The sequence below is a fragment of the Paractinoplanes durhamensis genome, assembly GCF_016862175.1.
GTDB lineage: Bacteria > Actinomycetota > Actinomycetes > Mycobacteriales > Micromonosporaceae > Actinoplanes > Actinoplanes durhamensis.
On record NZ_BOML01000029.1, the window covers coordinates 56,373 to 103,226 of the forward strand.

Sequence of the window (46,854 nt, forward strand, 5' to 3'; positions counted from 1 at the left end):
CGCTCGCGGGATGGAGACGGCGGGCCTGGTGCTGGCGGCCGGGTCCGGTAGCCGCTACGGAATGCCGAAGGCCCTGGTCCCGTACGGCGGAAAGCTGCTGGTGGAACGCGCCGCGGAAACCCTCCGCTCAGCCGGTGTCGCACGCAGCGTGGTGGTTCTCGGCGCCTCGGCGCCCCTCGCCCTCCCGCACACGACCGGCTACGCCGAGACGGTGATCAACCCCGAGTGGGAGACCGGGATGGCCTCCTCCCTCCGGGCCGGGCTGCGCACGCTGGTCGGCACGCCGGCCATCGCGGTGGTGGTTCTTCTGGTCGACATGCCCGAGGTAACCCCTCTTGCGGTACGCCGGGTAAGCGCGCACGCCGCAGCCGATGCCCTGGTGATGGGCGGTTACCAGGGCCGGCGCGGGCATCCGGTGCTGCTCGGGCGCGACCATTGGGACGGCGTGCTGGCGACCGCGACCGGCGACAAGGGAGCCCGCGACTACCTGCGGGCGCACGCCGGCGTGGTGCGGGTCGTCGAGGTCGGTGACGTGGCCGGCGACCTCGACCTGGACGTGCCGGAGCTGAACCCGGATGCGTGACGTGCTCACCGCGCTGCTGCCCTGGTGGCGGTCCGGTTCCCCGGCCGGCCTCGCCACCGTCACCGCGACCTGGTCGAGCGCACCCCGGCCGGCGGGCGCGGCGATGGCGGTCGGGCCGGACGGATCGGTGGCCGGCAGCGTCTCCGGCGGGTGCGTGGAGTCGGCCGTCTACGAGCTGTGCCGGTCGGCGCTGGCGTCCGGTGCGGCCCGGACCGCGGAGTTCGGGATCAGCGACGACGAGGCGTTCGGGGTCGGGCTGACCTGCGGCGGAACCATCTCGGTGCTGGTCGAGCGGGTCTGCCCGGACTCGTTCCCGGAGCTGCCGGCGCTGGCCGCGGCGGTCCGGGACGGGCGGCCGGCGACTCTGCTGACCCGGCTCGACGACGCCCGGCACCTGCTGCTGACCGACGACTCCCCGATGGGAACGCTCGGCCGTGACGACCTGGATGCAGCCGCCGTTGCCGGACACCACGGACTACGCCGGCTCGGCGACGTGGACGTGTTCGCCGCCAGCTTTCAGCCGCCCCCTCGCATGATCGTCTTCGGGGCCACCGACCACGCCGCCGCGACCGCCCGGATCGGGTCGTTCCTCGGCTATCACGTCACGGTCTGCGACGCCCGGCCGGTGTTCGCCACGCCGGAGCGGTTCCCGTCCGCCGACGCCGTCGTGGTCGACTGGCCGCACCGCTACCTGAAGCGGGAGGCCGCGGCCGGCCGGATCGACGACCGGACGGTGCTGTGCGTGCTCACCCACGACCCGAAGTTCGACGTACCCGTACTCGAAACGGCGTTACGGCTGGACGTCGCGTACGTCGGCGCCATGGGCTCCCGTCGCACCCACCGTGACCGCCGCACCCGGCTGACCGACGCCGGCCTCGCCGATGCCGAGCTGGATCGCCTGTCGTCGCCGCTCGGCCTGGACCTCGGCGCCCGCACCCCGGAGGAGACCGCGGTGAGCATCGCCGCCGAGATCGTCGCCCTGCGGCACGGCGGCAGCGGCACCCGGCTCAGCGCGACCGACGGCCCGATCCACACGGTGGGCATGACCAGGGATACATCTGCGTGACCCCGCCACCCCGGGCCGGCTCCGCCCGGGAGAATGGCCGGGTGCGACTACCTCTTCCGGACGGCGACTTCCAGGCCTACCTGTTCGACTGCGACGGCACCATCACCGACTCCATGCCGGCCCACCACCGGGCCTGGACGGCGGCCCTCGCCGAGTGGGGCGGCGAATTCCCGGAGGACCTCTTCTATGCGTGGGGCGGCCGGCCGGTCACCGAGATCATCGAGGACCTGAACGACCGGTACGGCCTGGCCATGCCGGTCGAGGCGGTGGCGGCCCGGCGAGAGGCCCTGTTCCAGGAGAGCTTCGGCGAGATGCGGGCGGTGCCCGGGGTGCTCGGGCACATCGAGGAGGCGTACGCGAGGGTGCCGTTCGCGGTCGTCTCCGGCAGCACCCGGGAGTCGGTGACCGCGTCGCTGACCGCCCTCGGCCTGCTCGACCGCTTCCCGGTGATGGTGTGCGCCGGCGACTACGCCAAGCCGAAGCCGAACCCCGAGTGCTACCTGATGGCGGCCCAGCTCCTGGCCGTGCCGCCGGCCGCGTGCGTGGTCTTCGAGGACACCGAGCTGGGCGTGCAGGCCGCCGAGGCGGCCGGCATGGCGGTGGTCCGGGTCCCCCCACCGTGGATGCGCTGACCGGGTGAACCGGCCCGAATAACCGGCGCTCATCGTGGCGCGGCCGGTATGCCGGACGGATGGATGCCACGAAACGCTGCACTCTGATGGTCATGGCGATGCTCCTGCCACTGACGCTCGGCGGATGCGGGGACGACCATCCGGCGGCGTCCGGTTATTCGGCCAAGAGCACCGACCAGGCGGCGGAATCGGCGTGCACCATCTTCTCCGCTCGGTATCAGCGGGCCGGCACGAAGGCCAAACGGTTGAGCCTCGCCGACGAGGTCGGTCGCTACGCCGGGCGGAGCGACAACGGGGCGGTGGCGGGCCGGGCCGTCCTGGTCGGCCGCAGCGCGAGCCGCGGCGACGATTCCTGGCGGGCAGCCTCGAAGAGTTTCCTCCAGGCCTGCCACAGCGCCGGTTGGAAGAGCCGGTAGCTCCCGCATGATGTGCTGGTGCGGTGACTCCCGATGAACTGATCGGCGCCGCCATCGACGTCGCCGAGGAGGGCATGGCCCGAGGTGAGCTGCCGATCGGTGCCGTAGTGGAGATGGGCGGCCGGATCGTCGCACGGGCCTGGACCCAGGACGTCTCGCAGGGCCGCCGGCTGGTGCACGCCGATCTGCTGGCGATGATCGCGGCCGACGAGCAGCTCGGCCGGCAGCCACGGGAGCATCCGCTGCGCCTGGCCGTCAACCTGGAGCCCTGCGTGATGTGCCTCGGCGCGGCGATGGCCCTCCAAATCACCGACGTCTACTACGGCCTCGCCTCCCCGGCCGACGGCGGCTCCGCCCTGGTCGCGAACAGGCCGACCAGCCCCGACATGCCCTGGTACAAACCGCCCACCTTGACGGCCGGTATCCGCGCGGCCGAGGTCCGCGACCAGTTCCGCCGATACTGCGCGACCGCCCCCGACTCCGGCTTCCGGGATTGGGCCCGCACCCTGGCGGACTGAGCCGGCCGGCTGTCGGATTGATGGCACCAGCCCCCTGCTGTTTCGTAGATCGTGGCGATCAGTGCCAGCAGTGAGCCGCTGGCCCATTCCTGCCTGCTCGGCGCACCGCCGGCCGCACCGCGTTCAACGACCGACCCTGATGACCGCCGCTCATGATCCGCTCGGCAGACCTAGCCCCACCAGGCGTTTGCGACCGGTCCGCCTGTTCTCCCCGGCTACCTTTTTCTTGATTCCGGGGTCTCGCATCGGGTCGGGGAGACCGACTTCCAGGAAGTTGGGTTGGGTCTCGGGTGTGGACCTCGGCGATCGGGGTGCGCAGCTCGCGGCCGGCGTGGGTGACGAAGTGGCTCTGCCGGGCCAGGTCCTCGGCGAGCGAGTTGTGGTCCTGGCTGGAGGGTGACCAAGGGCACTGACCAAGGTGCCGCGGCTGTTGTTCGTGTCGGCCTGCCTGACCGCGACGGCGGCCGGCGCCCCTGGCCATCTGCTGCCGGGCGCGGGCCATCGCGGCGCACCGGCCGGCGGCGATGCGGATGCGCTGCTGACGCACTCGATGGCGACGGCGCTGGTGGAGGCGGGGGTGCCGGCCAACGCGAACAGGCCAAGAACGTCTTGGAGTTCAGCCCGGCCGCGGCTGAGGAAAGTCGGCGCGACGGAGCTCGCTCAGTTGATCGGGCGGTACCTCGCCGAGGTGAGTGCGCCGTCGGCGGAAAATCCGCCATCGGAGGTGAACTGAGCGTCACCGCCGGGTCAACCCTCCGACGCCTGAGTGACCCGTCGGCCCGGCCTCGCTACGGTTATCGCGTGTCTGAGATCCCGTGGTGGGGGCTGCCCCTCGTAGCTGTGGTGTTTGCCCTGGCCGGCGCCTTCACGGCGCAGTTTGTGACGGCTCGTAACGAACATGTCCGTAGTCGGCAGAAGAAGACCCGGCGGTGGTACGAGGAGCGTAAGGACGCTTACGTAGCGTTGCTCTCCGTCTTCGAGCGCGACACCTATCGCCTCCGCGCCGCCTACGACGCCGGCGACAAACCGGCCCCGCCCCTCACCTACGTCGACGACGTCTCGCCGGCCCTGATGCGGGTGCGGCTGCTCGCCACCGGGCCGGTCCGGAGCGCCGCCCTCGCCGTACATGTGCTGTTGCAGAAGTTGCACGGAGAGATGAACCCGGCATCGGTGTCGGGGGTGCAGCCGCAGACCCACTTCCGTGAGTTGCTCACCCAGGTTCCGCTGGTCATGCAGCAGTTCGAGGCGGCGGTGCGGGTCGAGTTGCGGATCGACACCGAGGCGCCGGGTGCGTCCGAAATGTCCAATGGCGACCGTCGTGGGCGTACTCGCCAGCTCCTGCGCCGTCCGGCCCGTGGTACCGCACTGGATGATCTTGCGGACATCGGGCAGGATCTAAGTCGTGACCGATGAGAAGCTCGACGATGTGACGGCCGCGGTCGTGCGCAGCGGGATCGTGGCGATCCTGCGCGCGCCGACCTCCGACTATTTCGCCGCCGTGGCGGAGGTGCTGATCGAGTCCGGCATCACGGCTCTCGAGGTCACGCTGACCTCGCACGGCGCGATCGAGGCGCTCGCCGGCCTGCGCCGCCAGCTGCCCAGCTCGGTGGCGGTCGGCGCGGGCACGGTGCTGTCCGCCGGTGACGTGAAGGCCGCGGTCGACGCCGGCGCCGAGTTCCTGGTCGCGCCCAACCTCGACGTGCAGCTGGTCCAGTCGTCGCCGGTGCCGTTCTACCCGGGCACGGCCACCCCGACCGAGATGTTCGCGGCGCAGCAGGCCGGCGCCCCGCTGGTGAAGCTGTTCCCGGCGTCGGGCCTGGGCCCCGAGTTCCTGCGCAACGTGCGCGGCCCGCTCCCGCACATCCGGGTGATGCCGACCGGTGGCATCAAGATCGAGGACATCGCCGACTGGCTGTTCGCGGGGGCGAAGGCGGTCGGCCTGGGCGGTCCGCTGATCGGCGATGCCGCCGCCGGCGGCAGTCTCTCCGCTCTCGCCGCACGGGCGCGGCATGCGGTCAGCGCGGTCGCTTTCGCCCGGTCATGACCGGGCTCTTCACCTTCGGTGAAACCATGGGCCTGGTCGTGGCGGACGGCATCGGCCCCTTGACGTACGCCCGGGGCTTCTCCTTCGGCATCGGCGGCGCCGAGAGCAACGTCGCGATCGGCGTGGCCCGCCTCGGCGGCGAGTCCTGCTGGCTCGGCCGGGTCGGCCCGGATGCGACCGGCGCCCTGATCAGGTCGCGGCTGGAGGCGGCCGGCGTCCGCACGATCGCGGTACCGGACCCGACGTTCACCGGCCTGATGGTGCGCTACCGCCGGTCCGGCGAGTTCGCCCACGTCGACTACCACCGGGCCGGCAGTGCCGGGTCCCGGCTCAACCCGGCCGACCTGCCCCCGTCGGAGCTGCGCGAGGCCGCCGTCGTGCACGTCACCGGCATCACCCCGGCGCTGAGCGAGACCTGCCGCGCCGCCGTCTTCCAGGCGGTCGAGACGGCCCGGGACGCGGGCGTGCCGGTGTCGATCGACGTCAACTACCGGGCCAAGCTGTGGTCGCGGTTCGACGCGGCGCCGGTGCTGCGCGACCTGGTCGGCCTGGCCGACATCGTGTTCGCCAGCCCCGACGAGGCGGCCCTGTTCGTCGACGAGGACGACCTGCTCGGCAACCTGGCCAAGCTCGGGCCGGCCGAGGTCATCCTCAAGGACGGCGGCAAGGGCTGCGTCGCGCAGATCGGCGGCGAGCGGCACGCGGTGCCGGCCCTGCCGGTGACCGTGATCGACCCGGTCGGCGCGGGCGACGCGTTCGTGGCCGGCTATCTGGCCGACCGGATGGCCGGCGCCGCCCCGGAGCAGCGCCTGACCACCGCGATCGCGGCAGGCGCCTTCGCGGTCACGGTGTCCGGCGACTGCGAGGGCCTGCCCGACCGCGCCGAGCTGGCCGCGCTGGGCGGCGGCGACCTCCGCCGGTAGCGGCGGCTCAGCACGGGCCGGGCAGGTTCGCGGTGGCGATCAGGGTCGCGATGCGCCGCAGGTGCTGCTGGTCGTCGGGGCTGAGGTCGGCGGCGATGTCGGGCAGGCGGTCGGCGACGTCGGCGTAGAGCGCCTCGGCGACCTTCTTCCCGGCGGGCGTGACGCCGAGTGTGATCACCCGCCGGTCGGGCTCCGGGCTCTCCCGTTGCACCAGGCCGCGGCGCTCGGTGCGGTCGACCAGCTGGCTCAGCGCGTTCTTGGCCATCCCGAGATTGGCCGCGAGTTCGGCCATCCGTAGCGGCCGGTCCTTCACGACGCACAGCAGCGAAGCCTGCGCCGAGGTGAGGTCGTGGTCGGTGCAGATCTGCGCGTAGCGCCGCTGGATCACCAGCGAGAGCCACACCAGCATGTCGCCGAAGCCCTGCGATTCCGTCACGACCGCGTCTCCTTCGTCACAGCACGGCGGGTTCGGTCGACCTTGCCGAAGTTCATGCCGTGAACTAACTTCGGTTCACGGCATGAACTTTACGCCACCGAACAGCCGGAGGACGGAACCATGGCAACCGCATTCGACCCGTACGACCTGAGCGGCCTCAAGCTCGCCAACCGCATCGCGATGGCCCCGATGACCCGCAGCCGCGCCTACGGGCCCGGTGCCGCCCCGACCGAGCTGACGGCCACCTACTACGCCCAGCGCGCGAGCGCCGGCCTGATCATCACCGAGGGCACCCAGCCGTCGGTGATCGGGCAGGGCTACACCAACACCCCGGGCCTGCACTCGGACGAGCAGGTCGCAGCCTGGCGCACGGTCACCGACGCGGTGCACGCCGAGGGCGGGAAGATCTTCGCGCAGCTCATGCACAGCGGCCGGATCGGTCACCCCAGCCTGCTGCCGGACGGCCTGATCCCGGTCGCGCCGTCGCCGGTGAAGCCGGCCGGACAGGTCTTCACCAACGAGGGCCCGCAGGAGATGGTGACGCCGAAGGAGCTGACCGAGGCGGAGATCGCCGAGACGATCGCCGACTTCGCGAACGCCGCCCGCAACGCCGTCGCGGCCGGCTTCGACGGGGTCGAGATCCACGGCGCGAACGGCTACCTCGTGCAGCAGTTCCTCGCCTCGAACACCAACCTGCGCACCGACGGCTGGGGCGGCACGATCGAGGGCCGGGTCCGCTTCGGCGCCGAGGTCGCGACCGCGGTGGCCGCCGCGATCGGCGGCCACCGGACCGGCTTCCGCATCTCGCCGAGCGGCGTCAACGGCGACATCGCCGAGCAGGACACCGACGAGCTCTACCCGGCCCTGGTGGCCCGGCTGGCCCCGCTCGGGCTGGCCTACCTGCACCTGGTGGAGAGCGCCGACCGGGGCCTGACCCGGCGTCTGCGCGCGCAGTGGCCGGGCACCCTGCTGCTCAACCCGTTCACCCACCCCGACCCGACCGGGCCGGAGGCGCTCGCCCTGATCGAGGACGGCACCGCCGACGTCCTCACCTTCGGCGCGATGTTCCTGGCCAACCCCGACCTGCCCGCCCGCCTCGCGGCCGGCGGCCCGTTCAACACCGCCGACTTCACCACGGCGTTCGGCGGCGACCACCGCGGCTACACGGACTATCCGACGCTCTAGGTTCCGGCGGCGCAGCTGGTGCCGCGTTGCGGCACGGCCAGATCGATGAGGTACGCGTCGGCAATGCGCGCCATGCACTTGCTGATGGTGTACGACCCGTGGCCGTCGCCCTCATAGGTGACCAGCACCCCGTGCCGGCCCAGCTGCCGTTCCACGGTGCGGGCCCAGTTCCAGCCGGTGGCCGAGTCGTGCCGGGAGTTGAGCAGCAGCAGCGGCGTCTTCGTGCGGACGTCCAGGTCGTGCTGGGGGTAGGCGACGTGCTCCCAGCCGAGACAGGCGGTCAGTGCGAACACCTGGGCCGGGAAGTGGATGTGCGGCGCGACCCGGGCGGCCTGGCGCAGCAGCCCGGCGTACTCCCGGTAGTCGCGCACCGGCAGCGACCAGTCCGCGCAGAACGCCGGCAGCACCACCGGCAGGCTGCCGATCCGCACCCCGGTGGCGCCGCCGTCGACCGCCGCGAGATAGCCGGCCAGCTTGTCGTAGTCGACGTCCTTGGTGCGTTTGTAGGTGATCGCGACCAGGTCGAAGGGGGTGAAGTCGGGCCGGCCGGCGACCGCCGAGTCGTACAGCCGGTTCCACACGGCGACCACATCCCGGCCGTGCAGCGCGCACGCCGGGGTGCGGTCGCACCAGGCCACGAACGCGTCGAAGGCGTCCTCGGCGGCCCACGTCTGGGCGGTCAGGAACTCGGCGGTGGAGCGGCTGCTGTGGTCGTCGACGCTCTCCAGCACGATGGCCCGCACCCGGCCCGGATAGCGTTCCGCGTACGCCTCGCCGAGCAGCGTGCCGTAGGAGCTGCCCTGGAAGGTGAGCTTCCGCTCGCCGAGGGCGGCCCGCAGCGCGTCCAGGTCGCGGACGTTGCTGCCCATGTCGGCGTGGTTCCACAGGTCCCCGGTCAGCTGCTCGCAGCCGGCCCAGAGCTCGCGGTTGTAGGCGAGGGTGGCGTCGAAGTCGGCCTGGCTGCTCAGCACCGGGTAGGGCGCGGCCGCGACCTGGGCGGGGTCGCAGCTGACGGCGTGGCTGCCGTGGGAGCCACGCGGGTCGAAGCTGACGATGTCGAAGCGGTCGAGCAGGGTGTCGCTGAACCGGTGGTAGCCGTTGACGGCCCGGTCGACGCCCGGATCCCACGGCCCGCCCGGCCCGAAGATCAGCGTGCCGATCTTGTGGTCGGGGTCGAGGGCGGGCCGCCGGCCGACCGCGAGCTGGATCTTCGCGCCGCCCGGGTCGCCCCAGTCGACCGGGACGGTGAGGTGGGTGCACTGGGCGTCCATGGCGGTGCCGCAGGTGAACCAGTCAAGGGCGGCCGGCTGCGGTGCGGGCACCGGGAGCGCGGCGGCCATCAGCACGGTGAGCAGAGTCTTCATGACGTCGAGCCTGGTCGATGGAGTCGGGGGAGTTAATCGGGAAGCGCCCGGAGCGAACCCTGAGGTTTCCGCAACCCCGCGGGCCCGCCCGGAACTCGGGCAGGGAGGGTGACCGGCGACGGCGCCCGCGCCGGGAAACACCGAACCGAGCCACGCCGCATTCCGAAGAAGGGTGACCGGATCGTTCCGCCGGTGGGCCGGATGGTGTCTGTTCGCCGGCCCGACCGGCGGCGAAGAATCGAGGCATGACAAACGCTCTGATCGTGATCGACGTGCAGGAGTCCTTCCGGGCCCGGCCGTTGTGGCGGACTCTCGACAATCCGGCTCTGATCGGCAACATCCAGCGGCTCGTCGAGGCCGCCCGGGCCAATGGCGAATTGGTGGTGTGGGTGCTGCACGCCGAACCGGGCAGCGGTGGCCTGTTCGATCCGGCGAACGGTCAGGTGCGGATCGTCGACGAGCTGAAGCCCGCCGACGACGAGGCGATCATCGTCAAGACCTCGCACAACTCGTTCTCGACCACCAATCTCGGGCAGCGGCTGACCGCGGCCGGGGTGCGTTCGGTGACGGTGACCGGGCTGCGCACCGAGCAGTGCGTGGAGACCACCGCCCGGGTCGCCTCCGATTTCGGGTACGACGTCACATTCGTCACCGACGCCACCGGAACGTTCCCGATCCCGCATTGGGAAGCGCCCGAGGATCAGTCGGTGGAGGAGTTGCTGGCCGACCCGCGTACGCTTTCCGCGGCGGACGTGACGGCCCGCACCGAATACGCGCTGGCCGTCCGATTCGCCACCGTCCGCACCACGGACGACTATCTGGGGGTGTGACCGGATCGTGAGCCGGGTGGTGTTCGTGCTGACCCCGCAGGTGCATCTGCTCGACCTGGCCGGGCCGGCGCAGGTGTTCGGCACCGCCGACGGCTACGAGTTGGCGTATGTCGCGGAGGCCACGCCCGTGCCGACCTGGCAGGGGGTGGCCCTGCACGCCGACCGTGACTGGCCGGAGCTGACCCCTGATGACCTGGTGCTGGTGCCGGGCTGGCGCAGCGGTTACGGAGCGTTCGCTTCCGCCACGTTGCAGCGGCTCGCCGCCCACCACGCGGCCGGCGGCACGGTGGCCAGCGTCTGCGCCGGCGCGGACGCGCTGGGCCGGGCCGGCCTGCTCGACGGCCGCCGCTGCACCACCCACCACGACCTGCAGGACCGTCTGGCCCGCAGCTATCCGGCGGCGACCGTGGTGCGCGACGTCCTCTACGTCAGTGACGACCGGGTGGTGACCTCGGCCGGGATCGCCAGCGGCATCGACCTGGCCCTGCACCTGGTGGCGCTGCGGCACGGCCCCGCGGCCGCGGCGCGTGTCGCCCGCGAGATGGTGGTGTATGCCCGGCGTAACGGCGACGAACAGCAGGCGAGCGCGATGCTGCGGCACCGCGCCCACCTGTCCGATGTGGTGCACCGCGTGCAGGACCGGATCGACGCCGATTTCGCCGCGCCGCTGCCGCTGACCGACCTGGCCACCGCGGCCGGCGTCAGCGAACGCACCCTGACCAGGCTGTTCACCGCGGCGACCGGACGCACCCCGCTGCGCTACCAGCAGGTGCTGCGGGTCGAGCGCGCCGAATACCTGATCGGCCACGGCAGCACGGTCGAGGCCGCCGCCCACGCGGTCGGCTTCACCGACGCCCGCATGCTCCGCCGGCTGCGTGCCCGCCCGTAGGCTGGCCGGGTGCTACGCGGCGTACTTCTCGATCTCGACAACACCCTGGTCGACCAGGAGGCGGCGACGGCCGACGCGCTGCGCGGCTGGTTGCCGGCCATCGGCGTACGCTTCAGTCCGGAGCTTTTGTCCCTTTGGGACGAGATTCAAGAACGGCACATGGAGGCCTGGCGCGCGCGCACCGTGACCTTCGGCGAGCAGCGGCGGCGCCGGCTCCGCGAGTTCCTTCCGCTCATCGGGATCGGGTACGCCGAGGAAGACCTGGACGAGATCTTCGGGGGATACCTGGCGGCGTACGAGTCGGCGTGGCGGGCGTTCCCGGATGTGGACGCTGCCCTGGCCGCGATCGCCGCCGCCGGCCTGTCGGTGGCCGTGCTGACCAACGGCTCGGTCGAGCAGCAGCACCACAAGCTGGCCCGCACCGGCTTGACCGGCCGGGTGGGCCCGGTGTTCACGGTCGAGGACGTGGGCGCGGCCAAGCCCGACCCGGCCGCGTTCCTGGGCGCCTGCGCGCGATGGGGCCTGTCACCGGAGTTGGTGCTGAGCGTCGGCGACCGCCACGACCTCGACGTCCTCGCCGCCCGGGCGGCCGGCCTGCGGGCCGTGCACCTCGACCGCCGGGACGAGGGACCGCACGACGAGCCGCACCGCATCCGCTCCTTGACCGAGTTGCCGCTCAGCTCCGGTCTTTGATCGCCTTGTCGAGCCACTCGGTCAGCAGAGCCCGTTCCGCCGTACTCAGCGCCGGCAGGTCGTCGACGACCGCCGCGAACGCCACGGCGACGGTCCGGGTGTCGTCGGCGGGCAGGGCGGGCCGGTCGGTGAGGATCGCCGCGGCGACGGCGTCGAACATCGCCTCCCCCAGCCCGTCCGCGGCGCCGGTCATGATCGCGAGCACCGCCCCGGTCCCGGCCGCATGGATCATGTCGACCGCGCGCTGCTCGTCGACTCGGAGCCGGCCCGTCGCGGCCAGCCGGTGCACCCGCTTGCGCAGCACCTCGGTGCCGGCCGCCACGGCCGGCGATCCGCTGCGCCGAGGCTCGCTGAGCAGCAGAAAGAGGTCCGGGTTGGCGAGCCCGAACGCGAGGTGGTGGCGCCAGCCGTTCCGGAGGTCGGCGACCGGATCCAGCCCGTCGTCGATCGACTTCCCGTCGACGTAGGTGCCCATCGCGTCCTCGGCCACCGCGTCGAGCAGCCCGTCCTTGTCCCCGAACAGCCGGTAGATCGTCGGCGGCTGCACTCCCGCGGCCTGCGAGACCGCCCGCGTGGTGACCGCCGCAGCACCCTCTTCGCGCAGCAGCCGACCGGCCGCCGCGACGATCGCGGCCCGCACCTCATCCATGTAACGACGATAACAGCCCTTGCGTATCGCTGGAAAATCAGTGCTAACGTCACGGTGTTACCAACGTTAAGGAGATCCCGTGATCATCGTTACCGGCGCCACCGGCAAGCTCGGCACGCAGATCGTCGACCAGCTGCTCACCGTCGTCCCCCCGGCCGAGCTGGGGGTGAGCGTCCGCGACCCCGGCAAGGCCGCCGACCTGGCCGCCCGCGGGGTGCGCGTCCGCGCCGGGGACTTCACCGACCCGGCGTCGCTGGCCGCCGTCTTCGAGGGCGCCGACCAGGCTCTGATCATCTCGGCGTCGATCCCCGGCTTCGACGCGGCGGTCGCCGCCAACCGGGCCGCCGTCGACGCCGCCCGCGAGGCCGGCGCCCGCCGCATCCTCTACACGAGCCACCAGGGCGCATCACCCGAGTCGGAGTTCGGCCCGATGCGGGTACACGCGGCCACCGAGGACTATCTGGCCGAGACAGGCGTCCCGTTCACCGCCCTGCGCAACGGTTTCTACGTGAGCACGCTCGGCTTCTACCTGACCCCGGCCCTGGAGTCCGGAACGCTGGCCCTGCCCGAGGACGGCCCGGTGTCCTGGACCGCCCACCCGGACCTGGCCGCGGCGGCCGCGGCCGCGCTGACCTCGGAGGGCCTGCTGGACGGCGTCACCGCGCCGCTGACCGCTCCCGCCACGGCCGACTTCGCCGAGGTGGCGAGCATCCTCAGCGAGGTGACCGGCCGCCCGGTCACCCGGGTGGTGCTCGGCGACGAGGAGTGGAAGGCCGCCTCCGGCCTGCCGCCGCACTTCGCCGACTTCACCCTGGGCATGTTCCGAGCCGCCCGCCGAGGCGAGTTCGCGGCCACCGGCCCGACCTTGGAAAAGGTCATCGGCCGCGCGCCGCTCCCGGCACGCACCTTCGTGGAGCATTTTGCCGGCAACGTCAGATAGTGAGGGTCGGAATCGCTCTGCCGACTCCGGCCCGACCGTCCTTCGTCATTTCCGATGGTGTGGGAGTTGTGCCGCGATCTTGTCGAGCGTGGCCGTGAGGACTTCTCGTTCCTCCTGGCTGATCGGGGCGAGGATGTCCTCGTCGACTGCTGCCATCGCGGTGCCGAGTCCGTCGATCAGGGCTATTCCGGCTTCGGTGGCGTAGACCCGTTTGATGCGGTCGTTGCCCTCTTGAAGTCGCCGCTCGACGAGGTGTCGCTTCTCAAGTTTTTGCAGCATGCTGGACACATTGGCTTCACCCCTGTTTACCTGGTTTGCGATTTCTCGCTGGATCGATCCGGGGTGGTCGCGTAAGTAGCCGAGGACGAAAGCTTGCTCGAGGCTGATGTCGCGATCGCGGATCCACTTCTCGCCTGCTCGCGATTGTGCGGTGACGATCCGCCGCATCAGTTCGAAACTTCGATCGCGTTCGTTGTCCATGATTGCTGTTGGCCCTCGTCGGCAGTTCTGCTGTGGCGGTGTCCAGCGACGCCGCCGACCGTGGTGTTGTACCAGCACGCCGCTCGCTCCCGAGAGCCCGTCGGTGCGCCTTCACGCCTTGTTCCGGCGGGCGGCAGCGTCGGACCCGGACCGGTCGGGCCCGACGCCGATCCTATCGACGCGATGTCGGGGTGGGCCAACCGGTCGCGGCATGGTGCGGCGGCGTCGTCGGTCAGCGAGTTGCGGTGACGAACTGGGTCTGGATCTGTACACGGAGGGTGCTCCGGCCCGTCTCCGGTTGCGGTGTGCGTGATCGGGGTTGGTGGTTCGACCGTCAGCTGGAGTAGGCGATGTGAACCGACTCGCGCACGCCCCACTCCTCCGCGCCGTCGGCGACCAGGTCGAAGACCCGCTGGTGTCCGGCGTCCATGGCGGGGTTGGAGTAGTGCCGTTGGAAGGACTCGTCGTCGCGGTAGAACTCGAACGCCCACATGACGTCGGGGTCCTCGTCGGATCGGGCGAGTACCCAGTCGACCGGGCCGTCCGGGTCTTCGTTGAAGTGCAATTCGTTGCAGAGATCGAACAGCTCGTCGCCCTTGCCGGGCTTCGCCTTGAACTTGAGGACCATGCCGGGCTGCTTCTGGTGCATCAGATTCTCCTTTGACCGTGGTGGTGGTGCTGGTGTCCGTGACCACCGCCTGGTGCGGGGCAGGTTTGTGGTGATCGCGCGATTGCGTGGGCCTACCCGGCGGCGACGCTGTGACGGCGGGCGACCAGGTCTGCCATGACCTGCGCCAGGCGGGCTTCGCCGGCCTCGTTGGGGTGCAGGTGATCCCCCGAGTCGAACTCCGGGGACAACCGATCGGAGTGCGAGGCCGAGCGCACCGCTTCGTCGAAGTCGACGACGCTGGGAGCCGAGGTCCTGATCCACGCGTTGACGGCGGTGCGGGTCTGTTCGCGGCCGTGGTCGTATCCCTCGGCGCCCATGAACGGGGTGATGGTCGCGATCGTCGTTCTCAATCCGGCCGCAGTGGCCTGCGCGATGAGCCGCTGGTAGGCGTCGATCAGCTGCTGCGCCGTCGGTAGCTCGTCGGTGGGGGCGACCTGACCGGGAAGGCCCAGGTCATTGGTGCCGAGCGCGATGACGACGTCGGTGACTCCGGCAGTGGCGAGCACGTCGTCGTCGAAGCGGGACAGACCCGAGAGACCGAAGGACGCGATCGCCGGGTCGGGGTCGACACGCAGTCGATTGCCGGCGATGCCGCGGTTGAGGATGGATACCTCGACCCGGCCCGCTAGTAGTTCGGCGGCGGCCTCTGGCCACCCGCCGGCGGTGATCGAGTCACCCAGGCACACCAGGACCGCCGCGGCAGGCTGCCCGCACACCTCCACGCTGTGCAGGAATGGCAGGGGAATCGCCATCGCAGTGCCATCTGGCGCGGGGATCGTCGGCGTTTCGATCGCCGGGAACTGCAGGGCCCCGGCGTGATCGCCCGGGGCGGATACCTGCACCGGCATCCGTGCGAAATTCCCCGTCGCCGGCAACGTCTCCGCAGGGAGAAAAAGATCGACTTGCACCTGGTCGCCGCGCTGCACGTGAAGAGCCACCGGGTCGGTGTGCCGGGTCTGCCCGGCCGGGATCGTGGCCTCGGCCTGCCCGGCGAACAGCGCCGCCGCACCATTCGCGCCGACACCGACCGCGCAAGAGCCGATGACCAGCGGAGCCTTGCCGAACCGGTTGCTCAGTGCCAGCCGGACATGATCTCCGCCCAGAGCCGTCACCACACGCGCCCGGACAGTGACGTCAACGAATGAGGTTCCGAAGTCGTGCACGTCCACGACGGCCTGCGTCCAGCCTGCCTGCCACTGCTCCATGACCCCTCCTCTCCCGGCTGCCCAGCATGTCTGCGGGCATGAAACGACGCTAACACTTATTCGATGAAGCATCTAGCAGTGAATGGTCTAGTAGTGAAGTTTTTTACTCAAGAGTGCGGCCGTGAACCGACGAGCCCGGATATCGCCGGCAGCAACCGGCAGACACGTCCGACAAGGTCAGCCTGCCCTGCGCCGTACGGCCATTCCTGGCCTTCGGAGAATCACCCACTCGCCGCGATCAAGCCAGGCCGCAGAGACGAGGACGCCGGCGCTGTGGCACCGCGCTCCCGAACACCGCCTCGATCAGGCTGTGCCCTACACGCCGTCGTCGGGACCCTGCGCCTCATCAGGGGAATCGACCGCCGCAAGCAACCGAACCGGCGAACACGGCCATCAATCCGGCGGACGGCCGCCGCGCTCAGTCCACCAGGGTGCGTGCCCAATCCCGGAAGCCGGAGTCGGGAGCGGACACACAGTATCGGCGGAACTGGTCGCGGACCTCGGCCGCGCGGACGCCGGCCGTCAGTGCAGGCGGCCGGTACCAGGGCAGGTCGGCACTGACCGGCCAGTTCGCGACCAGGGCCGAGCCGCCGTCCGCCGGGGATGCGAGGCCGTAGTAGACGTCGGTGACCTCGAGGGCCATCGCCGCGCCCAGGCACATCACGCAGGGCTCCAGGTTGACGGCCAGGCGCAGCGGATCCTCCCGCGGTCGCCGGCCGAGCTGCTCGTCGGCCGCGATCATCGCCAGCAGATCGACGTGCACCAGCCGGCGGCCCCGCGAAACGTCCTGGGTCCAGGCCCGCGCGATGATCCGGCCACCCATCTCCACCACGGCACCGATCGGCAGCTCACCCCGGGCCATGCCCTCCTCGGCGACGTCGATGGCCGCGCCGACCAGTTCATCGGGAGTCACCGCACCAGCACATCATGCGGGCGCTACCGGCCATCCCAGCGGCGCCGTGACAGGCCCGGAGGAAACTCTTCGACGCTGCCCGCCACGAGTTGTCGCCACGGCTTTCGCCTAGCGCAGGAGGGCGGCGAGCTGGGTCAGGGCCGGGAGGGTGTAGGTGCCGCTGCTGTTGCCGGAGTCGGCCACGATGCCGACGATGATGCCGCCGCAGATGCACAGGAACAGGATGCCGACGATCGCGAACAGGATGATCGTGGCGACCAGGCCCGGCCACTTCTGCGGGGGTGCGCCCAGGGCGCCGCGGATGAAGGCGATCATCGGGGCCCGGTATTCCAGCTCCAGCGTCTGCCCGGGGTAGATGTTGACCGGCAGGTCGGCCGGGCCCAGCGGCCACAGGTACGGCACGTGGACGTGCAGCAGGTACTGGCCGGGCGCCAGCGGGATGATCTGGCGGCTCCACGTGTTGCCGACGCGCTGGCCGTTGATCTCGATGACCGGCTTGAACAGGCCCAGCATGAACGCCAAGGGATGGTACTTGGTCGTCAGCGCGATGCCACTCCCCGGCTGTTGCGGCTGAGCGTTCCACGGCTGCTCGTACATCGGTACTCCCCCAAGATCGGCGAGGGCAAAGAATACGGTTGACCTCAACCTCACTTCAACTCGCAGAATCGTCGGCATGAGAGCCGTGGTTTTCGATCGCTTCGGTCCGCCCGATGTTCTGCGCCTCGCCGACCTGCCGGATCCGGAGCCGGGGCCCGGTGAGGTGCGGGTCCGGGTGCGGGCGGCGGGGGTCCAGCCGTTCGACGTCGGGCTGCGCCGGGGCGCGATGACCTGGGCGAAGGTGCAGTTTCCGCAGCAGATCGGCCAGGAGTACGCGGGGGTGGTCGATCGGCTGGGGGCGGGCACCGAGGGCATCGAGATCGGCGATGCCGTGCTGGGGTCGACCATGCTCAACGGCTACGCGGAACTGCTCTGCGTATCCGTACCCACTGTGGTGCGAAAACCGGATCGCCTGGCTTTCCCGGATGCGGCCGCGCTGGTCGCGGCGTCGCAGACGGCGACCGGCGCGCTCGCCGCATTGGCGGTGACCGGCGGTGACGTGCTGTTGGTTCATGCCGCGGCCGGCAGCGTGGGCACCATCGCGGTGCAGCTTGCCCGAGCCAAAGGGGCCACCGTGATCGGGACGGCGAGCCCGGCCAATCACGACTATCTGCGGCAGCTGGGTGCCATTCCGGTGGCGTACGGCGACGGGCTTCTCGACGAAATCAGAGCAACCGGGGAAACGCCGACCGTCGCGCTGGACGCCGCCGGTGGAATCGCGATCGGGCAATCGGTGGCGCTCGGGATCGCACCCGTTCGGGTCGGCACGATCGTGGACGACAAGGCCGCAGCCGAGCACGGCACCAAGGTGGTGCGCGCCGGCCGCGACCCGAAACGGCTGGCCGAGGTGGTGGCCGCCCGGGTCGTCATGCCGGTGCGGGCCTTTCCGCTGTCCGACGTGGTCGCGGCGCACCGGGTGGTCGAGTCCCGGCACGGCCGCGGCAAGGTCGTACTGACCGTCGAGTCCTAGGCGGTGATCGTGTCCCAGGAGAAGGCGAGCAGGGCGAAGGCCGCGCCGAGCAGCGCGAGGCTGATACCGCGGGTGCCGATCGGCAGCGCCGCGAGCACGATCAGGATTACCGCGATCAGATAAAAGATTCCCTGAATGGACATTGTTTCTCCTCGATCGGTGGGGTAGCGGCGACGCATTACCCCACCGACCGAGGCGGCTAAACCACCGGCAATACCAAAGTCGACGTGTGCTGGACCGTGGTGTCGGTGGCGACCATTCGGGTGGCCCGGCCGGGCGGTTCGCCGGTGCCGTAGTTGCGCAGGAAACGCGGGTGGGCGCCGCCGCTGACCTGCAGCCGGATCCGGTGGCCGGGCCGGAAGCGGTGCCCGGCCGGGCCCATCTCGACGACGACCCGGCCGGCCTCGGCGGAGCGGGTCAGCCCGTCGCAGATGTTGACCGACTTGCCGGCCGGATCGACGTCGCAGAGCCGGGCGAAGAGGTCACCGCTCACCGCGGTGGTGGAGGCGTCGAACTCGGCCCGCACCGCGCCGATGATCTCCAGCGGGGAGGAGAGCACCGGGCCGGTGAAGGTCACCACATCGGAGCGTTTCTCCAGCTCGGCCTGGTCGCGCTGACCCTGGGTCGGAGACTGCAACGCGCCGCCGATGGCCGGGGTCGGGTCGGTCGGGTCGTACCGGAAACTGGTTGAACCCGTACCCTCCGCAAGCCCCAGCGTGCCCTCGCCGAGGAACCACCGCTCCTCCCGGATTTCCGGCGGTGGCCAGGAGGGCAGGTCGCGCCACTCGCCGGCGCCGCCCACGAAGACCCGCACCCGATAGGGCGACGGCTCGCCGCGCAGCCGCCGCATCGCCTGAGCGAACAGCTCGGCCCAGCCGTCCTCCAGCGCCGACGTGTGCGTCCACGGACCGATCAGCAGGTCGGGCTCGTGGCCGGCCGCACGCAACCGGACATAGTGCTCGATCACCTGCTCGGGGGACAGGTCCCACCAGCCGGTGCTGAGGCTGACCGGGACGGCGAGTTTGTCGGCGAGCGGGGTGAGATCGCTCGCGTGCCAGAACTCCGGCTCCGGGTGCTCGAGCCACTGCTCCAGGATCGGCCGCCGGCCCCCGTAGACCTGCGGATACACGTCCAGGAGCGGTACGCCGCGGACGGCCCGCTTGAGATGCCGCTGCAGCCGCAGGACCGCCAAGAAGTAGTCCTTGCCGGTCATCGCCTGGGTGAACAGGCCGACCCCGCCGACCAGCGCCCGCTCGAGCCCGAAGGCGCCGCCGCGCCAGAAGAAGTCGTGCGGGTCGGTGTGGCCGACCTGCATGACGGCGCCGCGCCACTCCGGCGGCGGATCACCGGCCAGGGCCCATTGCGTGAACGCCATGTAGCTCGCGCCGATCGTGTAGAGCTCGCCGCTGAACCACTCCTGCTCGCGCAGCCAGGCGACGGTGGCCAGGCTGTCCTCGCGCTCGCCCTGCCAGGGGTCGAACTCGCCGCCGGACCCGCCGGTGCCGCGACTGCTCTGCAGGATCACGTGGAAGCCCTGTTCGGCGAAGAGCGCGCCGTAGAGGTAGTTGAAGGGGAATCCGATGCGCACATACGGGGCGCGCACCATCACGGTCGGGCACGGATCGCCGGTGACCGGTGCGTAGTGGTCGGTCATCAGCGGCACGCCGTCGGCGGCGGGCACCGCGACGCCGGATTGCCACTGGACGTCGTAACGTGCGGGCGGGCCCTTGCGGGTGCGGCGCCGAAGGATCCGGAGGAAGAGTGGCAGTCGCTGCATGACGGGCACCTTTCTCGTACGGTGTACTGAAAATAGTAGCAGGAGGTTTCGATGGCTCGCGGACGTCCGCCGGCGCACACCCGTGACCAGGTCGTGGACGCGGCGATCCGGCTCGCCGACACGGAGGGGCTGGCCGCGGTCTCGATGCGCCGGATCGCCACCGAGATCGGGGCGGGCGCGATGTCGCTCTACACCTACGTCCCGGACAAGGACCGCCTGCTGGACCTGATGGTCGACCGAGTGGGCGCCTCGATGGAAAAAACCAAGATCACCGGCGATTGGCGTACGGATCTGATGGCGCTCGCCGCCGCCCAGCGCACTCTGATGCGCGCGCACCCGTGGCTCCCGGCCGCCCTGCCCAACCGGCGCCTGACCGGCCGCAACATGCTCGACTACCTGGAGCGGGGCCTGGCCGCGCTCGCGCCGACCGGCCTGGACGGCCCGACCAAGATGGAGCTGATCGCCCTGATCACCGGCTTCGTCGCGTCCTACGTCACCAACGAGCAGGCGGCCGCCACCCCGACCGAGGAGCAGGTCGAGCTGATCACGGCGGCGGTGGCGAGCGGCGAGTTCCCCCAGCTGGCGGCGGCGCTGGCGGCCGGCGGACCGGGTCGCGAGACGTCCTTCGAGCGGATCGCCGACTGGACCATCAGCGGACTGGTCGAGCAGGCGATCAGGCCGCGACCGGGCGCTCGATCCAGCTCGTGAGGTTCTCCGGCCGCTCGGCCTTGCCGTAGAACCAGCCCTGCACCAGGTCGCAGCCCTGGTCGCGGAGCCAGTTGCGCTGCAGTTCGGTCTCCACGCCCTCGGCGACCACCCGGTGGCCCATCGCGTGGGTCATGGCCAGCACGGCCCGGACGATCGGCTCGTTGGTGCCGGTCTCGCCGACGTCGTTGATGAACGAGCGGTCGATCTTCACGATGCCGACCGGGAGCCGGTGCAGATAGCTGAGCGACGAGTAGCCGGTGCCGAAGTCGTCGATGCAGAGCGTGACGCCCAGCGAGTGCAGCGCGTTCAGGGTCAGCAGCGCGGCCTCGATGTCCTCCATCACGCCGGACTCGGTGATCTCCAGCCAGAGCGCCTGCGGCGGCAGGCCGGTGTCGCGCAGCACGTCGTCGACCAGCGTGACCAGCGAGCCGTCGCGCAGCTGGCGGACCGCCACGTTGACCGAGACGTGCAGCGGGCGGGCGTCCGGGCCGCGTACGTCGAGCCACTGCTGGAGCTGCTGCACCGACTCGCGCAGCATCCAGGCGCCCATCTCCACGATCATGCCGGTCTCCTCGGCGATCGGGATGAACTCGACCGGCGAGACGAACCCGAGCTCGGGCGAGTTCCAGCGCATCAGCGCCTCGAAGCCGTCCAGCTCGTCCGCGGCGATGTCGACGATCGGCTGGAAGTGCACGGCCAACTCGCCGCGTTCGAGCGCGCCGCGCAGCGCCTGCTCCAGCTTGACCCGGTCGCGGACCTGCTCGCGCAGCGACGTGTCGAACAGCGCGTACGCGTTGCGCCCCGACCCCTTGGCCTTGTACATGGCGGTGTCGGCGTCGCGGATCAGCTCGAGCGCGTGCGCCCCGCCGGTCGACTTGGCCACGCCGATCGACGCCGACACGACCACCTCGCCGACCGAGAGCGTGAACGGCTTGGCGAACTCGTCCAGCAACCGGTCGGCGAGCGATTCGGCGAGCCGCAGGTGGGACGCGCTGGCCAGGGCGATCACGAACTCGTCGCCGCCGATCCGGGCCACCACGTCCTGGGCCCGGACCTGCTCGCCGAGCCGGCCGGCCACCGCGCACAGCAGCTCGTCGCCGACCTCCGGCCCCCAGTGGTCGTTGATCATCTTGAACCGGTCGAGGTCGATGAAGAGCAGGCTGATCTCGAGGTGCTCGCCGGTGGCTCGGTCGGCCCACGCGGCCACCGTCTCGGAGAGCATCTCCCGGTTGGGCAGGTCGGTGAGGGCATCGTGGGTGGCCCGCCGCCGGGTCATCCGCTCGGCCTTGACCCGGGAGTTGTTGGAGCGCACCACCCGGCCGAGCACGCTGAGCACGATCATCGCGCACAGGCCGGCCCGGATCAGGTCGTTGAACAGCGAACCGAGCGGCATCAGCGACGTGACGATGGTGGGCACCACCACGACCAGGCCGATCACGGTCATCCGCAGCCGGCTCATGTCCCGGACGACGATCTTCTGCGGCTGGACCAGCGTCCGGGTAGACGGGTGCAGCGCCGACGCCGGGATCAGCACGAACATCAGCAGGAACGCCGCATTGCTCGGCGTCGGGGAGATGTCGATCAGCTGGGCGTCGCGCAGGCTGAACAGCAGGTCGCCGACGAACATGCAGGCGGCCGCGGTGATCATCAGCCAGAGCGCGGCCTGCTGCACGCCGCCGGCCAGCATGAGCTGCGCGACCAGGATCAGGATGACCACGTCGATGATCGGGAACAGCGCGTCGAGGACCTGATAGCCGGACAGATTCGACGACTGGACCGCCGGGGAGATGACGAACGTCCAGGTCACGAACGCGGCGGCGAGCCCGACCAGGACCGCGTCGACCCGGGCCGGGTCATCGTCGTCGGCGCGCCGCCGGCGCAGCATCACCAGGAACGCATAACCCAGGCAGAGGTACGCCGGGACGATGAACGAGTTGGGGATGAGCGCGACGGCCGTCGGCGGCGTGTTCATCGTGCTCGGCACGGCCGCCCGGATCGCGGTGGCCACGATGAAGAGCCAGCCGGCGACCCGGATCATCTGGAACGGGCGCCGGTCGGACCGCGCGAGATTGCGGTTGGGCCCCACGTAGAGCGACGCCATGCCGGTGAGCATCGCCAGGACCATGGCCGGGGCCTGCACCCAGACCGGTCCGGCGCAGTAGATCGTGACCAGCACCAAGCCGACCGCGACGTGCACCCAGGCCCAGCGAGCACGCAACGGCGCGGACCCCTCGGCGATCACGTCAGCTCTGGTCACTCCCCATCCATCGGCCACCGGACCGGGTTCTTAACCGTTGTGACGCAAGTCCCTCGCGTCAGCGTTTTACCGCTTTTATACCGGTTTGATACCTGCGAAATTTCGGCATAGTTGGCGATTCCCGGGACTGGCGATACGTGAGACGGCAACGTGTTCGGTGGCCGATCTACCACGGGGGTACACGTGCACCGGAATCGGACGAAGCTCCGCGCCGCCCTTTTCCTCGCCGCCATCGTCGCGGCCCCGGTCCCGCCGGCATCCGCCGCGCCGGCCGACCCGGCGCTGCAGTCGATCGCGTTCCCGGACGCCGTCCACGGGCGCATCACCAGGCCGTTCAGCCTGCTCGGGGTCAGCTGGGCCGACCCGGCGGCGGCCGTCGACGGCACGATCCAGGTGCGGACCCGCGTCGCCGGCACCCGCCGGTGGACGTCGTGGTCGGCCCTGGAGGCGGACGGCAGCGCACCCGGCGACCGCCGCGGCGCCAGCGACCCGATCTGGGTCGGCGCCTCGGACGCGGTCGAGGCCCGGATCAGCGGGAGCCGGCGCGCGCTGCCGGCCGGGCTGCGGGTCGACCTGATCAACCCCGGAGCCGGAACCCCGGAGCCGATCTCCCGGCGCGCCGAGTCCGCCTCGGCCGACGTTCCGCTTCCGGTCCGGCCGGTGCCGCGGATGGTCACCCGGGCCGGGTGGCACGCCAACGAGACCATCGTCCGGGCCGCGCCCACCTACACCGGGCCGATCCAGGCGTTCTTCGTGCACCACACGGCCACCGGCAACGGCTACAGCTGCGCCGACTCGGCCGCGATCGTCCGCGGCATCCAGGCCTATCAGGTGCGCACCAAGGGCTGGGACGACATCGGCTACAACTTCCTGGTCGACAAGTGCGGCCGGATCTTCGAGGGCCGCGGCGGCGGCGTGAACCGATCGGTGCTCGGCGCGCACACCATGGGCTTCAACTCCAACAGCAGCGCGATCGCGGTGATCGGCACGTTCGACCGCACCGGCGTCTCGGCGACCGTGCAGACCGCGATCGCCACCGTCGCCGCCTACAAGCTGGGCGCGGCCGGCAACCCGCCGGACGGCAAGGTCGTTCTGACCTCCGGCGGCGGGCCGCGCTACGCGGCCGGGGCCCGGGCCATGCTCTGGCGGATCTCCGGGCACCGCGACGCCGGCCGCACCGCCTGCCCCGGCGACAGCCTCTACCGGCAGCTCCCGGCGATCCGGGCGATCGCCGGCGCGGGCCCGACCGGCCTGCGCTACCTGCGGATGCCCGGCGCCACGCTCTACGGCACCACCCTCTACACCAAGGGCCTGATCCGCCCGCTCTGGAACGTCACCACCCCCAGTTCCCTGATCAACCGCTTCGAGATGTACGTCGATGGCGAGCTCGCCGTCGCCACGCCGGGCACCCACCGCACCACCACGCTGCGCCTGCCGCCCGGCGGGCACGTCGTCACGATCAAGGCCGAGCACCTGTCCGGCAAGGTGAAGATGGTCGGCGCCACGGTCATCTCGGACGCGGTCGCCCCCGAGTTCACCGCCGGGCCGACCCTCGCGCTGCGGACCGGCTCGCTCGACGGCTCGGTGCCGATCCAGCTGCAGTGGACCGCCGACGACGTGAACGGCGTGGCCGCGGTGGCGATGACCGCGCCGTCCACGATCGACCTCGGCACCACCGCGCACAGCCGGAACGGCACCCTCGCGCCCGGCCGGCCGGTCACCTTCGCGCTGCGGGCCGCGGACCGGGCCGGCAACACCGTGGACGGCTCGGTCACCCGTACCCCCGTAGTCGTCTCGGAGGCCGCGTCGGAACGTAGCGGATCGTGGCGCACGCTGCGTAACCCCGGCTATCTCGGCGGGGTGGCGCTCGGCGCCACCGCCGCCGGATCGACCGCCTCCTGGACCTTCACCGGAAGCTCGGCGGCGATCGCGGTGAGCCGGGCCGCCCAGTCCGGCCGGATGCGGGTCTTCGTCGACGGCGACGACCAGGGCACCATCGACCTGGGATCACCACGGACGCTCTACCGCCAGGCGGTCTGGGCACGCTCATGGCCGACGAGCGAGGAGCACACCGTACGGGTGGAAGTGGAGGGCACGCCCGGACGCCCGGGTGTCGTGCTGGACGGGTTGGTCTACCTGAAGTGAGCGGGGCTCGGCGCGTAGTCACTCAGGGTGATCGCGTCGGCCTTGCTGAACTGCTTGGCGAGGACCTGCTTCATCGGCCAGCGGAACATCATCCGCATCGACATCGCCCGCGCCCGGATCATCAGCCGGCTCTTCGGCGCGGCCATCGCCATCCCGCCCGGCGGCAGCTGCGTGCCCTGCGCGACGTAGCCGGCCATCCGCTCCTGGTAGGCGGCGAACGCCTCCTCCGGGGTCCGCGCCGACGCCAGCTCGCCGCCGAGCACGTACGCGCCGACCAGGCTCATGCTGGTGCCCATGCCGGCCAGCGGTGAGCCGCAGTAACCGGCGTCGCCGAGCAGCACCACCCGCCCGCGCGCCCATGTGGCCACGTGCACCTGACTGACCTCGTCGAAGTAGAGGTCGTTCGCCGCCGGCAGCTCCGCGAGCAGCGCCGGGACCCGCCAGCCGACGCCGGTGAACCGCTCGGTCAGCACCCGGATCTGCTCGTCGCGGCCGATCCGGTCGTAGAACGCCGGTGACCGGAAGCTGAGGCTGGCCTTCGCGGTGCCGCCGGCCTCGGGCCGGACCAGGACCGCCCGGCCGCCGGTGGTGTTGAACATGGCCGACCAGTTGCCGAGGTCGCCGGGATCCGGCACGGTGAAGTAGGAGGCGTAGCCGCCGAGCGGGCGGACGTAGTCCTCGTGCGGTCCGAACGCGATCTTCCGGACCCCGGACCGTACGCCGTCGGCGCCGGCGATCACGTCGAAGCGCTCGGTGCCACCGCTCGCGAAGGTGACGTCCGCCCCGTCGATCGCCACGATCCGGTCGCCGAAGCGGTAGTCGACGCGGGCCGCGGTAGCGTCGTAGAGGATGGTCGCCAGGTCGCCCCGGGCGATCTCGATCTCGGCGACGATGCCCTCGCCGCCGAACATGTCGGCCGGCATCTCGAGGATCCGCCGGCCGCGCTCGTCGACCATCGCGAAGCCCCGGTCGTCGATCTGCCTGGCCCGGATCGCCTCGCGGATGCCCATCTTCTCGACCACGTCCTTGGCCACCCCGCGCACGTCCACCGCGTGGCCGCCCGGGCGCGGCTCCGGCGCCTTCTCCACCACCGTCACGTCGGCGCCGGCCCGGTGCAGCCAGTGCGCCAGCGCCGGCCCGGCAATCCCCGCCCCGGAGATCAGAACCCGCATTTTCCCCGCCTCCTGCGTACTCTGTATATCGATGTACTAGCCAGGGTAGGCACGGCGTTCTAAGCTGGCAATCTGTACTAGTACGGTGCAGTCCACAGCGGGAGGTGTACTAGGTTGGACGCCCCATATCGGCAGATCGCGCAGGACATTCGCAGCCGGATCGAGTCGGGTGAGCTGCGGCCCGGCGACCGGGTCCCGTCCGCGCGGGCGCTGGTCCGCACGTGGGGGGTCGCGATCGCCACCGCCACCAAGGCGCACGCGGCGCTGCAGGAGGAGGGGCTGACCATCGCCCGGCCCGGGGTCGGCACGGTGGTGGCCGGGCCGGCGCCGCGCCGCGACCCCGAGCTGACCGCCGCGAGGATCGTGGCCGCGGCCATCGAGATCGCCGACCGCGACGGCATGGCCGAGCTGACCATGCGCCGGATCGCGAGCACGCTCGGCGTCGCCACCATGTCGCTCTACCGGCACCTGCCCGGCCGCGAGGAGCTGATCCTGGCGATGATCGACGCGGCGCTCGGCGAGGTGCCGCTGCCGGCGCCGCACCCGCGCGGCTGGCGAGCGAGCATCGAGCTGGTCGCGCGGCTCGAGTGGGCGGCGTTCCAGCGCCACCCGTGGCTGGCGCCGACGATGTCGATCACCCGGCCACAGGTGGCGCCGAACGCGATCCGGCTCAGCGAATGGGTGATGGCCGCGTTCGACGGCACCGCGACGCCGCTGCCCGACCGGATGTACATCCAGGTCCTGATCTTCACGTTCGTCCGCGGGATCGCCAGCGGCCTGGAGCCGGAGGCGGAGGCGATCCGGGACAGCGGCATCACCAACGACGAGTGGATCGAGACGCAGGCGGACCGGTTCACTCCGCTGCTCGCCACGATGCCGCACTTCCGCGAGCTGACCGCGCAGCAGTTCGACTTCGACCTGAGTCAGCTGTTCGAGTTCGGCCTGGCCCGCCTGCTCGACGGTCTCGAACCCTTCATCGCGTCCTTCGCAGGACCACCGCCTGCCACGGCGCCATCGTGAGGCCGTTCGCCGGCAGGTTGCTCAGCACCAGCTCGGCGCCGTCCCAGCCGTCGATCTCGGCCTCGATCGTCTCGCCGGTGAAGTTCCCGATCACCAGCAGCTCGGTGCCACCGAGCTTCCGGGTGTAGGCGTAGAGCCGCTCGTCGTTCGGCAGCAGCATGGTGAAGTCGCCGTCGACCACGGCCGGCTCGCTGTGCCGCAGCGCGATCAGCTGCCGGTAGTAGTGGAAGACCGAATCCGGGTCGGCCCGCTCGGCCTTCGCGTTGATCTGCGGGTAGTTCGGGTTGGCCGCGAGCCACGGCGTGGTCGTGCTGAAACCGCCGTTGGCCGAGTCGTCCCACTGCATCGGGGTGCGCGCGTTGTCCCGGCCGCGGGCGCGCAGCACGGTCAGCACGTCCGCCGGCTCGCGACCCTCGATCTCGGTGGCCTGCCGGAACTGGCCGAGCGCCTCGATGTCCCGGAAGTCGGTGATCGACTGGAACGGGTAGTTGGTCATGCCGAGCTCTTCGCCCTGGTAGACGTAGGGCGTGCCGCGGTGCAGGTGCAGCACGGTGCCGAGCATCTTGGCCGACGCCGCGCGGAACTCGGGGCTGTCGTCGCCGTAGCGGGAGACCACCCGCGGCTGGTCGTGGTTGTTCCAGTAGAGGCTGTTCCAGCCCTCCTCGGCCAGCCCCGCCTGCCACCGGCCGAAGATCCCCTTCAGGACGGTCAGCTGCAGCGGGAAGACCCGCCACGGGTCGCCGCCACGGTCGGCCCAGACGTGGTCGAACTGGAAGACCATGTCGACCTCCTGGCGCTCCTGCCCGGTGAAGAGGATCGCCTCGTCCACCGTCACGCCCGGCATCTCGCCCACGGTCAGCAGGCCGTCGCGACCGGCGAAGACCTGCTCGTACATCTCGTGCAGGAACTCGTGGTTACGCGGCCCGTTGATGTAGCCGGCCGACCCGTCCGCGTACGCCTGCCCGGCGGTGAGACGGCCGTCGGCCAGCGGGAGGACCTTGGAGATCATGTTGATGACGTCCATCCGGAAGCCGTCCACGCCCCGGTCCAGCCACCAGCGCATCATCGCGTACACCGCCTGCCGGACCTCGGGGTTCTCCCAGTTGAGGTCGGGCTGCTTCGGCGAGAACAGGTGCATGTAGTACTCGCCGGTCTTCTGGTCGAACTCCCAGGCCGGCCCGCCGAACGCGGAGCCCCAGTTGGTCGGCTCGGCGCCGGGCGTGCCCGGCTCCATGCCCTCGCGGCCCGGCCGCCACCAATACCAGTCGCGCTTCGGGTTGTCCCGGCTCGACCGGCTCTCCTGGAACCAGGCGTGCTCGTCCGAGCTGTGGTTCACCACCAGGTCCATGATCAGCTTCATCCCGCGGTCGTGGACCCCCTTCATGAGTTCGTCGAAGGTGGCCAGGTCGCCGAAGAGCGGATCGATGTCCTGGTAGTCGCTGATGTCGTAGCCGTTGTCGTCCTGCGGCGACCGGTGGATCGGGGACAGCCAGATCACGTCGACGCCGAGCTCGGCCAGATGGTCCAGATGGTCGATGATGCCGCGCAGGTCACCCATGCCGTCGCCGTCGGCGTCCGCGAAGCTGCGCGGGTAGATCTGGTAAACCACCGCACTTTTCCACCACAGATCCGTCATGCGTCTTCTCTAACACGAGAACGCCGGTCTTGTCGGCTGGGCATACTAAGCGGGTGTTAACTGAAAAAATGCGGTATTTGTCATGAAAGTTGCACTACTGGGGCCGATCGCCTGGCGTACGCCACCACTGCACTACGGGCCATGGGAACTGATCACCAGCCTGCTCGCCGAAGGGTTGGTCGCGCGCGGCATCGACGTGACTCTCTTCGCCACCCTCGACTCGATCACCACGGCCACCCTCGACGGGGTCATCCCCACCGGCTACGCCGAATCGCCGGATCTTGACGGCCGGGTCTGGGAAGCGCTGCACGTCTCGCACGCGCTGGCCCGGTCGGGCGAGTTCGACCTGGTGCACAACCACCTCGACTGGCTGCCGCTGGCCTTCTCCCAGCACTGCGCGGCGCCGCTGGTGACCACGATCCACGGTTTCTCCGGGGCGAACATCCTGCCCGCCTACCAGCGGGCCCGATCGCACTACGTCTCGATCTCGGACGCCGACCGCTCCCCCGACCTGTCCTACGCCGGCACGGTCTACCACGGCATCGATCTGTCCGGGCTGCCCTTCTCCCCTTTTGGTAGCGATCTCATTGCCTTCGGGCGGATTCATCCGGACAAGGGCACCGATCTGGCCATCGAGATCGCCCGCCGCGCCGGCCGGCGACTCATCATGTGCGGGATCGTGCAGGACGCCGAGTTCTTCGCCCGCGCGGTCGAACCGCACATCGACGGCGACCGGGTGATCTACCTCGGTTCGGTCGGGCCCGCCGACCGCGGGCGCATTCTCGGGTCCGGGGCGGCGCTGTTGCACCCGATCCGGTTCGCCGAGCCGTTCGGCCTCTCGGTCGTCGAATCCATGGCGTGCGGGACGCCGGTCATCGCGTACCGGAAAGGTTCGATGCCGGAAGTGGTCGACGAGGGCGTGACCGGACGCCTGGTCTCGGACGTGGACGAAGCGGTCGCCGCGGTTGCGTCGATCGCTTCGCTGGATCGCGCGGGATGCGCGGCCCGGGCCCGGGAAAGGTTCGCCGCCGACCGCATGGTCGACGACTACTTGGCGATTTACCGCAAAATCGTCAGCTGAATAGTCTGCTCTTGTTAACGTGCGATTGTGAATTGCACGACAAGCGGAGCAATTTCCCGCGTCGCATTGACGCCAGCGCACGTGCAGTAGTCGTGCTGCGGGGAGGCAGCCGCGGAACTAGAAAGGCCTGTCATGCCCGCCACCTACGGCTTTCTGAGCACATACCCGCCCACACAATGCGGTTTGGCGACATTCAATGCGGCACTCGCGACCCAGCTCAATACCAACTCTGGTGCCGGAGTGGTACGGCTTCTCGCCAGCGACAGCAGCAGCGGCGGAATCGAACTCGAGCGAAACGCGCCACGCGTCGTGCACACCTGGCACACCGACAATCCCGGCGGCTGGGTGTCGGCGGCCAACGCCCTCAACCGGTACGACGTGGCGATCCTCCAGCACGAGTACGGGATCTATCCGGGGGACGCCGGATCCGAGGTGCTGCCGCTGCTGCGGGCCCTGAAGGTCCCGTCGATCGTCGTGCTGCACACCGTGCTCAGCCACCCCGACCCGCTCCAGCGGCGGGTCCTCGAACGCATCGCCGCCACCGCCGACGCCGTCGTCACCATGACCGACACCGCCCGGCAGCGGCTCAACACCGGCTACGACATCGACCCGCGCAAGATCTCGGTGATCCCGCACGGCGCCGGCAGCCACGACACCACCCCACGCGCCGACCACGACCGGCCGCACCTGCTCACCTGGGGGCTGCTCGGGCCGGGCAAGGGCATCGAATGGGCGCTGCGGTCACTCGCCCTGCTCGGCGACCTCGACCCGGCACCGGCGTACACCGTCGCCGGCCGCACCCACCCGAAGGTGCTCGAGCAGTTCGGGGACGCGTACCGGGACTCGTTGAAAGCTCTCGGCGGTTCGCTCGGGGTGACCGACGCGGTTCGCTGGCTCGACGTCTACCTCGACCAGGCCGAGCTGTCCCGGCTGATCCGCTCGGCCGACGTGGTGGTGCTGCCCTACGACTCGACCGAACAGGTCACCTCCGGGGTGCTCATCGAGGCGGTCGGGGCCGGCGTGCCGGTGGTGGCGACCGAGTTCCCGCACGCGGTCGAGTTGCTCGCCGACGGGCCCGGCCTGCTCGTACCCCATCAGGACCCGGAGGCGATGGCCTCGGCCATCCGGCACCTGCTCGCCGAACCCGGCATCGCCGGGCGGCTCACCGGCCTCGCCGGCGGCCCCACGCTGCGCTGGCCCGCCGTCGCCGCCCGATACCAGAACCTCGCCGGCCGCCTGCTCGCCGACCGCACGCCGCTCGCCGGCCCCGTCCCCGCCTCCGTCCCGGCATGAGCGTTGGCTTGCGGCTGGTGCCGCCACCCATCCAGCTCACCGACGCACCCGCACCCAACTGGAACCACGTGGCCCGGCTCTCCGACGACACCGGGCTGCTCGAGCACGCCCGCAACGCGATCGTGCGGCGTGAGCACGGCTACTGCGTCGACGACGTCGGCCGCGGCCTGCTGATCGCCAGCCGGGAGCCGCGGCCCACCGCGCAGGTGGTCGGGCTGGCCGAGCGCTACCTGGCGTTCCTCACCCATGCGCAGGGGCCGGACGGCGCCTTTCGCAACCGGATGAGCTTCGACCGACGCTGGGCCGACGAGCCCGGCCTCGGCGACTGGTGGGGACGCGCGATGTGGGGGCTGGGCACGGCCGCGACGCGATCCACCGTGCCGTGGATCCGGCGCGAGGCCGCCGGCGCGTTCCGGTCCGGGACGCGGCAACGCTCCCCTTGGCCGAGGGCGATGGCGTACGCCGGATTGGGCGCGGCCGAGGTCCTGCGTTCCGATCCGCACGACACCGATGCGTCCGCGCTGCTCGCCGACGCGGCCGCGGCCGTCGGGGTGCCCGGCCCCGACCCCGGCTGGGTGTGGCCGACCGCCGAGCTCACCTACGCCAACCCGACCATGGCCGAGGTGGTGATCGCGGCCGGCGACCTGCTCGGCGACGAGCCGCTGCTGCGGTCCGGGTTGCGGATGCTGGCCTGGCTCTGCCGCGAACAGGACAACGCCGGACACCTCTCCACGGTGCCGGTCGGCGGGTGGCGCTCCGGGGTGCCGAAACACCGCTTCGACCAGCAGCCGATCGAGGCGGCCGCGACCGCCGACGCCTGCGCCGCGGCCCTGGCCGTGACCGGCGACGACCGCTGGGAAGAGCCTCTTTTCCGGGCTATCGCCTGGTTTCTCGGCGATAACGACGTTCAGACAGTCATGTACGACCCCCTAACCGGTGGATGTTATGACGGATTAACGGCAGATGGTCCTAATCTGAACCAAGGAGCCGAATCCACCCTCGCGCTTGTCTCCACGCTGCAGCACGCCCGCACGCTGGCGACCCGAAGTGCGACCCGACCGTCAGGCGGCCTAGCGTGACCGCAACGATGAATTCCCAGACGTATCTGACCCGCCACGAGATCGTCATGCAGCCGGACGCCCGGCGCGTGGTGATCAAACTTTTTGTGCCCGGCGAGGACGAGCAGACCGTGCACAACCGGGCCTCCAGCCTGATCGAGCGGATCCTGCAACTCGACGAGGCCGAGACGAGCCGCCTGCTCGACGACGTGCTGGCCCGGTTCGCCGGCCGGCACCACGACCTGCTGTCGACCTTCCAGCACCACTACGAGATCGTGCAGCACCGGGTGCCGCCGGAGATCGAGCTGTCCCCGACGGCCCGCACCCTCATCGGCGCCTACTTCAGCCACGAGTATTCGGTGGAGGCCGCCGCCCTCTGCAACCCGTCGATGGTGGCGCACCCCGACCAGGAAGGCCTCGAACCGGGCGAGTTCCGGGTGGCGTTGAGCATGCGGCAGATCGGCGAGGGACACATCTCGTCGGTCGGCTTCTGCTCGGCGGTGCTCGGCCCCGGCAACGCGATCCGCCTCGAGGACCGCAGCGGTCCGCTGGTCATCGGCCAACGCGTCGGCGCCCAGCACTACAACTTCCAGCTCTCGGCCGCCCTCATCGACGACGAGATCGACAACGAGGCCGCCGCGTACGTGCTGGCCACGCTGCCGGAGCGCTACACCGACGAGGAGTTCGAGGACGTCATCGGCCACGTGCCGGCCGAGTTGCTGTCCCGGCCGAACACGCAGGAGACCCTCGACCGGATCCGGCACATCGTCGCCGAGGACTACGCGGTGTCGTTCCCCTGCGCGATGCCACTCCACCAGCGGATCCTATGGCCGACGACGAGGGCCGAGAGCAACGGCATGGAGGACGCGCGGTTCGTCCAGACCCTCGATCCCGACGGCCGGGTCGCCTATCAGGCGACCTACACCGCCTACGACGGCCGGCACATCTCCGGCCGGGTCATCTTCACCAGGGACCTGCGGCATTTCGACGTCGCCCGCTTGCACGGCCCCGCCGCGAGGAACAAAGGAATGGCCCTGTTCCCGCGCTACGTGGGCGGCCAGAAGTTCGCGCTGTGCCGCTCGGACGGCGAGACGCTGGGCCTGAGCGTCCGCGACGACCAGCACCGCTGGAAGGAAGCGGTGCCGCTGCTGGTCCCGCACCGCGGCTGGGACCTGATCCAGGTGGGCAACTGCGGTTCCCCGCTGGAGACGGAGGCGGGCTGGCTGGTCCTGACCCACGGAGTAGGCCCGATGCGCCGCTACGCGATCGGCGCCATGCTCCTGGACCTGGAAAACCCCGAGCGGGTGATCGCCGACCTGCCGGACGGCCTGCTGGACCCGGACGACGTGGAACGAGAGGGCTACGTCCCGAACGTCCTCTACTCCTGCGGAGGCCTGATCCACGACAACCGCCTGTGGCTGCCTTACGGCGCCAGCGACGTACGGGTGGGCTTCGCCAGCGTCCCCTTGGACCAACTGCTGAGCCGCATGGTCCCCACCGGCTACTGACCAGCCCCACCACCCAGCCCCACCACCCAGCCCTGCAGCCCCCGGCCCGCCGCCCGACAGCGGCGGGCCGAGCTGTACCCAGCCCACACCACCCCGCCCCGCACCCAGCGGCACCCACCCGGCCCAGCGGCACCCACCCGGCCCAGCGGCACCCACCCGCGCTCCGCGCAGGGCCGAGGCCGGCAGCCCCGCGCCTCGGGTGCGGCTTTGTCAGCGGGACTCGAGGACCAGGGCGGCCACCTGGACGCGGTTGCTCAGGTCGAGCTTGGTGAAGATGCGCGTCACGTAGGCCTTCACCGTCGGGGTGCTCATCAGGAGCTTGGCGGCGATCTCCTGGTTGGTCTTCCCATCCGCGATCAGCAGGGCGACGCCGCGCTCGCCGGGCGTCAACTGCGCCAGGGCCGCCAGTGCTCGATCCCGCCCCGGATCTTGGACGCCGGCCGCCGCCAGACCCATCAGCTGCCGCAGCACCGACGACGTGAACATCGGTTCCCCCGCCGCGGCCCGGCAGATCGCCCGGGCGATATCGGCCGGCGGCTCGTGCTTGAGCAGGAACCCGCTCGCCCCCACCTGCATCGCCCGCCGCACGTGCTCCTCAGTGTCGAACGTCGTCAGCACCAGCACCTCGGGCGGATTCCGCCGCCGCCGCAGATCCGCCGTAGCGGTGAGCCCATCCATCCCCGGCATCCGGATATCCATCAACACCACCTCGGGCCGAAAGGTGTTGACCGCGGCAGCCACCTCGGTGCCGTCGCAGATCGCCCCCACCACCTCGATCTCGTCGAACGACCCCAACATCATCGCGAGCCCCTGCCGCACCATCGCGTCGTCATCGACGATCAGCACCCGAACCGGCCGAGCCGCCACCCCCACCACTTCACCGGCCGAGCGGTCACGCACGTCGCCGCCGGCCGAGCGATCGCGCACGTCGCCGCCGCCAAGGCGGTCACGCACGTCGTCGCCGCCAGGGCGGTCACGCACGTCGCCGCCGCCAGGGCGGTCACGCACCTCGCCGCCGCCAGGGCGGTCACGCACGTCGCCGCCAGGGCGGTCACGCACGTCGCCGCTCCCGGCCGAGCGGCCGCGCGCTGCGCCGCCGCCGGGCGGGCGGTCGGTTGCCGCGGGGTCCTGCGCCATCACGTGTGCCATGGGAGCCACGCCGTCACGTCGAACTCCCCGGCCGCGGTCGGGCCGTGCTCGATGTGGCCACCGACCAGCTGAACCCGCTCGCGCAGCCCGGTCAGGCCGGCCCCGGCGCCCGGGATCGCGGCGGCCAGTGCCATGTCGCGTGATTCTGAGCCGGCCGCTCGGCCGGTGCCTTTGGACGCCCTCGTGTCAGCAGCCGCGCCGGCCATGATCGACTCTGCGGTCGGCCACCGCGGGAACACCACATCCGGACGGCCTCCGGCTCGCTCGGCCGGCCCGCCGGCCGCACCAGGGTGGTGCCAGCCGAGGTCGTTGACCACATGCACCGACAGCCCCTCCAGGTAGCGCACGTCGACATTGACCCGGACCGGGGAGCCGGGCGCGTGTTTGAGCGCGTTGGTCAGCGCCTCCTGGACGATCCGGTAGGCGTGCCGGCCGATCTGATCGGGCACCACCTCGGAATCGTCGTCCCGGCCGGTCAGCAACAGGCTGACCTCGGCGCCGGCCTCCCGGGACAGCTCCACCAGGGCCGGCACGTCACCGAGGGTCGGCAGCGGCCGGTCGACCGCGGGCCCGCGCAACATGCCGAGCAGCGTCCGCAGGTCTTCCAAAGCGTCGTGGGCGCACTGCCGGATCACCCCGGCCGCCTGCCTCTCGTCGGCCGAGGCGTCGCGGCGCACCGACAAGGCACCGGCGTGCAGGGCCAGCAGTGAGATGCGGTGGGCGAGGGCGTCGTGCATCTCGCGGGCGATCTGCTCGCGCTCGGCCAGCCGGGCCTGCTCGATCCGCAGCCGCTGGCCCTCCTCCGCCTGCCGCACCCGCTCGGCCCAGGAGGCGACCAGCTGACGGCGGCTGCGGATCACCAGCGCCACCGCGACCAGGCTGACGTGCAACAGCACCAGGAAGGCGACCGACTCGTAGTACTCAGAGGTCAGGCCGAGCACCAGGCCGTAGATCACCGCAGTGGCCGCGGCGTGCACGGCGGCGAGCGTGATCACGACCCGGGCCGGGCGATGCAGCGCGACCGCGAACAGCGCGACCGGCGTGGCGCCCATCGGCATGCCGAGGAGGATGCCGCACGGAATGAGGAACAGGGTGAGCGCCACCGGATGGCTGCGGCGGAACAGCACCAGACCGGTGAAGGACACCACCGCCGCGACCGCCTCCACCGCCAGCGGGGCGCTGTCGCCTTCCGACACCGCGTTGGCGACGAAGAAGAGCCCGAGCATCATCGCGAGAACTGCCAGAAGGATCTCCAGCAGCCAAGACTTGATCGACAGTCGCTGAGGCATGCCTCGACGCTACCGGCGGGCGCTCGCCGTGGGCAGTCGACTTTGGTCTATCGAACATCGCCTTGAGTCGGTATCGCGACGGGTCGCCGCCCACGAAAACTCAGACCCGTGTTCGAACAAACGACGATCGTGCCGACACCCTGGTGGGCCCGGGCGCTGATATGGCTTCTCATCCCCCTGACCGGCGGCGCCCTGCTCCTCCTGGTGGTGCGGGCGGCTTGGTGGCTGTCGCTGCCCGGCCCGTTCGCCCTGATCCGGCGGCTGCCCGCGCCGACCACCACGGCGGTGGCCGTCACGCTGGGTGTGTTGCTCGGCGCGGTCCTGGCCGCCCTGGTCGACCGCGAGTCCCTCACCGTGCGGATCGGCCCGGCCGAGGTGGTGCTGTCCCGCCCCGGCACGGAGAGCCGGGTCCCACGCGCCGACGTCGCCGTCGCGTTCCCCGACCGCGACCAGCTCATCCTGCTCGGCCACACCGGTCGCGAGCTGACCCGCGCGCCGTGCCACCTGTCCGTCCGCCGCCTGCGGGCCGGCTTCACCGAGCGCGGCATCGCCTGGGCCGATCAAGATCCTTACCTGTCGGTCTACCGCCGCTGGGTGCCCGGCCTGCCGGAGATCGAGCCCACCGCCCACGCACTGTTCGCCGCCCGGCAGACGGCCCTGACCGCCCGCGACGAGCGCGATCAACACGAACTACGCACCGAGCTCGGCCGCCTCGGCTACGTCGTCCGCGACGACCACAAACGGCAGTATTGGCGGCACGCCGATGGCTGACGCACATCCCGCCCGGCGGCGGCGTGGCCCGGCGGTCGGACGACCGTTCCGCCCGGCGAAGGCGCAGCCACGGCGGGGTCCGGCAGTCGGGCGACCGTTCCGCCCGGCGAAGGCGCAGCCACGGCGGGGTCCGGCGGTCAGACGACCGTTCCGCCCGGCGAAGGCGCAGCCACGGCGGGGTCCGGCGGTCAGGCGACTGTTCCGGCCACCACCCAGATGGTCAGGACGGCCAGGAAGTCGCCGCGGGCGCCGGCTGCCTCGACGTGGGCGAGCCACTTGTCCCGGACGCCGGGCGAGGTCGGCCAGGTGTCGGCCGGCACCATCGGGTTGACCATGGGCAGCACCACCGCGGCCGAGGCCGGGTCGGCGAAGAGGCAGGTCACCGGGGTGGCCGTCACGTTGACCAGGTGCGCGTCCACCAGGCGGCGGCGCAGCGTGCGGCCCATGTCGAGCTGCTTCGGGGTGAGGCGGCCGTGCACGTCGGTCATGACCGTCTCGGCGAGGCGGACGGGCACGCCGTCGAAGGCCAGCGACTCCCAGTCCGTGTCGATCAGGCAGATCCGGCCGCCCGGGCGGGTCACCCGGATCAGCTCGGCGATGGCCGCGTCCGCGTTGTCGACGTGCTGCAGCACCCGCTCGCACCACACGCCGTCGACGCTGTCGGTCGGCAGCGTCATCGCCGAGACGTCGCCGGTCATGTAACGCACGTTGCTGCCATCGTGCTGCTGCACGGCAGCGGCGATGGTGGCAGCCGACTGGTCCAGCGCGATCACCTCGCCGCCGGTGCCGACCTTGGTGGCGAGCCACCGCGACACGTCCCCCGCCCCGGAGCCCGCGTCGAGCAACCGTGCCCCCGGCTGAGGATGCAGCGCCTCCATCGCGGTCCGGCGCACCCGCCGGATCTCCGGGTGGCGGCCCATCGCTTCGAGCGCGGCGAGGAGCATCGCCATCATCTCGCTGGGCTGGCTGTCCAGGTCCGAGAAGGGGGTGCGTTCCATCTGCGCGGGCTTCATGGGGCAAATGTTTACCCACCCAGCGGTCTTTTCACCGACAGCGGTCACTCATCCGACAGGAAGGATCACTGCACGCACTCAGGTTCGGCATGGTTCGACCGAAGAAACGCTGGTGTGGAAATCGCGGCTGCCGCTACCCGACGGCAGTCTCAACCGAACCAGGCTGGTGGCACTCGCCATCGGCGGTCTCGCGCTGTTCAGTCAGCTCGGCCAGTTGGGCAACGCGCTGCGCTCACCGGAGTACATCCGCCTCTCCGCCGCCTGCATCGTCCTGACGTTCGTGCTGCTGGTCTTCGCCTACCGGCGCGGTCGCGCTACCTGGTGGATTGCGGCTCCGATTCCGTTGCTGGTCGCGATCGGCGGTTCCGGCCTCGACGATCCGGTGGCCAGCACCTCCCTGGCCCTGGCCTCCACGGTCGTCCTGTCGCTCTACGGCTCGACCAAGCCCTGGGTGGCCCGTGTCGTCGTGCTCTGATCTCGATCCCGGCCGCGACCGCCATCTCCCCCATCTCCGGCGACCGGGTGATGACCTGGAACTCGCCGACCGTCATCGGCGTACTGCCGCAGGTGCTGCTGATGGCCGTGCTGACCCGCGGGATCTACCTGTCGATGCTCCGCCAGGAACGCACGGCCGCCCGCGAGTCGCTGCTGGCCCGGGCCGGGCACGCGATGCTGGGCGTCACCGACGTCGAAAAGGTCCGCGACGTGGGCCGCCAGACGGCGAACGGGCTGATCGCCGTCTGCCCTGGCATCATCCTGCTGGTGCTGCGCCGCCACCGCGGCGGTCTCGTGGTGAGCACGGCCGCCGGCGCGCCGGACGGCATCCGCGGCCGCCGCCTCGACCTCGATGTCATCAGCAACCAGGCGGCCTTCGCCGCGCTGCTGCCCGAGATCCGCGAGTGGCACATCGACGCACTCGGCGCCGACCCGGCAACCGCCGACGTCTACATCGCGGTCGGCGGCCGGCGGCGGGTCGCGCCCGACGTCATGGACTCCTTCCGCAACCTCTCGCACCAGGTCGTGCTGGCCGAGAACGGCTGCCACGCGCACGCCGAGCTGGAACACCGCGCCCACCACGACGACCTGACCGCGCTGCCGAACAGGGCGAAGTTCCAGCGGGCCATCGCCGACGCCCTGACCTGCGACCCTGGCGGCACGGTCGCGCTGCTGAACGTCGACCTGGATGACTTCAAGCAGGTCAACGACGGGTACGGCCACTCGGCCGGCGACGAGCTGCTGATCGAGGTGGCATCCCGCCTGACGGCCGCGGGTTGGCGGCGCGCTACGGCGGCGACGAATTCGCGGTGCTGCTGACCGGCCTGTCCGGCCCGGACGAGGCCGATCAGATCGCGACCCAGCTGCGCGCCCAACTCGCGGCCCCGATTGCCCTGGCGGCCGCCACGGTGACGGTCGGCGCCAGCGTGGGCATCGCGATGGCCGAGCCCGGCCTGACGGTGGCCGAGCTGACTCTCCGCGCCGACGTGGCCATGTACGGCGCCAAGGCAGCCGGCAAGAACCGCACAGAGACCTTCGCCCGACCCGGACCCCGCCTCGCCGCCTGACCGAGTCACGGCCATAAGGCCGCCGTCGGGCGAACAGCGACCCGGACGCGCAGGCGAATCGGAACGCCCGGCGGCCGGCGAAACACGGACTGGCGCGGGAGACCCCAGCGCACCGTGGGGCTTATTCGTGTGGGCCGCGGCGAAAAGATCTTGAGATGTCCGGGCCGGGTCGGGACACTGCTGGAGCGCAGCCTTCGAATAAAATCGTTGTTATGCAGCGGCGTTTTCCGGTAGGACACACTCGCGCAACACAGGTGCAATTTTTGGTGCACTGAGGGGCGGCATTGTCAATGGCCGACGTCCGACATTGTCGCACGTTGGCGGCGTCGGATTTGCTACTCCGGCGGTGCGGGAATCGGTGGCATGCGGGTCGGCACTAACAGGAAGCCAAACTGATGATCTTTGGCGGCGGCCGACGCCGAGACGCTCGGACACCTGGGGTAGCCTGCGTCTCCGGCAGCCGGTCGGCGTTGGTCGCATGAGAAATTTCATGTCGGAAACCGATATATGCACGGATCGTGCAAGCACTCGGCAATTCTGACCACCTTCGGTGGACTGGCGTTGACATATCGAGGCCGGAAAATTAATGTTCGCGAGCGATGCCAGTCCATGCTTGCGGAATTCCGACACCTTCTTTATCAAATGGCCTCGGATGACACGGCGGCCCCGGCGAGCAACGCTCCCCCGTCCTCGCGCTCTTACCTGATCGGAGCCTGGACGATGCCTGCGAACGCCCCTGACCCGTTGCGGCCTCGCGCCGTGACGCGGCACGCGTCCGACGCAGGCGCCGCCGTGGATGCCGCCGGAAATTTCGGGTCCGGCACGAGCAGGACCGGGCATCTCGACCTCGCCGACAGGCCCGCGGTCCCGGCACCCCGGACCGGTCCGATCCATCTCACCCACCGGCTGTCCGGCTCGGTGTCACGGACCGGCCGCCCCGGCCTCGCCGATCGCATCTCAAGCTCGACACCGCGGACCGGCCCCACCAGCTCCGCCGGCCCCACCTCAAGCTCGACACCCCGGACCGGCCCCACCCGCTCCGCCGGCCCCACCTCAAGCTCTATACCGCGGACCGGCCCCAACGACCGCGTTGATGTGGCGTCGCGGCTGACGGGGCGGCGGTCCTCGGCTCGGTCAGGTGGCCGGGACTCTGGCGGTGGGTGTCCTTGGTGGCTGGTGGGCTACGCGGATTTGCGAAGAAGTACTGATCGATCTTGCTGGGCCGGCGCGCTCCGGGGCATCGCTGCGGAGCCGGACTCTCCTCGACTGACAGGGCGATAATTTCATGCGGAAAAGCAAGGGCCCGGTTGCCGTTGCCGGTGCGCTGGTCGTGACGCTCCTGGCCGGCTGCACCGGCTCGGGGGACTCCGGGTCGGGGGGCGACGGGGGCAGTGCGGGGTCGGGCGAAACCCGGGTTGGCGTGATTCTTGCGGAGGTGACCAGTTCGCCTCGCTGGAAGCAGCAGGACCCGGGCTACTTCACCGAGGCGTTTCGCGCGGCCGGCATCGCTGCCCAGGTTCGCACCACATCGGGCGACGGGACGGACTTTCAGCAGATCGCCGATTCGATGATCAATGATGGGGTCAAGGTGCTGATCATCACCAGCCCGGACTCGTCCGTCGGTAAGTCCGTCATCGTCAATGCACACCAGAAAAAGGTGACGGTCATCGATTACGACCGTCTCACCGTCGGCGGGGGCGCCGATTACATAGTGGGCTTCGATCCGGAGGAGATCGGGCGGATGCAGGGCTACGGTCTGGTCAAGTGCCTCGGCAAGAAACCGCCGGCCAATCCTATGATCGCCGAGCTCAACGGGGCGCCGTCGGATCACAATGCCGATCAGCTGACGGTGGGGCACGATTTCGTGCTCACTCCGAAATACGACGACGCGGAATACACCAAAGGACCGTCGCAATACGTGCCGGGCTGGGCGCCTGTGCAGGCCCGCGACATCTTCGTCCAAATGCTCGATCAGCAACCGCGGATCAACGGTGTGCTGGCCGCCGACGACGGGATCGCCAACGCCGCCATCGCCGTGCTGCGCGGGAAGAAGCGCAACGGCGAGGTCCCGGTGACGGGGCAGAACGCCACGATCGAGGGCCTGCGCAACATTCTGACCGGCGATCAGTGCATGACGGTCTACAAGCGAATCAAGCTCGAGGCGCAGACCGCAGCCAACATCGCCGTTCAGGTGCTCCGCGGCCAGAACCCGGCGGTCGGCACAACGACCAAGGACCCGGAGTCCGACCGGCAGATCCCGTTCGTCTCTCTGGTGCCCCTGCCGATCACCATCGACGAGGTCAAGGACGTGGTGGCGGACGGCTTCGTCGCCGCGGCCCAGCTGTGCACCGGCACCTACGCGCAGCTGTGCCGGGACAAGGGCGTCAAGCTGTAGCCGGCGGTTTCGGCCGGGCCCGAGTTTGCGCTGGTGACTTACCGTTTTGGACTGATGACAACAGAGCGGACGGACGAGCCCGAGCTTCCCGCTTGGCTGCGCCGGCCGCTGCAGGTGATCGCGGTCGTCGTGGTGCTGCCGCTCCACCTGGCCTGGGAAACACTGCGGCGGCTGCCCGGGCTCCTCCGCCAGGCGATCATCGATCCCCTCGGCCGGCTCTGGCGCACAGCCGTCGCCGGCCCACTCGCGTGGCTGTGGCAAACCAGCACGGCCGCCGCCGCTCGGCTGTGGCACATCATCACGGCCTCGGCCGCATGGCTGTGGCACCGCACGGCCGGCCTGCTCGCCGGGGCGTGGCGCACCCTCATCGCGACGCCGTTCGCGCGGCTCGGGCGCATGGCCACCACCGCATGGGCCTGGTCCTGGCACAACCTGATCGCCACACCGCTCGCCCGAGCCTGGCACATCGCCACCACCGTGCTGGCCTGGGCCTGGCGAACCCTGATCGCCACACCACTCGCCTGGTTCGCCAACACCACCGCCACCGCACTCACCTGGATCTGGCGAAACCTCATCGCCGCGCCGCTCATTTGGCTGTGGCGAATCACCGCGACGGCAGTCGCCTGGGCTTGGCGGACCTTGGTCGCCACACCGATCGCTTGGCTGTGGCGGACCGTCGCTCACGCCGTGGCATGGCTCTGGCGGACCGCTGCCGTCGCCGTGGTGTGGATCTGGCGAAACCTCGTCGTCGTACCACTCACCTGGCTGTGGCGAATCACCATGACGGCGGTCGTCTGGACGTGGCGGAACCTCGTCGCCACCCCGATCGCCTGGGCATGGCGACTTGCCGTCGCGTCTCTCGCGTGGGCTTGGCAGACCTTGGTCGCCACACCGATCGCCTGGCTATGGCGGACCACCGCCCTTGCCATCGCATGGCTCTGGCGACATCTGATCGTCACGCCGATCGCCTGGCTGTGGCGAACGGCGATCACCACACTGAGCTGGGCATGGCGCAACCTCATCGCGACGCCGATCGCCTGGCTCTGGCGAGGCGTAGCCGCAGCGCTGAGCTGGATCTGGCGGAGCCTCATCGTCACGCCGATCGCCTGGCTCTGGCAGATCGCCGCCAGCACGATCGCCTGGGTCTGGCGGACACTGGTCGTCGCGCCCTTCGCGTGGTTCTGGCAGATCACCACCGCCCTGCTGGAACGGCTCTGGCGCATCACGGCCGCCGCCGTGCGCTGGAGCTGGCGAAACCCAGCCACATGGCTCTGGCGGGCCGTGACGACGACCTTGGCCTGGGTTTGGCGCAACGTCATCGCCACACCCACCGCGTGGCTGTGGCGACACCTGATCGTCACGCCCACCGCATGGATATGGCGAACCGGCACCGCGACGCTCGCCTGGCTCTGGCGACACCTGATCGTCGCGCCGATCGTCCGGCTCCGGCGTGCCGGGACCACCGCCCTGGTCTGGATCTGGCGGAACCTGGCGGTCGCCCCCGCGGTGTGGCTGTGGCGATTCGCCGCCGCAACGCTCGCCTGGGCCTGGCGCAATCTCATCACCGCGCCCACCGCCTGGCTCGGCCGGAACCTGATCAAGCGCCCACTGCACGCCGCCCGCCGCCGCCTGATCACCCCCATCGCCGACGCCGTCCGCCGCGGACTCCTCCGGCCGGTCGTGACGACGTTCCGTGCGGCCCGGATCACCCTGCGGCGGAGCCGGAGCAGCGTGCGGATGCTCGTTCGCAGGTCGGGGCGGCGCTCGGACCGACCTTGATCGGCACGGCCGGCGATCGTGTGGCACGCTTTCGGAATGAGCGACACGGTGCGTTTCGGGCTCGTCGGTTTCGGCTCGGGTGGGCGGATCTTCCACGCCCCGCTGCTGGCATCGGCGAAGAACGTCGACTTCGTCGGAGTCGTCACGAAATCGCCGGAGCGCCGCGCCGAGCTGGCCGCCGAGCGGCCGACGCTTACCGCCTTCGACTCGATCGCGGCGATCGCTGAGGCCGGCGCCGAGGCGGTGGCGATCTCGACGCCCGCCGCCACCCACGCCGATCTGGCCCGGGAGGCGATCGCGCTCGGGCTGGCCGTGGTGGTCGACAAGCCGTTCGCGCTCGACGCCGCCGACGCCAAGAGCGTCGTCGACGCGGCCGCCGCGAAGGGCACTCTGCTCAGCGCCTACCAGAACCGGCGCTGGGACTCCGACCTGCTGACCGTGCAGAAGCTTATCGCCGACGGCGCGCTCGGCACGATCCGCCGGTTCGAGTCCCGCTTCGAGCGCTGGTCACCCGACCGCAAGATGAACCCGGCCGGCGGCGGCACCCTCCTGGACTTCGGGTCGCACCTGTTCGATCAGGCGATCCTGCTGCACGGCCCGGTCACCCGGGTCTACGCCGAGGTGCGCGGCAACGGCGAACTCGACGACGACTTCTTCGCGGCCCTGCACCACGTGAACGGGGTCGAATCGCACCTGTGGGGCAGCTGGCGGCAGGCGGCGCCGGGCCCGCGTTTCCGGGTCTCCGGCTCGACCGCCGCCTACGTCATCGACAACGGCATGGACGGCCAGGAGGCGCTGCTCAAGGCGGGCAAGTCGCCGGCCGGCCTGGGCGACCGCTGGGGCGTCGAGCACGAGCACCTGTGGGGCCGGATCCACCGCGGCGAGACGAGCGCGCCGGTGCCGAGCGAGCGCGGCCGGTGGGACACGTTCTACCCGGCGTTCGCAGCGGCGGTGCGCGGCGAGGGCCCGGTCCCGGTCGAGCCGTCCGACACGCTGCGCGTGATGGCCGTGCTGGATGCGGCCCGGCAGAGCGCCCGGACCGGCGAGGCGATCAGGCTCTAACGGACCCGCAGGCCGTCGAGGGCGAAGGAGACGACCCGGGAGCGCTGGGCGTCGTCGACGTAGGCCCCCGAGGTCAGGCCGGAGACCATCCGCAGCAGGTCGTCGAAGGACAGGTCGGAGCGGACCACGCCCTCCTTCTGGGCGCGTTCCAGCAGCGGCTCGCCCGCGTCGTACATGGTGCGGCGGCAGGTGGCGAACATCTCGGACTCCCGGTTCAGCGCCTCGATGATGGCCCGCTTGGTCACGGCGTACGACACAAAGCGGTCCAGCCACGCGGTGAGTGCCTCCCACGGCGGAAGCGCAGCGACCGCCGCCGCTACCTCGGCCAGCTGGTTGACCTCTTCGACGTAGACCGCCTCGAACAGGTCGCGCCGGGTCGGGAAGTTGCGATAGAGCGTGCCGATGCCGACGCCGGCCCGCCGGGCGATTTCTTCCAGCGAGGCGTCCGTGCCGTTCTCCGCGAAGGAGGAGCGCGCGGCGGCGAGCAACGCGTCGAAGTTGCGACGGGCGTCCGCCCGCTGGGGACGACGCACGGTAACCATAGTGACCCCCAACACAGGTAAAGGCCTTGCAAAACGGAGGCCCCCCTCCACTAATCTGGAGGCATGCCTCGACTTTATCAGTCTTCGCCGCGCGCCACCTTCACGGTGCTCGCCGCCGCGGCAGCCGCCTTCTCGCTGATGCAGTCGCTGGTCACGCCGGTGCTGCCGACGATCCAGCAGGACCTGCACACGAGCACCGGCACGGTCACCTGGGTGCTGACCGCCTGGCTGCTCGCCGCCTCGGTGGCCACCCCACTGGTCGGCCGGATCGCCGACATGATCGGCAAGGACCGCGCCCTGCTGGTCGCGCTGGCCGCGATCGCGGTCGGCTGCCTGGTCGCCGCGCTGGCGCCCAACATCGGCGTGCTCATCGTGGCCCGCGTCCTGCAGGGCCTGGGCGGCGCCGTCTTCCCGGTGTCGTTCGGCATCATCCGCGACGAGTTCCCACCGCACCGGGTCACCTCGGCGGTCGGCGTGATGGCCGCGGTCATCGCCACCGGCTCCGGCCTCGGCATCGTCCTGGCCGGCCCGATCGTCGGCGCCCTCGACTGGCGCTGGCTGTTCTGGATCCCGATGGCCGTGGTCACCGTCGTCGGTGTGCTGGCCTGGCGGCTGGTCCCGGCCTCCCCGGTGCGCACGCCGGGGCGGGTGAACTGGCTCTCCGCGGTCCTCCTCTCCGGCTGGCTCATCGCCCTGCTCCTCCCGCTCAGCAAGGGCACCACCTGGGGCTGGGGTTCCGGCCGCACCATCGGCCTGCTGATCACCGCCGCCGTCCTGTTCGCCGGGTGGTTCCTCGCCGAGCTCCGGTCGGCCAACCCGCTGATCGACATGCGGATGATGCGGCTGCCGGCGGTCTGGACCACCAACCTGGTCGCGCTGCTCTTCGGCGCCGCGATGTTCGGCATCTTCGCCTTCCTGCCGCAGCTCGTCCAGGTGCCGAAGGCATCCGGCTACGGCTTCGGCGCCTCGGTCACCGCGGCCGGCCTGCTGATGCTGCCGATGCTGGTGATGATGGCGGTGTTCGGCTCGCTGAGCGGCCCGCTGACCCGCTGGGTCTCCAGCAAGTCGCAGCTGGTGATCGGCGCGGTGCTGGCCGCGATCTCCTGCTTCTCGCTCGCCCTCGCGCATTCCGACAGGGCCGCGGTGGCCGTCGCCGGCGGTGTCTTCGGCATCGGCCTGGGCCTGATCTACTCCTCGATGATCAGCCTGATCGTGCAGAGCGTCCCGATGCACCAGACCGGCGCCGCCTCCGGCATGAACACCAACATCCGCACGATCGGCGCCAGCATCGGCACCGCGATCGTCAGCTCGATCGTCGCCGGTCACCCCGGCGTGCAGGGCCTGCCCGCCGAGTCCGGTTTCACCGAGTCCTTCCTGATCCTGGGCGGGATCGCGGTGGCGGCGATCGCCGTCGCGTTCCTGGTCCCGACGGCCAAGCGCACGACGGAACGCCCGGCCACGGTCCTGCCGGAACTGACGCCGGTCGAGGTCTGATCAACAAACCGGCGGGGCGGGCTTCACGAAGCCCACCCCGCCTTCGGCGTTTCCGCGAGGCGTTTCAGCGAGGCGTTTCAGCGAGGCGTTTCAGCGAGGCGTTTCAGCGAGGCGTTTCAGCGAGGCGTTTCAGCGAGTGC

The 46,854-nt window shown here is 70.7% G+C and carries 45 protein-coding genes and 1 pseudogene; 29 read left to right on the plus strand and 17 right to left on the minus strand.

Features of this window, described 5'->3' with window-relative positions; all coding sequences use genetic code 11:
• Window positions 1–10 precede the first annotated feature (10 nt).
• The 9 genes from Adu01nite_RS17130 to Adu01nite_RS17170 all read left to right on the plus strand — a co-directional run bounded on the left by Adu01nite_RS17130 (window position 11) and on the right by Adu01nite_RS17170 (window position 6,182).
• Window positions 11–583, plus strand: a complete 573-nt coding sequence (locus tag Adu01nite_RS17130; RefSeq protein WP_203727872.1) for a nucleotidyltransferase family protein — start codon at window positions 11–13, stop codon at window positions 581–583.
• Complete coding sequence (locus tag Adu01nite_RS17135) at window positions 576–1,649, plus strand: XdhC family protein (protein ID WP_203727873.1); 1,074 nt, start codon at window positions 576–578, stop codon at window positions 1,647–1,649. Before Adu01nite_RS17130 ends, Adu01nite_RS17135 begins: the two co-directional genes overlap by 8 nt.
• Window positions 1,646–2,281, plus strand: a complete 636-nt coding sequence (locus Adu01nite_RS17140; RefSeq protein WP_307836637.1) for an HAD family hydrolase — start codon at window positions 1,646–1,648, stop codon at window positions 2,279–2,281. Before Adu01nite_RS17135 ends, Adu01nite_RS17140 begins: the two co-directional genes overlap by 4 nt.
• A gap of 92 nt (window positions 2,282–2,373) precedes the next feature.
• Window positions 2,374–2,697: a hypothetical protein gene (locus tag Adu01nite_RS17145; RefSeq protein WP_203727874.1), complete on the plus strand. Its 324-nt coding sequence runs from the start codon at window positions 2,374–2,376 to the stop codon at window positions 2,695–2,697.
• Window positions 2,698–2,720: 23 nt separating this feature from the next.
• Complete coding sequence (locus Adu01nite_RS17150) at window positions 2,721–3,215, plus strand: nucleoside deaminase (protein WP_203727875.1); 495 nt, start codon at window positions 2,721–2,723, stop codon at window positions 3,213–3,215.
• Between the two features lie 418 nt (window positions 3,216–3,633).
• On the plus strand, window positions 3,634–3,948 hold the full coding sequence (locus Adu01nite_RS17155) for a hypothetical protein (RefSeq protein WP_203727876.1): 315 nt from the start codon (window positions 3,634–3,636) through the stop codon (window positions 3,946–3,948).
• Between the two features lie 68 nt (window positions 3,949–4,016).
• Window positions 4,017–4,628: a hypothetical protein gene (locus Adu01nite_RS17160; protein ID WP_203727877.1), complete on the plus strand. Its 612-nt coding sequence runs from the start codon at window positions 4,017–4,019 to the stop codon at window positions 4,626–4,628.
• Window positions 4,618–5,259 carry a bifunctional 4-hydroxy-2-oxoglutarate aldolase/2-dehydro-3-deoxy-phosphogluconate aldolase gene (locus Adu01nite_RS17165; protein WP_203727878.1) on the plus strand — a complete coding sequence of 214 codons (642 nt, stop codon included), beginning with the start codon at window positions 4,618–4,620 and terminating at the stop codon, window positions 5,257–5,259. Before Adu01nite_RS17160 ends, Adu01nite_RS17165 begins: the two co-directional genes overlap by 11 nt.
• Entirely contained in the window at window positions 5,256–6,182 is a 927-nt protein-coding gene (locus tag Adu01nite_RS17170) for a sugar kinase (protein WP_203727879.1), read from the plus strand. The genes Adu01nite_RS17165 and Adu01nite_RS17170 overlap by 4 nt, the downstream gene beginning before the upstream one ends.
• Before the next feature lie 7 nt (window positions 6,183–6,189).
• Here the strand turns inward: Adu01nite_RS17170 and Adu01nite_RS17175 are convergent, their stop codons facing one another.
• Window positions 6,190–6,618 carry a MarR family winged helix-turn-helix transcriptional regulator gene (locus tag Adu01nite_RS17175; RefSeq protein ID WP_239132474.1) on the minus strand — a complete coding sequence of 143 codons (429 nt, stop codon included), beginning with the start codon at window positions 6,616–6,618 and terminating at the stop codon, window positions 6,190–6,192.
• Window positions 6,619–6,738: 120 nt separating this feature from the next.
• On the opposite strand from Adu01nite_RS17175, the gene Adu01nite_RS17180 reads away from it, so the two are divergent.
• A complete protein-coding gene (locus Adu01nite_RS17180; RefSeq protein WP_203727880.1) occupies window positions 6,739–7,803 on the plus strand; it encodes an alkene reductase in 1,065 nt (354 codons plus the stop codon).
• Here Adu01nite_RS17180 and Adu01nite_RS17185 read toward each other — a convergent pair.
• Window positions 7,800–9,167, minus strand: coding sequence for an alpha/beta hydrolase (locus tag Adu01nite_RS17185; protein ID WP_203727881.1), 1,368 nt, complete (start codon window positions 9,165–9,167; stop codon window positions 7,800–7,802). The genes Adu01nite_RS17180 and Adu01nite_RS17185 overlap by 4 nt on opposite strands.
• A gap of 245 nt (window positions 9,168–9,412) precedes the next feature.
• Between Adu01nite_RS17185 and Adu01nite_RS17190 the strand changes: the two genes are divergently transcribed.
• The 3 genes from Adu01nite_RS17190 to Adu01nite_RS17200 are packed head-to-tail and all read left to right on the plus strand — an operon-like array spanning window position 9,413 to window position 11,579.
• Entirely contained in the window at window positions 9,413–9,997 is a 585-nt protein-coding gene (locus tag Adu01nite_RS17190) for a cysteine hydrolase family protein (RefSeq protein WP_203727882.1), read from the plus strand.
• A gap of 7 nt (window positions 9,998–10,004) precedes the next feature.
• Window positions 10,005–10,886: a GlxA family transcriptional regulator gene (locus tag Adu01nite_RS17195; protein ID WP_203727883.1), complete on the plus strand. Its 882-nt coding sequence runs from the start codon at window positions 10,005–10,007 to the stop codon at window positions 10,884–10,886.
• 9 nt (window positions 10,887–10,895) lie between these two features.
• Window positions 10,896–11,579, plus strand: a complete 684-nt coding sequence (locus Adu01nite_RS17200; protein WP_203727884.1) for an HAD family hydrolase — start codon at window positions 10,896–10,898, stop codon at window positions 11,577–11,579.
• Here the strand turns inward: Adu01nite_RS17200 and Adu01nite_RS17205 are convergent.
• Complete coding sequence (locus Adu01nite_RS17205; RefSeq protein WP_203727885.1) at window positions 11,563–12,228, minus strand: TetR/AcrR family transcriptional regulator; 666 nt, start codon at window positions 12,226–12,228, stop codon at window positions 11,563–11,565. The two genes, Adu01nite_RS17200 and Adu01nite_RS17205, sit on opposite strands and share 17 nt — an antisense overlap.
• A gap of 79 nt (window positions 12,229–12,307) precedes the next feature.
• Between Adu01nite_RS17205 and Adu01nite_RS17210 the strand changes: the two genes are divergently transcribed.
• Entirely contained in the window at window positions 12,308–13,168 is an 861-nt protein-coding gene (locus Adu01nite_RS17210; protein WP_203727886.1) for an NAD(P)H-binding protein, read from the plus strand.
• A 45-nt stretch (window positions 13,169–13,213) separates the two neighbouring features.
• On the opposite strand, the gene Adu01nite_RS17215 is transcribed toward Adu01nite_RS17210, so the two are convergent.
• The 5 genes from Adu01nite_RS17215 to Adu01nite_RS17235 all read right to left on the minus strand — a co-directional run bounded on the left by Adu01nite_RS17215 (window position 13,214) and on the right by Adu01nite_RS17235 (window position 17,033).
• On the minus strand, window positions 13,214–13,648 hold the full coding sequence (locus Adu01nite_RS17215) for a MarR family winged helix-turn-helix transcriptional regulator (RefSeq protein WP_203727887.1): 435 nt from the start codon (window positions 13,646–13,648) through the stop codon (window positions 13,214–13,216).
• Between the two features lie 334 nt (window positions 13,649–13,982).
• Window positions 13,983–14,297: a putative quinol monooxygenase gene (locus Adu01nite_RS17220; RefSeq protein WP_203727888.1), complete on the minus strand. Its 315-nt coding sequence runs from the start codon at window positions 14,295–14,297 to the stop codon at window positions 13,983–13,985.
• 92 nt (window positions 14,298–14,389) lie between these two features.
• Window positions 14,390–15,523: a GDSL-type esterase/lipase family protein gene (locus Adu01nite_RS17225; protein WP_203727889.1), complete on the minus strand. Its 1,134-nt coding sequence runs from the start codon at window positions 15,521–15,523 to the stop codon at window positions 14,390–14,392.
• 418 nt (window positions 15,524–15,941) lie between these two features.
• Entirely contained in the window at window positions 15,942–16,436 is a 495-nt protein-coding gene (locus Adu01nite_RS17230; RefSeq protein WP_203727890.1) for a deaminase, read from the minus strand.
• 108 nt (window positions 16,437–16,544) lie between these two features.
• A complete protein-coding gene (locus tag Adu01nite_RS17235; protein ID WP_203727891.1) occupies window positions 16,545–17,033 on the minus strand; it encodes a hypothetical protein in 489 nt (162 codons plus the stop codon).
• Between the two features lie 76 nt (window positions 17,034–17,109).
• Here Adu01nite_RS17235 and Adu01nite_RS17240 point away from each other — a divergent pair, with 76 nt between their 5' ends.
• Window positions 17,110–18,003, plus strand: a complete 894-nt coding sequence (locus tag Adu01nite_RS17240; RefSeq protein WP_203727892.1) for an NADP-dependent oxidoreductase — start codon at window positions 17,110–17,112, stop codon at window positions 18,001–18,003.
• Here Adu01nite_RS17240 and Adu01nite_RS17245 read toward each other — a convergent pair.
• Window positions 18,000–18,146 (minus strand): hypothetical protein, encoded by a 147-nt coding sequence (locus Adu01nite_RS17245; RefSeq protein WP_203727893.1) that lies wholly within the window; start codon window positions 18,144–18,146, stop codon window positions 18,000–18,002. The two genes, Adu01nite_RS17240 and Adu01nite_RS17245, sit on opposite strands and share 4 nt — an antisense overlap.
• Window positions 18,147–18,202: 56 nt before the next feature.
• A complete protein-coding gene (locus tag Adu01nite_RS17250) occupies window positions 18,203–19,780 on the minus strand; it encodes a CocE/NonD family hydrolase (protein ID WP_203727894.1) in 1,578 nt (525 codons plus the stop codon).
• A 51-nt stretch (window positions 19,781–19,831) separates the two neighbouring features.
• On the opposite strand from Adu01nite_RS17250, the gene Adu01nite_RS17255 reads away from it, so the two are divergent.
• Entirely contained in the window at window positions 19,832–20,488 is a 657-nt protein-coding gene (locus tag Adu01nite_RS17255) for a TetR/AcrR family transcriptional regulator (protein WP_203727895.1), read from the plus strand.
• Here Adu01nite_RS17255 and Adu01nite_RS17260 read toward each other — a convergent pair.
• Entirely contained in the window at window positions 20,454–22,745 is a 2,292-nt protein-coding gene (locus tag Adu01nite_RS17260) for a putative bifunctional diguanylate cyclase/phosphodiesterase (protein ID WP_239132475.1), read from the minus strand. The two genes, Adu01nite_RS17255 and Adu01nite_RS17260, sit on opposite strands and share 35 nt — an antisense overlap.
• Window positions 22,746–22,928: 183 nt before the next feature.
• Here Adu01nite_RS17260 and Adu01nite_RS17265 point away from each other — a divergent pair, with 183 nt between their 5' ends.
• The gene (locus tag Adu01nite_RS17265; RefSeq protein WP_203727896.1) at window positions 22,929–24,890 is read left to right on the plus strand and encodes an N-acetylmuramoyl-L-alanine amidase; all 1,962 of its coding nucleotides are present in this window, start codon (window positions 22,929–22,931) and stop codon (window positions 24,888–24,890) included.
• Here the strand turns inward: Adu01nite_RS17265 and Adu01nite_RS17270 are convergent.
• Entirely contained in the window at window positions 24,878–26,062 is a 1,185-nt protein-coding gene (locus Adu01nite_RS17270; RefSeq protein ID WP_203727897.1) for an FAD-dependent monooxygenase, read from the minus strand. The two genes, Adu01nite_RS17265 and Adu01nite_RS17270, sit on opposite strands and share 13 nt — an antisense overlap.
• A 114-nt stretch (window positions 26,063–26,176) precedes the next feature.
• Between Adu01nite_RS17270 and Adu01nite_RS17275 the strand changes: the two genes are divergently transcribed.
• Entirely contained in the window at window positions 26,177–27,082 is a 906-nt protein-coding gene (locus Adu01nite_RS17275) for a GntR family transcriptional regulator (RefSeq protein ID WP_203727898.1), read from the plus strand.
• On the opposite strand, the gene Adu01nite_RS17280 is transcribed toward Adu01nite_RS17275, so the two are convergent.
• Window positions 27,036–28,718, minus strand: a complete 1,683-nt coding sequence (locus Adu01nite_RS17280) for a glycoside hydrolase family 13 protein (RefSeq protein WP_203727899.1) — start codon at window positions 28,716–28,718, stop codon at window positions 27,036–27,038. The genes Adu01nite_RS17275 and Adu01nite_RS17280 overlap by 47 nt on opposite strands.
• 82 nt (window positions 28,719–28,800) lie before the next feature.
• Here Adu01nite_RS17280 and Adu01nite_RS17285 point away from each other — a divergent pair, with 82 nt between their 5' ends.
• The 4 genes from Adu01nite_RS17285 (at window position 28,801) to Adu01nite_RS17300 (ending at window position 33,658) form a co-directional block, all read left to right on the plus strand.
• Complete coding sequence (locus tag Adu01nite_RS17285; protein WP_203727900.1) at window positions 28,801–29,799, plus strand: glycosyltransferase family 4 protein; 999 nt, start codon at window positions 28,801–28,803, stop codon at window positions 29,797–29,799.
• Window positions 29,800–29,931: 132 nt separating this feature from the next.
• Window positions 29,932–31,092 carry a glycosyltransferase gene (locus tag Adu01nite_RS17290; protein ID WP_203727901.1) on the plus strand — a complete coding sequence of 387 codons (1,161 nt, stop codon included), beginning with the start codon at window positions 29,932–29,934 and terminating at the stop codon, window positions 31,090–31,092.
• Window positions 31,089–32,171: a glycosyltransferase gene (locus Adu01nite_RS17295; RefSeq protein WP_203727902.1), complete on the plus strand. Its 1,083-nt coding sequence runs from the start codon at window positions 31,089–31,091 to the stop codon at window positions 32,169–32,171. The genes Adu01nite_RS17290 and Adu01nite_RS17295 overlap by 4 nt, the downstream gene beginning before the upstream one ends.
• An 8-nt stretch (window positions 32,172–32,179) precedes the next feature.
• On the plus strand, window positions 32,180–33,658 hold the full coding sequence (locus Adu01nite_RS17300) for a glycoside hydrolase family 130 protein (RefSeq protein ID WP_203727903.1): 1,479 nt from the start codon (window positions 32,180–32,182) through the stop codon (window positions 33,656–33,658).
• Between the two features lie 210 nt (window positions 33,659–33,868).
• Here Adu01nite_RS17300 and Adu01nite_RS17305 read toward each other — a convergent pair whose 3' ends face one another.
• Entirely contained in the window at window positions 33,869–34,807 is a 939-nt protein-coding gene (locus Adu01nite_RS17305; RefSeq protein WP_239132476.1) for a response regulator transcription factor, read from the minus strand.
• Window positions 34,795–36,096, minus strand: a complete 1,302-nt coding sequence (locus Adu01nite_RS17310; protein ID WP_203727904.1) for a sensor histidine kinase — start codon at window positions 36,094–36,096, stop codon at window positions 34,795–34,797. The genes Adu01nite_RS17305 and Adu01nite_RS17310 overlap by 13 nt, the downstream gene beginning before the upstream one ends.
• 108 nt (window positions 36,097–36,204) lie before the next feature.
• Between Adu01nite_RS17310 and Adu01nite_RS17315 the strand changes: the two genes are divergently transcribed.
• Window positions 36,205–36,867 carry a YqeB family protein gene (locus Adu01nite_RS17315; RefSeq protein WP_203727905.1) on the plus strand — a complete coding sequence of 221 codons (663 nt, stop codon included), beginning with the start codon at window positions 36,205–36,207 and terminating at the stop codon, window positions 36,865–36,867.
• 188 nt (window positions 36,868–37,055) lie between these two features.
• Here the strand turns inward: Adu01nite_RS17315 and Adu01nite_RS17320 are convergent, their stop codons facing one another.
• On the minus strand, window positions 37,056–37,880 hold the full coding sequence (locus Adu01nite_RS17320; RefSeq protein ID WP_203727906.1) for a methyltransferase domain-containing protein: 825 nt from the start codon (window positions 37,878–37,880) through the stop codon (window positions 37,056–37,058).
• A gap of 112 nt (window positions 37,881–37,992) precedes the next feature.
• Here Adu01nite_RS17320 and Adu01nite_RS17325 point away from each other — a divergent pair, with 112 nt between their 5' ends.
• The 5 genes and pseudogenes from Adu01nite_RS17325 to Adu01nite_RS17350 all read left to right on the plus strand — a co-directional run bounded on the left by Adu01nite_RS17325 (window position 37,993) and on the right by Adu01nite_RS17350 (window position 44,678).
• The gene (locus Adu01nite_RS17325) at window positions 37,993–38,355 is read left to right on the plus strand and encodes a hypothetical protein (RefSeq protein ID WP_203727907.1); all 363 of its coding nucleotides are present in this window, start codon (window positions 37,993–37,995) and stop codon (window positions 38,353–38,355) included.
• A 512-nt stretch (window positions 38,356–38,867) separates the two neighbouring features.
• Window positions 38,868–39,349 (plus strand): annotated as a pseudogene (locus tag Adu01nite_RS47810) (diguanylate cyclase domain-containing protein); the annotation flags it as partial.
• Between the two features lie 1,378 nt (window positions 39,350–40,727).
• On the plus strand, window positions 40,728–41,837 hold the full coding sequence (locus Adu01nite_RS17340) for a sugar ABC transporter substrate-binding protein (RefSeq protein WP_203727910.1): 1,110 nt from the start codon (window positions 40,728–40,730) through the stop codon (window positions 41,835–41,837).
• Window positions 41,838–41,891: 54 nt separating this feature from the next.
• Window positions 41,892–43,616, plus strand: a complete 1,725-nt coding sequence (locus Adu01nite_RS17345; RefSeq protein WP_203727911.1) for a hypothetical protein — start codon at window positions 41,892–41,894, stop codon at window positions 43,614–43,616.
• Between the two features lie 36 nt (window positions 43,617–43,652).
• Complete coding sequence (locus Adu01nite_RS17350) at window positions 43,653–44,678, plus strand: Gfo/Idh/MocA family protein (protein ID WP_203727912.1); 1,026 nt, start codon at window positions 43,653–43,655, stop codon at window positions 44,676–44,678.
• Here the strand turns inward: Adu01nite_RS17350 and Adu01nite_RS17355 are convergent.
• On the minus strand, window positions 44,675–45,220 hold the full coding sequence (locus tag Adu01nite_RS17355) for a TetR/AcrR family transcriptional regulator (protein ID WP_203727913.1): 546 nt from the start codon (window positions 45,218–45,220) through the stop codon (window positions 44,675–44,677). The genes Adu01nite_RS17350 and Adu01nite_RS17355 overlap by 4 nt on opposite strands.
• Window positions 45,221–45,283: 63 nt before the next feature.
• Here Adu01nite_RS17355 and Adu01nite_RS17360 point away from each other — a divergent pair, with 63 nt between their 5' ends.
• Window positions 45,284–46,714, plus strand: coding sequence for an MFS transporter (locus Adu01nite_RS17360; RefSeq protein ID WP_203727914.1), 1,431 nt, complete (start codon window positions 45,284–45,286; stop codon window positions 46,712–46,714).
• Window positions 46,715–46,854 lie beyond the last annotated feature (140 nt).

Bases quoted from the DNA above. Each gene is read 5' to 3' on its own strand.
- Adu01nite_RS17180 (WP_203727880.1), top strand. From the start codon at position 6,739: ATGGCAACCGCATTCGACCCGTACGACCTGAGCGGCCTCAAGCTCGCC.
- Adu01nite_RS17225 (WP_203727889.1), bottom strand. From the start codon at position 15,523: ATGGAGCAGTGGCAGGCAGGCTGGACGCAGGCCGTCGTGGACGTGCAC.
- Adu01nite_RS17340 (WP_203727910.1), top strand. From the start codon at position 40,728: ATGCGGAAAAGCAAGGGCCCGGTTGCCGTTGCCGGTGCGCTGGTCGTG.
- Adu01nite_RS17350 (WP_203727912.1), top strand. From the start codon at position 43,653: ATGAGCGACACGGTGCGTTTCGGGCTCGTCGGTTTCGGCTCGGGTGGG.
- Adu01nite_RS17255 (WP_203727895.1), top strand. From the start codon at position 19,832: ATGGCTCGCGGACGTCCGCCGGCGCACACCCGTGACCAGGTCGTGGAC.
- Adu01nite_RS17360 (WP_203727914.1), top strand. From the start codon at position 45,284: ATGCCTCGACTTTATCAGTCTTCGCCGCGCGCCACCTTCACGGTGCTC.
- Adu01nite_RS17320 (WP_203727906.1), bottom strand. From the start codon at position 37,880: ATGAAGCCCGCGCAGATGGAACGCACCCCCTTCTCGGACCTGGACAGC.
- Adu01nite_RS17250 (WP_203727894.1), bottom strand. From the start codon at position 19,780: ATGCAGCGACTGCCACTCTTCCTCCGGATCCTTCGGCGCCGCACCCGC.
- Adu01nite_RS17345 (WP_203727911.1), top strand. From the start codon at position 41,892: ATGACAACAGAGCGGACGGACGAGCCCGAGCTTCCCGCTTGGCTGCGC.
- Adu01nite_RS17205 (WP_203727885.1), bottom strand. From the start codon at position 12,228: ATGGATGAGGTGCGGGCCGCGATCGTCGCGGCGGCCGGTCGGCTGCTG.
- Adu01nite_RS17285 (WP_203727900.1), top strand. From the start codon at position 28,801: ATGAAAGTTGCACTACTGGGGCCGATCGCCTGGCGTACGCCACCACTG.
- Adu01nite_RS17355 (WP_203727913.1), bottom strand. From the start codon at position 45,220: ATGGTTACCGTGCGTCGTCCCCAGCGGGCGGACGCCCGTCGCAACTTC.
- Adu01nite_RS17145 (WP_203727874.1), top strand. From the start codon at position 2,374: ATGGCGATGCTCCTGCCACTGACGCTCGGCGGATGCGGGGACGACCAT.
- Adu01nite_RS17235 (WP_203727891.1), bottom strand. From the start codon at position 17,033: ATGTACGAGCAGCCGTGGAACGCTCAGCCGCAACAGCCGGGGAGTGGC.
- Adu01nite_RS17305 (WP_239132476.1), bottom strand. From the start codon at position 34,807: ATGGCACACGTGATGGCGCAGGACCCCGCGGCAACCGACCGCCCGCCC.
- Adu01nite_RS17310 (WP_203727904.1), bottom strand. From the start codon at position 36,096: ATGCCTCAGCGACTGTCGATCAAGTCTTGGCTGCTGGAGATCCTTCTG.
- Adu01nite_RS17240 (WP_203727892.1), top strand. From the start codon at position 17,110: ATGAGAGCCGTGGTTTTCGATCGCTTCGGTCCGCCCGATGTTCTGCGC.
- Adu01nite_RS17215 (WP_203727887.1), bottom strand. From the start codon at position 13,648: ATGGACAACGAACGCGATCGAAGTTTCGAACTGATGCGGCGGATCGTC.
- Adu01nite_RS17270 (WP_203727897.1), bottom strand. From the start codon at position 26,062: ATGCGGGTTCTGATCTCCGGGGCGGGGATTGCCGGGCCGGCGCTGGCG.
- Adu01nite_RS17130 (WP_203727872.1), top strand. From the start codon at position 11: ATGGAGACGGCGGGCCTGGTGCTGGCGGCCGGGTCCGGTAGCCGCTAC.
- Adu01nite_RS17290 (WP_203727901.1), top strand. From the start codon at position 29,932: ATGCCCGCCACCTACGGCTTTCTGAGCACATACCCGCCCACACAATGC.
- Adu01nite_RS17185 (WP_203727881.1), bottom strand. From the start codon at position 9,167: ATGAAGACTCTGCTCACCGTGCTGATGGCCGCCGCGCTCCCGGTGCCC.
- Adu01nite_RS17220 (WP_203727888.1), bottom strand. From the start codon at position 14,297: ATGCACCAGAAGCAGCCCGGCATGGTCCTCAAGTTCAAGGCGAAGCCC.
- Adu01nite_RS17300 (WP_203727903.1), top strand. From the start codon at position 32,180: ATGAATTCCCAGACGTATCTGACCCGCCACGAGATCGTCATGCAGCCG.
- Adu01nite_RS17280 (WP_203727899.1), bottom strand. From the start codon at position 28,718: ATGACGGATCTGTGGTGGAAAAGTGCGGTGGTTTACCAGATCTACCCG.
- Adu01nite_RS17170 (WP_203727879.1), top strand. From the start codon at position 5,256: ATGACCGGGCTCTTCACCTTCGGTGAAACCATGGGCCTGGTCGTGGCG.
- Adu01nite_RS17190 (WP_203727882.1), top strand. From the start codon at position 9,413: ATGACAAACGCTCTGATCGTGATCGACGTGCAGGAGTCCTTCCGGGCC.
- Adu01nite_RS17245 (WP_203727893.1), bottom strand. From the start codon at position 18,146: ATGTCCATTCAGGGAATCTTTTATCTGATCGCGGTAATCCTGATCGTG.
- Adu01nite_RS17295 (WP_203727902.1), top strand. From the start codon at position 31,089: ATGAGCGTTGGCTTGCGGCTGGTGCCGCCACCCATCCAGCTCACCGAC.
- Adu01nite_RS17135 (WP_203727873.1), top strand. From the start codon at position 576: ATGCGTGACGTGCTCACCGCGCTGCTGCCCTGGTGGCGGTCCGGTTCC.